Here is a 57,671-nt window from a genome sequence, read left to right as displayed (position 1 = left end):
GCGTAAGCCGCCAGCGGCCGGCCGCGGAACGGGATCAATCCTTTGTCGCGATTGCCCATGCGGCGCGCCTCGCCGCCGGCCAGGACCACGCCGGTCAGTGTTGCGATGGGTTGCGGAATGCTAAGCTGTTCGGCCATATGCCTGATTCGACGGAGGTGGGACGTGATGGCTAAGCGATGGTTGGTTACTCTGGCCGCATTGTGGCTGGTTTGGTGCGTGCCGGCGGCGATGGCCGCCAACAGTGAGGCAACGGCGGGTTATTATCAAGTGGAAAGCGCCAAGCCGTTTCAGGATGTGGTGGACGACTTGAAGCTGATCGTCAGCGAAAAAAATTTCCGTCTGACCGGCCACAACCAATTGGGCAAGGCGCTGCGCGAGCGCGACGGCGAGCCCTTTCCCGACTACGACGTGCTGCAATTCTGCAACCTGGGCTACGCCAAGGAATTGCTGAAAATCGACCCGGACGCCATCCGCTACATGCCTTGCACCGTGGCCGTCTACAGCAGGAACGGCAAAACCGCGGTGGTGGGCCATACCTTGCCGACGGATACCGCCAATCCGCAGCTGAACCAGTTCGGCGTCAAGATGAACGGCATCCTTAAGGAAATTATCGATTACGCGGCGAGGCGCTGAGATAGCAATGACCGACATTCTCATCATAGGCGGCGGCGTCGCCGGGCTTTTGACCGCGCGGGAGCTGTTGCAAGGCGGCTCGCGGGTGACGCTGTTGGAAAAAGGCGTGGTGGGCGGCGAGTCGTCCTGGGCCGGCGGCGGCATCCTGTCGCCGCTGCGGCCTTGGCACGAGGCCGACGCCATCAACCGCCTGTGCCGCTGGAGCCAGGCTTACTACCCGGAGCTGGCCGACTCCCTGTCGCAGGGCAGCGGCACCGACCCGGAATGGTGGCGCTGCGGTGCGCTGTATTTGGACATGGATGCCGCCGAACGCGGTTCGGCACGGGCTTGGTGCGCCTCCTCGGCGGCGGCCTGCGACGAGCTTAACGCCGCCGCCGTGGCCGACATGGAGCCGGCCCTGCGTCTGGCCGCCGGGGACAGCTTGTGGTTGCCGGCCACCGCCCAGGTGCGCAACCCGCGCTTGCTCAAAGCGCTGAAAGCCGACGTGCTGCAACGGGGCTTGCAGTTGCTGGAGGGTGCCGGAGTGGAAGGCCTGCGGCAAGCAGACGGCAAGGTGACGGGCGTGGAAGTCGGCGGCACGCTGTTGACGGCGGATCGCTACGTGGTCACCGCCGGGGCCTGGTCCGAAGGCCTGCTGCGCTTCGTGCAGGTGGAGCCGGTGAAAGGCCAGATCGTGCTGTTCCAAGCGCCTCCCGGCCTGTTGGGCCGCATCGTCCTGTCCGGCAACCGCTACCTCATTCCGCGCCGCGACGGCCACATCCTGGCCGGCAGCACGGTGGAGCGGGCCGGCTTCGACAAAAGCCTCACCGACGCCGCTCTGGCCGAACTGCAAGCCTTCGCCTTGGACATTCTGCCCGCCCTGGCCGACTGCCCCATCGAACGGCAATGGGCCGGATTGCGGCCGGGCACCGCTTCCGGCGTGCCCTACATCGGCGTCCATCCGGAAATTTCCAACCTGTATTTCAACTGCGGCCACTTCCGCAACGGCCTGGTCATGGGCCCGGCCTCGGCGCGGCTGCTGGCCGACCTGTTGCTGGGCCGCGAGCCCATCGTGCCGCCGCAGCCTTACGGTCTGGACGCGGCGCATTGAGGGAGGCCGCTATTAACTGTGATCGTCTCGTTGCCCTGCGCCGCCACTTCCGGTTCCCTCTCCCTCAGGGAGAGGGAGGATTACAGCCCTTCATCGGCAGCGAAGGGGCAATGCCGACCGCTAGCACGCGGAATATCACCAAGCCAGCGGCTTGCCCAGGTAATTGACGAACTCCCCGCTGTGGCGCAAATCGAAGTGCTCCACCTGCTGGCGCATGCCGCGCACGCTTTCCTCCGCCTGCAACGGCGCGTTGGCGCCGCCCATGTCGGTCTGCACCCAACCCGGATGCACCAGCAGGAAACCCACGCCGCGCGGCCGTAAATCCAAGGCCAAGCTGCGCACGGCGGCGTTCAGCGCCGCCTTGCTGCTGCGGTACATCAGCGAATGTCCGCTGGAGTTGTCCGCCATGCTGCCCATCAGGCTAGTCACCGCCACCACCAATTTGCGTTCGCCGCGCAACACGTGGGGCAGGAACGCCTCGGCCATTTTCACCGGCCCCAGGGTGTTGATGCGCAACACCTGTTCCCACAAGCCGTAATCCATGCTGCCGAAATCGTTTTGGTCGTTGTCGCCGTAGACTCCCGCGTTGTTCAACAACACGTCGACGGCGCGGCCGCGCAGCTCCTCCGCCAGGCGGTCGATTGCGGCGTGGTCCGCCACGTCCAGCGCGTGGATTTCCAGGCCCCCGTGGCGCTTGGCCAACCCATGCAAGGCCTTGGAATTGTCGGGGTCGCGGCAGGCGGCCAGCACCCGCCAGCCCGCCTCCGCGTATTGACGGCAAAACTCTAGCCCCAAGCCTCGGTTGGCGCCGGTGACGAGTACGGTGTGCATGGCAAACTCCTGATGGTTGACGTTGGCGGCATGGTGGGAAAAAGCGCCTGCCGCGTCAAGTGCGCCATCGCGCGGCGAAACGTGGAATGCACCGGCTCTATCCGGTTTCGCCGCCGGAGCTAACCAGACTAGGCAGCAGGGATTCCTTTGTTCCTCGGCCCGTTGCTTTCATGGCCTGAAGGCCAACCGCTTCCGCCGGCCGTTGGTTCGCCCCCGGTTTTGGCTGTTGGTTACCGACGCTCGCCGCAACGCCGGATCGAGTAGAGCCCTCGGACGCAGGGATTCGGCTTCGTCTATCGGGCACGGAATTTGACGCCGCTGCGCCCGGCTGGTACTTCTTCTTCCAATGAAGACTTTTTCACGCCTCGAGATTCACGACATCGAACTGCCCGGCCTCACCCTCATCGAGGCCGGCGCCGGCACCGGCAAGACTTGGACCATCACCGGCCTGTACCTCCGCTTGCTGCTGGAGCAGGGCTTGGACGTGGAGCAAATCCTGGTGGTCACCTACACCAAGGCGGCCACCGCCGAGTTGCACGAGCGCATCCGCCGTCGTTTGGCGGACATGCTGGCCGCTTTGCAGGCGGGCGGCAGCGAAGACGCGTTCTGCGCCGCGCTGTTGCTCGCCATGGACGAGGCGCAGCGGGACAGGGCGCGGGCGCGCTTGACCCGCGCCATCAGCGGCTTCGACGAGGCGGCCATTTTCACCATCCACGGCTTTTGCCAGCGGGCGCTCACCGACCACGCTTTCGAGGCCGGCAGCGGCTTCGAGCAGGAGCTGGTGCCCGACGAGCGGGAGTTGCTGCGGGAAGTGGTGGACGATTTTTGGCGGCGCGAGGTGTATCCGGCCGGCGGGTTGTGGGTGGATTTCCTGGCAGAGACCGGCCAAAGCCCGGACGCTTGGCTGGCGGAGATTGCGCCCCACGTGGGCAAGCCTTATCTGCGGGTGGCCGAGGGCGACGCGTGTGCCGCAGCGTTCACAGCTCCCCTGGAGCAGGCGTACGCCGAGGCAAGGGCGCTCTGGCGAGGCGAACGCGAGGCGATCATGGCCCTGCTGCTGGCCGGCGATCTGGACGGCAACAAATACCGCGCCGCGTCGGTGCCCAAATGGTGCGCCGCATTCGACGGCTATTTCGCTTCGGCCCGGCCCGGACTAAGGCTGCCGGACAATGCCGCCAAGCTGACGCCGGAAGCCTTGGCCGGCGCGGCGAAAAAAGGCCGCACCCCGCCCAGCCACGCTTTTTTCGACGCCTGCCAAGGCTTGATCGAGGCGGCGGAGGAAACCGCCGCCCGGCTCGAGGCCAAGCTGGCCGCCGGCAAAGCGCGGCTGCTGGCCTGGTGCAACGCGGAGCTGCCCAAGCGCAAGGCGGCGCTGCAAGTGCTTTCCTACAACGATTTGCTCAACTGCCTGGCCGAGGCGCTGGATGCGGAGCACGGCGCCCATCTGGCCCAGGGCCTGCGCGAGCGCTACCGGGCCGCCCTGATCGACGAGTTCCAGGACACCGATCCGGTGCAGTACCGCATTTTCGAGGCGATTTACGGCGGTTCCGGCCAGCCGGTGTTCTTTGTCGGCGACCCCAAACAGGCCATCTACAGCTTCCGCGGCGCCGACGTGTACAGCTATCTGCAAGCGCGCCATCAGGCGGAACGGCTGCATACGCTGGACACCAACCAGCGCTCCACGGCGGAGCTGATCGCCGCGGTGAACGCCTTGTTCAGCGGCCACGGTGCGCCGTTCCTGGTGGAGGACATCGATTTCCGCCCGGCGCAGGCCTCCACGCGGCCCAAGCCTTGGCTGGCGGTGGAAGGCGACGGCGGCGCGCCGTTCCGCTTCGACGTGCTGCCGCAGCCGCCTGCCGGTTCCAAGGGGGCCAAGCCCTGGAGCAAGGAGCGGGCGGCGGAGATGGCGGCGGAGTCCACGGCGGCGGATATCGCGCGGTTGCTGGGCTTGGCGCGGCAGGGGAGGGCGAGATTGGTATCCGACTCCGCTATTGCCCAGGAGCCAGCGAGGCTTGATCCCCTTTCCCTTAGGGGGACGGGTGGAGAAGGCCGTGGCTATTTAACTCCCCCTCACCCCGACCCTCTCCCGGAAGGAGAGGGAACTCGAAAACTCAACGGCGGCGACATCGCCGTGCTGGTGTCCACCCATCACCAGGGACGGCGCATGGAGTTGGCGTTGCGCGCTTTGGGAATACCCAGCGTGCGCCAGGGCCAGGACAACGTTTACGCCGGCAGCGAGGCCATGGAGCTGGAGCGGGTGCTGCTGGCCGCCGCCGAGCCGGGGCGGGAGCCGTTGGTGAAAGGGGCCTTGGCGACCGAATTGATGGGCTGGCGGGCCGGCGAGCTGTTCGCCCTGCAGCAGGACGAGGCCGCCTGGGAGGAGCAGCTGGACCGCTTCCACCGCTACCATGCCCTATGGCGCGACCACGGCTTCATGCCCATGCTGCGCGCCTGGTTCGACGAGGCCGGCGTGGCGGAGCGTCTGCTGGCCCATGGCGACGGCGAGCGGCGCTTGACCAACCTGCTGCACCTGGCCGAACTGCTGCAAGTGGAAAGCCACGAGCGGCCCGGGCTGGACGCGCTGCTGGGCTGGTTCGGCCGCAAGCTGCACCAGCCCGAGCGGGGCGAGGAGGCGGCATTGCTGCGGCTGGAAAGCGACGCGGAGCGGGTCAAGATCGTCACCGTGCACACCAGCAAGGGCTTGGAGTATCCCGTGGTGTATTGCCCTTTCCTGTGGGACGGCGGCCTGTTGCGCAAGGACGAAAGCAGCTTCGCTTACCACGACGAGCGGCAGCAGCCTTGGCTGACCTTCCAGCCCGACGATTCCACGCTGGGCACCGTCGCTCGCGAGCGCCTGGCGGAAAAGCTGCGCCTGCTCTACGTGGCCCTGACCCGCGCCAAGCACCGCTGCCAGGTGGTGTGGGGCCACGTTTCCGGTATGGAGCTGTCGGCGCTGTTCTGGCTGCTGCACGGCGGCGATTGCGTCGGCGCGGAGGATTCCCTGGCGGCGCTGGAGCGGCGGGCCAAGGCCTTGGATCACGGAGCCATCGTCGAGGCGCTGGAGCGGCTGGCGGCAGGCGCGCCCGACGCCATCGGCCTGGCGCAGGCCTCCGCCGCTGGCGAGGGTGGTCGTCCCGCCGCCGAGCCGCGCGACGGCCTGGCGGCGCAGGCTTTCACCCGCGGCGTTTTGCAGCCGGCTTGGCGCATGACCAGTTTTTCGGCGCTGTCCGCCGGCCGCCACAGCGAAGCGCCGGACCACGACGCGGCGAGCGCCGCCGCGCCGCCGCCGCCCGCCGGCGACAACATCTTCACTTTTCCGCGCGGCGCCAACGCTGGCACCTGCTTGCACGCCGTTTTCGAAAACTGGGAGTTCACTTGTCGCGAGCGTGAGCCGTTGGAGCGGTTGGCGGCCCGCAAGCTCAAGGCCTATGCCATCGACGAGAAATGGAACGCCGTGGTGGCGGCCATGGTGGATGCCGTGCTGGACGCGCCCCTGGACGGCGCGGCGCTGCGGTTGAACCGCGTGCCGGCCGGGCAGCGGCTGGTGGAGCTGGAATTCACCTTCGCCCTGCAGGGCCTGCAAGCGCGGCGGCTGCAAGCGTTGCTGGCCGACCCGGCCTACGGTTTGGCGCCGGCCTTCGTGCAGGCCGCCGGGCAGCTGGCCTTCGACGCCGCCCACGGCTACATGAAAGGCTATATCGATCTGGTATTCGCGCACGAGGGGCGTTACTACGTGGTGGACTGGAAGTCCAATTGGCTCGGCGCCAGCCCGGCCGATTATATTTCGCCGCGCCTGGAGCAGGCCGTGGCGCGCGAGCACTACTACCTGCAATACCTTATCTACTGCCTGGCCTTGCACCGTTACTTGCGGCTGCGCCAGCCGGACTACGACTATGGGCATCACTTCGGCGGCGTTTATTACCTGTTCCTGCGCGGCATCCATCCCGCTTTCCCCGGCGCCGGCATCCACGCCGACCGGCCGTCGCCGGCGCTGATCGACGCCTTGGATCGCTTGTTCGAAGGGGAGGAGGCGGCATGACGGAAACTTATTCGCCCCTGGCCGAACAGTTCGCCGCCTGCTTGGGACGGTTGCATCCGCAGGCGCCGGAATCGGTGCTGGACCTGGCCAGGCGCGTTTGCCTGGCGGTGGAAGAGGGGCATGTGTGCTTGGACTTGGCGGGTGGTTTTGGCGCTACCGATGAGCCCACAACTTCCGGTCCCCTCTCCCTCAGGGAGAGGGATAGGGTGAGGGGATTAAATGACCATGGCTTTTTAACTTCCCCTCACCCCAACCCTCTCCCTGAGGGAGAGGGAGCCGGAGGAATCATCGGCGCGCCGGGCGAGCACACCCCCTTGGTCCTGGACGGCGCGCGCCTTTACCTGGCCCGCTACTGGCATTACGAAACGCGCTTGGCGCAACAGCTGCTGCAGCGCGCGGCGTTTTGCGACGACGTGGACTTGCCCAAGCTGCGCCGGGATCTGGACCGTTTGTTCACCCACAACACCCAGCAGCCGGACTGGCAGCGGGCGGCGGCGGCCGCCGCCGTGCTGCGGCGTTTCTGCGTTATTTCCGGCGGCCCCGGCACCGGCAAAACCACCACCGTCATCCGCATCCTCGCCGCCTTGCAGTCCCAGGCCGGCGGCGGTTTGCGCATCGGCCTGGCGGCGCCCACCGGCAAGGCCGCCGCCCGCATGCAGGACGCCATCCGCGGCGCCAAGCTGAGCCTCGGCTTCGATGCCGACACCGTGGCGGCCATCCCGGAAAACGCCCTGACCCTGCACCGCCTGCTGGGCAGCCGGCCCGATTCGGTCTATTTCCGCCACAACGCCGAGCGCCCCTTGCCTTTGGACGTGCTGGTGGTGGACGAGGCTTCCATGATCGACTTGGCGCTGATGGCCAAGCTGCTGGACGCCCTGCCGCCCGGCTGCCGCTTGATCCTGCTGGGCGACAAGGACCAGCTGGCCTCGGTGGAGGCGGGATCGGTGTTCGGCGACATTTGCGCCGGCGGGCGATACAGCGACGGGTTTTTGGCTTTGCTGCGGGAGGCGGGAGCGCCTGTCGCCGCCGCCGGCGAGGGGCCAGCGTCCTCCCCTTTGTCCGACTCCATCCTGCTGCTGCGCCACTCCCACCGCTTCGCCGCCGACAGCGGCATCGGCGCCTTGGCGCGGCTGTTCAACGACGGCCAGGCCGAGCCGGCTTTGGCGCTGTTGGCGCGGGGGGAAAACGGCATCGCCTGGCAGCAGGGGCGTTTCGCCCAGTTGAAGGACGACCTGCTGCGGCGCATGGAGGAGGGATACGCCGGCTATTTCGATGCGGTGCGCCAGGGCGACGCGGCGGCGGCCCTGGCGGCCTTCAACCGCTTCCGCGCGCTCACCGCCCATCGGGAAGGGGACGGCGGCGCGGAAAACCTCAACCGGCTGCTGGAGGAGCGCCTCAAGCAGCGGCGCAATCTTAACTACCGCACGGTTTGGTATCCGGGCCGGGCGGTGATGATATCCCGCAACGATTACAACCTGCGGCTGTTCAACGGCGACATCGGCATCGCCCTGGAGGATGGCGGCCAGTTGCGGGTGTTTTTCGAGGACGGCGAGGGCCGCGTGCGCGGCTTGGCCCCCGGCCGGCTGCCGGAGCATCAGCCGGTGTACGCCATGACCGTGCATAAAAGCCAGGGCTCGGAGTTCGACGAGGTGCTGCTGGCGCTGCCCGATCAGGCCAGTCCGGTGCTCAACCGGCCGCTGGCCTACACGGCGGTGACCCGCGCCAAACAGCGGGCGGAGATCTGGGGAACGGCGGAGGCGTTGACGCGGGCCCTGGCCGCTTTGCCGGCCAGGGCTTCCGGCTTGCGCGAGCGACTGTGGGGCGGTTAGCCCTTTTTGCGTTCGCGGATGAAGGTTTCGATGTCTTCCTGCTGCTGCGGGCTGAGCTGCTTGAAGCGCAGGTCGATATGGAACATGTTGTCGCTGCCGGACAAATAGCTAAGGCTGACCGTGGCGACGGCGGAGATGGCTTGGGGTTTGCCGCCCACCAGGATTTTGAAGCCCAGCCTGATTTGGCTGCCCGCCTTGGCGGTATAGGGCACCCTGATGGTCATGCCGTGCTGGTCTATGCGATGGGCGCGGCATTGCAATATCCGGCCGTCCGGCCATTGGGTCACTACGGGCAAATCGTAAGAGAGCTGTGTAGAACTCATCGCGGGTCTTTCGGCTGAAGCGGGCGTTTGGCAACGATGACGGACTTCGCCATGGGTTGTGGCGTCTCCGCCTCAACTTTTCAAGCCCACGCCTTTGTTTAATAGGTAAAGGGCGAACACGGCCTGCGCCGCGATAAAGCCCAGGCCGATGGAAAAGGCGTGCAGCAGCGGGATGTCGCTGATCCCCAAAAAACCGTAGCGGAACGCGTTGACCATGTAGAGGATGGGATTGCCCAGGGACAGGTTGCGCCAGAATTCCGGCAGCAGGTCCACCGTGTAGAACACCCCGCCCAGGTAGACCAGGGGCGTCAGCACGAAATTGGGGATGATGGAAATGTCGTCGAAGCTGTTGGCGTAGACGGCGTTGATGAAGCCGGCCAGGGCGAACAAGGCCGAGGTCACCAGGAACACTGCCAGGGTGATGCCGTAATCGTGGATGCGCACTTCGGTGAAGCACAGGGAGATGGCCGTCACCACGCCGCCCACCGCCAGCCCGCGCGCCACGCCGCCGGTGACGTAACCGGCCAGGATCACCCAGTTGGGCACCGGCGCCACCAGCAGCTCCTCGATGTGGCGCTGGAACTTGGTGGAGTAGAACGAGGACACCACGTTGGAATAGGCGTTGTTGATCACCGTCATGAGGATCACGCCGGGCACGATGAAATCGATATAGCGGTAGCCGCCCATGTCGCCGATGCGCTCGCCCATGAGGCGGCCGAAAATCAAAAAGTACAGGGAGGTGGTCACCGCCGCCGGCAGGATGGTTTGCGGCCATATGCGGGTGAAGCGGGCGACTTCCTTGTAGACGATGGTTTGGAAGGCGATGAGGGTATTCATGGGTGAGCTATTGTAATGCCCTTTGCGCCGGCTGGGCAGCGCTCAAAACGCCATGACGACTTCCAGTGGCGCCCCGGCGCAAGCCAGCGCGACGCTGTCGCGGCCGAAATGCTCCGCCGCTTCGCCGTTCACCGTCACGCCGGACAGGGGGCGCGGCAGCGGCGGCCTTAGCGCCATCCTGACGTGCGGCGCGGCAAAATCGCCGGACAGCCGCAAGCGCAGGCGGTTTTCCCCTTCCCGGCGCAGGGTGTAGCTGAGCTTGCCGTAGCCGGTGGGCATGCCGCTCACGGCGATTTCGAAGCCGCCGTCCAGCCATCGGGCGGGAACGCCCGCCGCGATCACCAGGGTTTGCTCGGTTTCCCGCTCGTAGACGAACAGGTTGCGGAAGGCCAGCACGTACTCGGCGCCGATCCAGCTGTGGGGCACGTCGCCCAGATGGGCCGGGGTGCGGGCGTCGCGCCAGGCGATTTCCGGCCATTGGTTCCAGGCCCGGGGGCGGCGGTCGGCCAGGAAGAAGTCGAGCAGCTCGTGGGCGTCGTCGCGCCGGCCCAGGCGCACCAGGGCGTCGACGACGCGGATTTCGTAGGGGGTGTAATTGGTCCATTCCATGCCGCCGTCGCGGCGCCGGCGGAAGTGCTCCAGGTAGCGGTCGAAAGTGCGGGCGACGGCGTCGGCCGGCAAGGGGGGGCGGTCCAGGAGGCTGATGGCGTTGGCGCTGGCGGCGGGGTCGAAGTCGGCCCACTCTACCGAGCCGGGCAGGAAGTCGATGCCGCGTTGGGCCATGGTGGTTCGGATGGACTCCGCCAGGGCTTGGCGGAAGTCGGCCGCCAGCCCGGCCAGGCGCGCCGCCTCGGTGATTTGGTCCAGCGCTTGCGCCATGGCGGCGGCGTCCTCCAGGCCGCGCAAGGCCCAGAAATCGTCCCAATAGGCGTGCACCGGCTGGGCCAGGTAGCCTTCGTGGCTGACCGATTCCGGCAGCAGGCCGTAGCAGGCGCGCTTGCCTTCCGTGCGGAAGTCCTCTGTCAGGCGGCGGGCGCGCAGCGCTTCCAGATAGGCCAGCGCCCGTTGTGCCGCGGGCCACAGTTCCCGCAAAAACGCCCGGTCGCCGCTGAAGCGGTAATAGTCCCACACGGCGTGGACGAACTGGCCTTGGCTGTCGAACTCGGCCAGCCAGTCGGGGCCGTTGCGGTCCACGCAGCAGGGCACGTTGCCGTCGGCGGCGATGAAGGGCGCGTACCAGCGGGCGTAGTCCGCCGCCTCGGCGGCGCAACCCATGCGCACCAAGGCCGCCGCCATGGAGGCGCCGTCGCGGATCCAGGAGCGGATGTAGCGGCGCGGCCCCGGCTGGATGGCCGGGCCGCTGCGATTGACGAGGATGTGGGCGGCGGCGGTTTTGCAAGCCAGGTGGGCGGCTTGCGCCGCCTCGGGCAGGCGCAGCTCGATTTTATCCAGCCGGCTTTCCCAATGCCGCAGGTGGGCGGCGAGCAGCTGTTCGCCGTCGGCGTTTCCGCATCGCTCCGCCTTGGCGGCGTCCGCTGCGCCGAAAGGGATGGCCAGGTAAACATCGCGTCGCTGGCCGGGCGCCAGCTCCAGGTCGTAACGCAAGGCGCCGGAGGCGTAGCCGAATCCGTCCTCGACCAGGCCGGACGCCGGCGTTTCGCCGGCCAGCAAGGCCGCCGTCACCTGGCCCTGGTCGAAGGCGGCGGCGCCGAAGGCGGTGGGGACGGCCAGCGGGACGACGGTTTTGCCGTCGTCCACCCGTATCGTTCGGCCGTCGTAAGCCAGCCGGCGGATCGGGCTGGTGCCGCCGATTTTGCCGAAGGACTGCCAGGGCGGCGTCACCTGGAACGGCCGGATGGCGGCGAAGAAGCGCACCGGGCGGGACTCGCCGCCGACGTTCTCCAGCCGGTAGCGCACGTACAGCACCGCCTCGTCCAGCTCGCCGCCGGCGAAGGCTGTGGTGGTCAGCGTCAGGCCGTGCAGCCGCCAGACCGACGAGGGGACGGGCAGGTAGTCCCGTTCCAGCCGTTGTTCGACGGCGGCATCGGCCCAGGTCAGGAGTTTTTCGTCCAGGTACAGGAACGGTTCCAGGGAAAAGCCGCCTTCGTCCACTTCCAGCAGGCCTTCTTCGTTGAGCACGGCGCGGGTCAGCCCATGGGGCACGCCCGCCGGCGTCCAGTAGCTTTGCTCGCCGTACAGGTAGCGGGGATAGAGGCCGCGCCGGCTTTCCTGGGCCAGGTGGCGGAAAAAAGCGTCGATGGAGCGGGAATAGTCGTAAGGCTGCACCTCGATTTCGGCGATGCCGTCGCTGGCGGACCGCAGGGCCAGGCGGACGAAGCGCGCCGTGCATTGGGGCAGGTAGACGGGGCTGCGCCGGCCTTGGGCCTGCGGCGCTTGGTAAGCGCTGCGCCAATGGTTGCCGTCGGCGGAAATCTGCACTTCGAACGGGGCGGCCCGGGACGCCCAATCGACGGCCAGGCCGCCGAATTCCCGCTCCTCGCGGAAGTCCACCAGCAGCCAGGGGGCGGCGTCGGCGGGATCCGGCCGCCAGTGGCTGTCCTTGCGGCCGTCCATGGCGCAGCCGGCGTCGTGTCCGGGCAGGGCGCTGGAGGCTTGCAGCAAGGGTGTTTCGCGGATGCTGTGGTCCTCCAGCCGCAAGTCCGCCAGCCAGACGCTGCCCTTGCCGCCGGGGGGCGCGGCGATGACGATTTCGATGGCGCCGATTCGTTGCGCCGGGCCGCTGCCGGCCGGTCCCCAAGCGAAGTCGATCTGGCTGCTGCGGATTTTCAGCGCGCGCCAGTCGCAGGCGAAATCGAAGCCTTCCTGTTGGTAGCGCCAAACGTTGTGGCCGCCGGGGTCCACCAGCTTGAATTCGAACTTGTTGGGCGGGGCGGCGCCGCGCAGGCGGAACGTGAAGGCGTAGGCTTCCGGCAAGGATAGGTCGATCGGCTTGCGCGCCACCACGAAGCCGCCGCCGTCGCCGAAGTCGAAGTCCAGCCGCAGGGCGTGGCCGTCCGCTTCCGTTGCTCGGGAGATGTCCAGCCGCGCCTGGCCCGAGGTGACCGCGGTCCAATCGGCGACGGATGCGAAGTCGTCCAAAACCTGGCTTTTCATGGCGTCGGCCCCTGTTGCGCGGTATGGTGTCACGACACGGTACCGGCGATTGGGTAGCCGTTCAAGCGTCAGGCGTCGAAATGGCCGGGCGATTAGCGGGATTTCGGCAATAATTAGCCGCGGCGGCGTGTATCGGCGCATCGCCCGACGATAACGAAAATGGTGTACACATGGATCCGCAACAAATTCCCTATCTGCATATCGATCAAACGACCTGGCGACGCCTGGCCGGAGAAGTAAAAGCTTTCGCCGCCTCGGAAGTGGGCGGCCGGGCGAAAGGGTTTTTCATGCTGCTGTTGGCGTTGCTATTGGCGATCAGCGGGTTGAACGTGTTCGGCAGTTATGTGGGCCGCGATTTCATGACCGCCATCGAGCATCGCGACAAAAGCGGCTTCATCGGACAGGCGCTGATTTATGTGGGCGTGTTCGCCGCTTCCACGGCGGTGGGCGCCTATTTGCGTTTCTACGAGGAGCGCTTGGGGCTGACCTGGCGGGAATGGCTGACCAAGCGCTTGGTCGATCAATACCTCAGCCACGGCATCTATTACCGCTTGGAATCGGAAGGCGAGCTGGAGAATCCCGACCAGCGCATCGCCGAAGACGTGCGCGTGTTTACCGCCACCACGCTGTCGTTCGTGCTGATGATCTTCAACAGCAGCATCACGGTGCTGGCTTTCTCCGGGGTGCTGTGGAGCATCAGCCCGACCTTGTTCGTCGTGGCGGTGCTGTACGCGGTGGGCGGCTCCTACGGCATGTTCGTGCTGGGACGCTCCCTGGCCGGCTTGAATTACCGCCAGCTGGACAAAGAGGCCAACTTCCGCGCCGAATTGATCCATGTGCGGGAAAATGCCGATTCGGTGGCCCTGTTGCACCGGGAGGAGCGGCTGAAGGCCCGCTTGCGGCGGCGCATCGACGATTTGGTCGGCAATTTCACCAACATCATTTTCGTCAACCGTAAGTTGGGCTTCTACAGCATCGGCTACAACTACCTGGTGCAGATCATCCCGGCCCTGGTGGTGGCGCCGCTGTTCATCGGCGGCGCAGCGCCCTTCGGCGTCATCGCCCAATCGGCCATCGCCTTCGTCCACCTGGTCGGGGCGTTTTCCCTCATCGTGACCAACTTCCCGTCCCTGTCTTCCTACACCGCCGTGGTGGCCCGGTTGGGTTCGCTGCGCGAGGCGGTCGAGGGCGGCGCCGGCATCGCCGCTTGCGGCGCCGGGGAGCCGGAGGCCATCGAGGTCTGCGAATGCGGCGAGGGCGACCGCTTGGAATACGAGGGCTTGACCCTGCTGTCGTCCCAGGACGGCCGCTGCCTGGTGAAGGATCTGACGGTCGTCATCCCCTACGGCACTCGCCTGTTGGTGGTGGGGCCCAACGAAGAAGCCAAGCAAGCGCTGTTCCGGGCGACGGCGTCCATGTGGGCCGACGGCTCGGGCAAGATCGTCCGCCCCGAGCCGACGCAGCTCTATTTCTTGCCGGAGCGGCCTTATATGCCGCCGGGCACCCTGCGGGACCTGCTGATTCGCACCGGCACCGAAGCGAGCGTGACGGAAGAGCGCATCGTGGACACGCTGCGCAGCCTCAAGCTGGAGCCGGTGCTGAAGCGGGTGGGTGGTTTCGACACGCAGCAGGACTGGGACGACGTGTTGTCCCTCAGCGAGCAACAGCTCATGGCGTTCGCCCGCCTGTTCCTGGCCGCGCCGCGCTTTGTGTTTTTGGACCGCATCAGGACCACCCTGGACTTGGACGGCGAAGCCATGGTGTTGAAGCTGCTCAAGGAAAGCGCCATCACTTACCTGTCCCTGGGTCGCAGCCGCCACGGCAAGCGCGACAGCGACGACAAGCTGAAGAACTACGATGCCGTGCTGGAGCTGGCCGAGGACGGTTCCTGGGCGTTGCGGCGGGTCAAGGGCGGCGAGATCGTCGCCTAAGCGCTGTCCCCCCAGGGCGGGGCGGCGTCGCGGCTGCGGGCCCGGCGGCGCTGCTCGGCCTTGCGCAGGATGTCCCGGCGGACATCGTCGTCGGCCTCCTGCCAGCCGGTGATTTCCGCCAGCGCGCGAAAGCAGCCCAGGCAGATGTCCGTGCTGTCTAGGCAGCAGTTGCGGACGCAGGGGGAGGGGACGCGCTGGGTCGGGGTATGCATGGCTGGCCTGCGGAGGTTCTTAAGGGGGATCAGGGGCGCGGGATCGGGCTCGAATCTTCCATCTACGCGGCCTTCTGCCGCCGCCACAAAGGCCTGATGTCCGCCAGTCCTGCCACCAGCAGATAAACTCCCAGTCCCAGTGTGCCGCTCAGCCAGGGCGTCCAGCCCTGCCGTTCCACCGCGTAGGCGTTTGCGCCGTACAACGCCAGTCCCAGGGCCAGATAGCCCAGCACCTTGCCCAGGTCGTAACGCACCGGGTAGTAGCGTTGGCCCAGGCCGTAAGAAACCAGCGCCATGGAGGCGTAGCAGGCCAGGGTGGCCCAGGCCGAGCCCAGGTAGCCGTAGAGCGGTATCCACCAGACGTTGAGCGCGGCGGTCAGGGCCGCGCCCCCCAAGGACACCCAGGCGCCCAGGCCGGTGCGGTCGCTGAGTTTGTACCAGATGGACAGGTTGACGTAGACGCCGAGGAACAAATTGGCCAGCAGCAGGATGGGCACCACGGCCAGGCCCTCGCGGTATTCCGCGCCGATGAAGTATTTGAAGAAATCCAGGTACAGCGTCACCAGCAGGAAGATGAACACGCAGAACATGACGAAGTAATTCATCACCACGGCATAGGCTCGCTTGGCGTCGGCGCGGCCGGCGTAGGAGAAGAAGAACGGTTCGCCGGCGTAGCGGAAGGCCTGCACGAACAGGGACATGAGGATGGACAGCTTGTAGCAGGCGCCGTAGATGCCGAGCATCTTCAGGTTGGTGGCGAGGTCGTAGGGCAGCAGGAACTTGAGGATGGCACGGTCCAGCATTTCGTTGACCATGCCGGCGAAACCGATCACCACCATGGGCAGGGAATAGGCCAGCATGGGCTTCAAAACGGCGGGACTCAGGCACAGCGGCACGCCGCGGAATTGCGGCAGCAGCAGCAGCAGCTTGCAGCCGCTGGCGGCCAGGTTGGCAAGGAAGATGTAGCCCACGCCGATGGCCGGGTCATATAGGCTGGCGGCCCAGGAGCCGGCTTCCGCCCGGCGGCAGTAGAGCAGGAAGAACAGGTTGAGGGCGATGGTCAGGCCGATTTCCGTCAGCTTGATGCCGGCGAAGCGCCAGGCGCGGTTTTCGCTGCGCAGCCGGGCGAAGGGCAGGGCGGTGACGGCGTCCAGGGCCAGGATCGCGGCGAACCACAGCAGGTATTCGGGATGGTCCGGATAGCGCAGCCAGTCCGCCAGCGGTGCGTGGAACACGGCGACGGCGCCGACGAACGCCAGGCTGGTGAGCGTCAAAAAGCCCAGGGCGCCGGCGTAGACCCGGGCCGGGTCCATGTCGTCGCGCTGGCGGAAGCGGAAATAGCCCGTCTCCAGGCCGAAGGCCAGCAGCACGGCGAAAAAGCCGGCGTAGGCGTAAAACTCCGACACCACGCCGTATTCGCCGGCGGTGTAGGTATAGGTGTAGAGCGGCACCAGCAGGTAGTTGAGGAAGCGGCCGACGATGCTGCTGAGGCCGTAGATGGCGGTTTGGGAGACGAGTTGGCGCAGGGGGCTCAAGGTGCAGGGGTTCCGCAGGGTCAGAGGCCCACATTGTATTCGCAGCGGAGGGGGAAGGCGAAAAGGCTTGGCGCGGCGCGCTCAACCTGAATGCGCCAGGGATTGCACCGCGCCGAAAACCACGTAACAACCCAATCCCAGCAGGAACAGGCCGAACCCCAGCCGCAAATGGGGGCCGCTGAGCTGGTTGGCCAGCAGCGCGCCGATCCAGCCGCCCAGCAACAGCGCCACGGCCATGATGAGGGCGGCCGGCAAATCCACTTGGCCTTGGCGGTAGTATTCGATAACCGCGCCCAGTCCCACCGGCGGCAGCAATACGGCCAAGCTGGTGCCGATGGCGGAATGCTCGGAGAAGCCGGCCAGGTAAATCAACGCGGGCACGATCAACACGCCGCCGCCGATGCCGAACAAGCCGGAAGCCACGCCGGCCGCCAGGCCGATGCAGACGAATAGGATGAAGGGGGCTGGCGTCGTCACGGTTGGGCCTTTTCCGTCAGGTTCGGGTAAGCAGTTCCAGCAGGTGGCCGTTGGGATCGCGGAAGTATACGCCCCGGCCGCTTTTCCAATCGTTGAGCAGGCCGTTTTCCGTATGCCAAGGGTCGCTGCCGTAGGGGATGCCGGCGGCCTTCACCCGCTCCAGGATGGCGTCGAATTCGTCGTCGCCGACGTGGAAGGCGTAGTGGTGGCGCTCGAAAGCGGCGGCGATGTCGAAATCGAAGGTCAACGTGTCGTTGATGCGTACCGGCGCGAAATGCCCTTGCGGGCCTTGGTACGGCAAGCCGAAGAGGCCGGCGAACCAGCGCGCCGAGGCGTCGTTGTCGTGGGCGGGGACGATGGTGTGATTCAGTACGATGGCCATGGGCGCCTCCAGTGGCCCATTAGACAACGGGGCGGGCCATAGGTTGCCGTCGTTCAAGCCGGCCGGGCGTCAGCGGAAATCCCGCGAAGTCGTTTGCAGTCGTCCCAGCTGGCCGCTGTAGTCGTAGAGCTTTTCCGCCACCAGGTGCGCCACGGGGCCTTGCCGTTCCAGCGTTCCCGCCACGCCCAACAGGCTGGCGCCCAGCAGCTCGCGCCGCTGGCGCTCGGCCAGGTCCGGCCGGACGATGACGTTGATGTAGCCGGTTTCGTCCTCCAGGGTGACGAAAATGACGCCGGCGGCGGAGCCGGGGCGTTGGCGGTGGGTGACGAGGCCGGCTGTTGCCGTGCGGCTGCCGTCGGGCAGGCTGCGCAGCTTGGCGGCGGTTTGGACGCCGCGCCGGTAAAAGCGCGGGCGCAGCAGGGCGAGGGGATGGGCGCCCAGGGTAAACCCCAGGCTGGCGTAGTCGGCGACGATGTCCTGGCCTTCCGTGGGCGCTTCGAAGCCGGGCAGGGTTTCCTGGATGGGCGCGTGCTCCAGCAAGCCAACCCGTTGTTCCACGCCGGCCGCCAGCCAATAGGCGTTGCGGCGGTGGCCGGCGAGGGATTGCACGGCGCCGGCGGCGGCCAGGGCTTGCAGCTCGCGCCGGTCCAGGGCGGCGGCTTGGGCGAGGTGGGCCAGGCTGGTGAAGATTACGCCGCCTTCACCCCCGCCGGCCCCGCTTGCCGAGAGGGCATTGCGGGCGGCGGCGATGCGGCGGCCGGCTTCCGGCGACAAGCCTTTGACCAGGCACAGGCCTAGCCGCACCGCCGGCAGGAGCGGGCCCTGCCCGCGACCGTCGCGGCCGGGCGCCGCTGCTACGGGCTCCAACGAACACTTCCAGCCGCTCGCCGACACATCCGCCGGCAACACGGTCACGCCGTGGCGCTTGGCGTCCTGGATCAACTGCGCCGGGGCGTAGAAGCCCATGGGCTGGCTGTCGAGCAGGGCGGCGAGGAAGGCGGCCGGCTCGTGGCATTTGAGCCAAGCGGAGACATAGACCAACAGCGCGAAGCTGGCGGCGTGGGATTCGGGGAAGCCGTATTCGCCGAAGCCCTGGATTTGCCGATAGAGCTGCTGGGCGAAGCGGTCCGAATAGCCGCGCTCCTTCATGCCGTCGATGAGCTTTTGGCGGAATTTTTCCAGCTCGCCGTGGCGGCGCCAGGCGCCCATGGCGCGGCGCAGCTGGTCCGCCTCCCCCGGCGTGAAGCCGCCGGCCACCACCGCCAGTTGCATCACCTGCTCCTGGAAAATCGGCACGCCCAGGGTGCGCTCCAGCACGGTTTTCACCGCCTCGCTGGGATAAGCGATTCGTTCCAGGCCTTGGCGGCGTTTCAGGTAGGGATGCACCATGCCGCCCTGGATCGGGCCGGGGCGGACGATGGAGACTTCGATCACCAGGTCGTAGAAGTTGCGCGGCCTCAAGCGCGGCAGCATGGCCATCTGGGCGCGGGACTCCACCTGGAACACGCCGAGGGTGTCGGCGGCGGAGATCATGCGGTAGACGGCCGGGTCTTCCGGCGGGATATCGGCCAGGGTAAAGGGCTGGCCGCGGCGGGCGCTCACCAGCTCCAGGGCGCGGCGGATGGCGGACAGCATCCCTAGGGCCAGCACGTCCACTTTCAGCAAACCCAGGGCGTCCAGGTCGTCCTTGTCCCACTGGATGACGGTGCGGGCCGCCATGGCGGCGTTTTCCACCGGCACCAGCCGCGACAAGGGGCCGCGCGAGATGACGAAGCCGCCCACGTGCTGGGACAGGTGGCGCGGGAAGCCGCGCAGCTCGTCGGCGATGCTGGCCCAGCGCCGGACTACGGGGCTTTGCGGGTCCAGTCCGGCTTCGACGAAGCGTTGCCGGAGGTCGTCCGGACCGTCCCACCAGGCGATGGATTTGGCGACGCGGTCCACTTGGGTCAGTTCCAGTCCCAGCGCCTTGCCCACGTCGCGCAGGGCGCTGCGCGGCCGGTAGCTGATGACGCAGGCGGCCAAGGCGGCGCGGTCGCGGCCGTATTTGCCGTACAGGTATTGGATGACCTCCTCGCGCCGCTCGTGCTCGAAATCCACGTCGATGTCCGGCGGCTCGCCCCGCTCGCGGGAAATGAAGCGCTCGAACAGCAGGTTGCCGCGCGCCGGGTCCACTTCGGTTATGCCTAAGCAATAACACACCGCCGAATTGGCGGCGGAGCCGCGCCCCTGGCAGAGGATGCCGCGGGAGCGGGCGTAGCGGACGATGTCGTAGACGGTGAGGAAAAACGGCTCGTATTGCAGTTCGGCGATCAGGGCCAGTTCGTGCTCGATCTGTGCCCGCACCTTGCCGGGTTCGCCGTGGGGAAAGCGCTGTCGCAAACCTTCCTCGGTGATGCGGCACAAATAGCCGCTGGCCGTCTCGCCTTGCGGCACCAGCTCTTCCGGGTATTCGTAGCGCAGTTCGTCCAGGGAAAAGGCACAGCGTTCGGCGACTCTCAGGGTTTCCGCCAGCAGTTCCGGCGGATAGAGCCGCGCCAGTTTGCCGCGGCTGCGTAGGTGGCGTTCGGCGTTGCGCTGCAGGGCGTAGCCGGCTTGCGCCAGGGTGGTTTTGTGGCGGACGGCGCTGAGGGTGTCTTGCAGGATCTTGCGGCGGCGGACGTGCATATGCACATCGCCCGCCGCCGCCAGGGGCAGGCCGCTGGCCTGGGACAACCGCCGCAGCTGATCCAGTTGGACGGCCGGGTCTTGTTCCAGCAGCAACTCGGCGGCGATCCAGGCGCGGCCGGGGAAGCGTTCGGCCAGCCAGCGGGCGTCATCGTAGGGTGCGCATTGCGCACCATCGAGCGCCGTTAAGGTGCGCAATGCGCACCCTACGGAATCGGCGGCGGGGATCAGCAGCGCCAGGCAATCGGCCAAGCCCGGTTCCAAATCCGCCATTTCCAGCCGGTAGCCGCCTTTGTTTGCGCGGCGCCGGCCCAGGCTGACGAGTTGGGACAGGTTGCCGTAGCCCTCGCGGTTTTGCGCCAGCAGTACCAGCTTGGGGCCGTCCGCCAGTTGGATTTCGCTGCCGACAATGAGTTTGATCCCCAGAGGTTTGGCGGCGGCGTGGGCGCGCACCACGCCGGCCAGGGAGCATTCGTCGGTGATGGCCAGCGCGCTGTAACCCAGTTTGTCGGCCCGCTCCGTCAACTCCTCCGGGTGCGAGGCGCCGCGCAGGAAGGTGAAGTTGGACAGGCAGTGCAGTTCGGCGTAGGCGGCCATGCTCAGGCGAACAGGCCGTGGAGAAACCAGTCGTCGCCTTCCCGGTATACCCATACCCGGCTGCCGGCCGGCGTTTGCGCCAGGTAGTAGTCGCGCGCCGCGGGCGCTTCGTCCCACCAGCCCGCTTCGATGCGCTCCGGGCCGGCCAGCAGGGCGAGGGGGCCTTGCCAGTGCGGCCGGCCCGCGGTTTGCGTTAAGGCTTGCGGTGCGGGCAGCAGCCAAGCGGGGCGCGGCGTCGCCCCGGTAGGAGCCGCTCCGGCGACAAGGAGTGGATTTCGAGTGCTTAGGCCGGGGCCTGAATCTTTAATTTCCCCGGCACCCTTTGTCGGGGAAGGAATGGACGGTTCTTTTGTGCGCCACGCCCGTTCCGGCCGATGGTCGGCGTGCGGGGCCAGGCCGGCGACGGCGTGGCGCCCCAGCCTTTCCCGTAGGCGTTCGATAAGTTGCCAGCGGCCTTCCTCGGTCGGGCCGCCGTCGAACAGCGGACGATTGGCGCTGGCCATGGTCTGCAACTCCAGCGTTTCCAGGGCGATGGCCTGCACCGGTGCGGCCAGTTCCAGTTGTCCCAGGCGTTCTTGCAGCAAGCCGGTGAGATGGTTCAGGTCGCGGCTGGGAGCGATGAGTCCCCAAACCAATTCCGTGGGATCGCCATCGCGATGGCTTAGTCCGAGGCGCAAGCGCCGTACCCCGGCGCAGCGGCTTTCCAGGAAACCGGCCAGTTCCGTCAGCAGGCGGCGGGCGGCGAACAGCAGGGCTTCGGCGTATTCCGCCTCGAACGGCAGCTCCAACCGGGCGGCGTAGCGGGAAGGCGGTGCGTAATAGGGGCGAGGATCGGCTTTGTCGCCGAACGCCCGATCCAACTCGTCCAGAAGGCCGGGGCCGGCGCGGCGGGCCAGGCCGTCGCGCGGCAGGGCGCGGCAATCGCCCAGCGTGGTCGCGCCGATTTTCTCCAGCAGATTCAAGACGGCGGCGGGTTGTTCCAATAGGGCCGCCGGCAGGGTCCGCAAGCTGGCGGCCAGTTCGGCGGCGGTGGTCGGCGTCGACTCCTGGCCGGCGCGGGCCAGCAGCCAGGCGCCGTGGGGCGTGGGAGCCGTCGCGGCCACGGCGAAGTAGCCCAGTGCGGCCAAATCGTTCCGCACTTCCCGCAGCAAGGCGTCCAGGCCGCCGAACAGGTTGAGACTCTGGGCGAGTTGCAGCAGCAGGCCGTCGGGCGTTTGCAGGCTGACTTCCGGCGTGTAGCGGCCGGCCCAGCCGGCCAGCTGCTCCAGCGCCCGGGTTTCGGCGGCGGCGTCGCGGGGGCGGACGACGAGGCCGGGCAGCACCGCCCAGGCGGCGGCCAGGGCCATGCCGGGCCGTATCCCGGCCAAGCTGGCGTCCAGGTTGCAGGCGGCGATGCGTGGACGTGCCGTGCCTTCGCTGACGGCCAGGGGCGTTGGCGTGGCGGCGCTGCGGGACCACAGGTCCAGGGGCAGGGTGGGAAAGCGTAGGGCTAGCCACAGCATGGCTGGCCTTTAATGGTGCGGAACGAGGCGGAGCTTTCCGGCCCTGGCGGCTCGCATGCCGCCGCCCGCCGGCGAGGCTTGGGCTGTGCCGATGGATTCGCCGTTTTTTCCCCGCGTGCGGGCGGGCAGGTCCAGCAGCAAAGGCGCCGACACGTTGCCGCCGCGCCGCTTGAGGATGCGGATTTTCAGGCGGCCATCGGCCGGCTCCAGGGCCAATCGCAGGGCGGCGGTGGAGGCATTGGCGGCGGTCCGCAGGGGGCGGAACAGCAGGCTGACGGCCCGGCCTTCCTCGGCGGCCAGTTGCAAGCGGCGTAAAGCCTTGCCGTCCAGGGTCGCCGGCCAGCCCAGCACGGCGGAGCAGGCGCCGGAACGCAGCGCCTGTTCCAACGCCCATAGGGCGTCGGTGTGGTTGTCTGGCCGCAGCCATAGCAGGCGTTCCATTTTCAGGCCGGCGGCGGCCAGGGCTGGGGGGTAGGGGATGTAGGGCGGCGCCACCCAGGCCAACCAGCGGTCTTCCGAGCTCAGGCGCGCCAGGGCCGGCAGCAGCAGGCGCAGTTCGCCCACGCCGGGGTGCTCCAGGAGGATTTCCGTCAAGGCGCCGGTGGGCCAGCCGCCGCCGGGCAGCTGTTCGTCCAGCACGGCATAGCCGCTGGGCACGCTGGGCTGCGCCGTTTCCGCGCAGGCGTTGCCGCGCCAGAGACCGGGCGTTTGCAGCAGGGCGTCCAGGGCTTTCATAAAGGGTCGCCGTTGCGCAGCAGGCCCACCGCCAGTCCCTCGATTTCCAATGCCTCCCGCTCCAGGTCGATGACGATGGGGGCGAAGTCGGGGTTTTCCGGCAAAAGCTCCACCCGGCTGCCTTGCCGGCGGAAGCGTTTCACCGTGACTTCGTCGCCCATGCGCGCCACCACGATCTGGCCGTCGCGGGCTTCCGCCGTGCGGTGCACGGCCAGCAGGTCGCCGTCCAGGATGCCGGCGTCGCGCATGCTCAGGCCGCGCACCCGCAGCAGGTAGTCGGCGCGGGGCTTGAACAGGCCGGGATCGAGCCGGTAATGGGTTTCGATATGCTGCTCCGCCAGGATGGGGCTGCCCGCCGCTACCCGGCCCACCACCGGGATGCCGGCCGGCTGTTTGAGCTGGATGCCGCGCGAGGCGCCGGGCAAGAGTTCCACATACCCCTTGCGCGCCAGCGCACGCAAATGGTCTTCGGCGGCGTTGGCGGAGCGGAAGCCCAGGATCTTGGCGATTTCCGCCCGTGTGGGTGGCAGGCCGGTGTCGGCGACGGCGTCGCGGATCAGCCGCAGGATTTGCGCTTGGCGTTCGGTGAGGTCCTTCATGGCTGTCTGCGATACTGTTTTTATATACAGTACATGACGGCGGCGAACTTGTGAAGGATCGATCGCTTTCGGGAAATTTTCCCAACTTTATGGGAGGTTACATTTTTGCGTGTTTTATCCCGTATTTTTGCGGCCGGAGCTTGTTAGCATTAGTAGAACTAATGAGAGAATGTGCCGGTAAGCGCGGGCTGCCGGCCGTTTTAGCGAAGAAGCCCCCTGCGCGGTGATTCATGGTATGCCGTTTTAGTAGTATTCTCACCGCGTTCGTGTGATGGTGCCGGTGTTGCGATCAGTGGGGACGGCTTGTCGATCGCGGTGCTAACGATAAGATTTTATTGATGTGTTGGCGAAGGCTTTGCTGGTCGGAGGTGGGCGATGCGGAATGAAACACGGAGCGCGCCGGTTTGGTTCGCCAGCAAAGGGGTCAGCTTGATCGAACTCATGGTTGCGCTGGCGATTTTGGCCATCCTGGTATCGCTCGCCATGCCGAGTTTTCGCGACACCAGCAATGCCAGCCGGGCGGTCGCCATGGCCAACGAGCTGGTGGCTGCACTTAATCTCGCCCGTTCCGAGGCGGTCAAACGCGGCGTGCCGGTGACGGTTTGCAAAACCGCCGATCCGGATGCTAGCGCTCCCAGTTGCGCCTCCGGGGGGGATTGGACCAGCGGATTGCTGGTTTTCACCGATGGCGGCGTGCAGGGCAGCGTCGACGGCACCGATACCCGCTTGCGCGTCAAACAGCCGTCCGGCCGCGTCGGCAGCGTCGTCGGCGACGCCAATTTCTCCGATTTCGTGACGTATTTGCCCAGCGGCGCCAGCCAAGGCAGCGGCGGGTCGGCCAGCGGCACTTTGACCATTTGCGTGGGGAATAGCCAGCGTAGCGTGGCGGTCAGCGGCACTGGAAGAGTCCGTGTCGACAAGGGGGCATGCTGATGGCGCGCCGATTCGGTCCAGAGGGGCAGCTTGGGTCTATGGCCCGCGAGCGCGGATTCACCATGATCGAAGTGCTGGTGAGCATGCTGGTGCTCGCCCTCGGGCTGTTGGGAAATGCCGGGATGATCACCAACTCCCTGCGCCAGAACAACTCGGCCTATATGCGCAGCGAGGCCACTTTCTTGGCCTACGAGATCATCGAGTGCATGCGCGCCAATCGCGCCGCCGCCATGCTGGGCAGTTACAACACCGGGCTGGGCGGCGTCGCCGCCAGTTCGTCCGTGGCGGGCACGGATTTGGCTTATTGGAAAGCCACGCTGTCCAGTTCGCTACCGGCAGGCGATGGCGCGGTGGCCGTCGATATGGCGGGCAATGTCACCGTCACCGTGCAGTGGGACGACAACCGCGACGGCGTGCCCGTCGTATTTAGCACGCAGAGCTTGATTTAACATGCGCCCCTCATTCGCCAAGGCTTGTCGCGGGGTGTCTTTAGTCGAGCTCATGATAGCCATGACCTTGGGCATGATGCTCGTGGCGGTTATCGGTTACGCGTTTATGGGCGCGCGGCAAACTTTCCGTACCATGGATACGCTTTCCCGCATGCAGGAAAATGCGCGTTTCGTATTCGAGGGGATCGCCTACGACTTGCGCATGGCCGGATCGACCGGCTGCTCCAGCGCCACCCAGGCGAACGTCCTCAATAATCCCGGCGATTGGGACAAGAACCTGTTCGGCCAGCCGCTGATCGGCTACGAGGAAAGCGGCGGCGCCTACCCCACCGGGGTGTCCGGCAGCGTGCTGCGTGGCGATGCCCTCACCGTGCTGCGCGCCGCCAGTCCGGAATATATCGTCGCCAGTCACAATCCCAACGCCGCGCAACTGCAGCTGACGGCCAACCACGATATTCAGCAAGGCGAAATCCTGGTCATCACCGACTGCTCCCACGCGGCGGTGTTTCAGATGACCAATGTGAATAACAACGGCACTATCAGCACCGTCGTCCACAACACGGGCGCCGCCACCTCTCCCGGCAATTGCACCAAAGGTTTGGGCAGCCCGGTTCCCGCCCCCTGTACCGCCAACGGCACCGCATACACTTTTCCCCCGGGGTCGCGGATTTTGCGCTTGAGCGCGGTGACTTACTACGTCCGCAACAACGACTTCAACGAGCCGTCGTTATACCGGGAAAAACTCGCGGCAGCCGGCGGCAACGCTTCCGACGCGCCGGAGGAAATGGTGGAGGGCGTGGAGGATATGCAAATCACCTATGGCGAAGACACCACCGCCGACCATTCCGTGGACGACTACGTGACGGCCGATGCCGTGGGTAACTGGGCCAACGTGCTGAGCGTGCGGATCAGCCTGCTTATGGTGAGCCGCCAGGGAGAGAACATCACCAGCGCGCCGCAGACCTATACCTATAACGGCGCTACGGTGACTCCCGCCGATCGATTGATGCGCAAGGTGTTTACTTCCACCATCACTTTGAGGAATCGGCTATGAAACGTCGCTTCGCAATCAAAGGGGGCTCGCCGCGCGAGCAGCGCGGCGCGACGCTCATGGTCGCCATGGTGTTCATGGGCATCTTGGCCGTGCTCGGCGCCAGCGCCGCCACCAACACCGGTCTGCAAGAGCGTATGGCCGGCAATTCCCGCAACCGGGATTTGGCTTTCCAGGCGGCGGAAGCGGCCCTGCAGGACGCCGAGAATACTTTGACCGCCTGGCGCGTTTCCGCCTTTGACGGCAGCGCGGCCGGGCTGACCGTCTACGACGCAACCCGTGCCAACGACGCGGTTTATTGGGGCGACATGGCTAATTGGGCGAGCTACAAGACCCCCGCCTACAACTTGAATCAAGTGGCGGAGCAGCCCCGCTACGTGGTGGAAAAAATGCCTTGTGTCAGCAATACGGAACACTATCGGGTGACCGCCCGCGGCGTCGGCGGCGACAGCAACGCGGTCGTGGTGTTGCAAGCCGTTTACTCCTACACCCCGAACCCCGGCCCTTGTCTGCCTTAACTTGGAGGAAGCGCGATGACTGACCGCCACGCCCGCATGGACCTGCGCCGGCTATTGATCGGCCTGGGTGCCGGTTGTTTCAGCGCAGTCATTGTCGCCGCGCCCATCACTTTGTCCGACGCGCCGCTATTCCTGAGCATGCCGGTGTCTCCCAACCTGGTGCTGACCCTGGACGACTCACTCAGCATGCCGGCCGCTTCCGTGCCGGATGGCATCGACACCAACCACAACACCAACCGTTTCAAATCCGCTTATTTCAATGGGCTTTATTACGATCCCTCCATCGTTTACACGCCGCCACCAAAATACGACGGCACCGTGTGCACGCTGGATTCCAGCAACCCTTCCAGCTGCTACGCCAATGCGTCGTTTACCGCGGCCCCCATCAACGGTTTCGATACGTCCCGCGGCACCAAAAATTTGAGCACCGACTATCAGGCGACGAGAACCTATTCTCCCCAGAACACGACGCAGACCTTTGCCGGCTCTCCCAGCGGCGCGACCGATCGCAGCTATTACGCATCGACCGGTACGCCGACGCCTACCCACTACCAATACACTTGCAGTGTGTTTTTCGACGACCGCTCCGGTGGCGATCGGCTCGATCTTTCCGGTTGCAGCCGCAATTTGCCCAGCGCCGCCGGCGTTTCTCCGCCGACTTCCGGCACCGGCTCTCCGGCCAACGCCGATGGCGGCACGATCAGCGTGACGAACGCTGGAGCGGCCTATAGTAAGAACTACTCGGTCTCGGGCGTTTCGTCGCTCGCCGGCGGTATAAGAATCTCGGTTCCTGGCAGCCTTTCCGCTGATTCGGTTGTGGCGAATGTCGTCCTGAGCTGGGTGGAAACGTCAAGTGCGGCGACTTATCCGGCTTATTATTACGTTTTCTATACGCAAATCGGGGCTTCCAAGCCCGCCGCTTGTACCGGGGCGACCGCCAACCAGAAAACCGACGACAATTGCTATATCAAGGTGGAGGTCGGTTCCGCTTCCGATATTGCGCCTGGTACGACGGCGCAGAAACAACAGAATTTCGCCAACTGGTATTCCTATTTCCGAACCCGCAATTTGGCAACGGCCGCCGGGGCCATGCAGGCGTTCGCGGGAGCGGACGGCAATATCCGCGTTGCGTGGCAGGGACTGTCCAGTTGCACCAGTTTTGGAACCGCCTGTGCCGGGTGGGACGGCGCCGCCAAGGACAACCGCATTCGCCGGTTGAATGCCACATTGAGCAATGGCAAAACCCACAAGCAAGAGCTCTACGAATGGCTGTCCCGGTTTCCCGTTTCCGGCAGCACTTATTTGCGCAGCGCGGCGGTACGGGCGGGGGGGTATTTTCAAGGGGCGATTACCATTAGCCATCCCTATGCGGATGATCCGCAAATCAGAGACAAGCCGCTCAACCTGGATGGGACGGAAAGGGCTTACGACGCCTGCCGCCGTAATGTCCATCTGATTATGACCGACGGTGGCTGGTGCGGCGAGACGGTGTCGGTTGGCGACACCAACAGCTCGGCGGTCACGCTGCCCGAGGCAAAGCCCATTAACAGCGAGGGAACCGTCAGCAGCACCAGTTGGACGCCAGGCCATCCTTACAGCGACGGCCAAGCGGACAATCTTGCCGACATCGCTTTCAAGTATTGGGTCACCGACCTGCAAAGCTCGCTGACCGACAATGTGTCCGCGGTGGTGAAACAGGCCTTCAGCGACAAGGTGGCGCAATGGGAAAATCCCAGGAACGATCCCGCCACCTGGCAGCATTTGAATACCTACGCCGTGGGATTGGGGTTAGGGGACACTTTGGTGGCGCCCTACGCCGCCTGGGGCGGCAGCACTTTCGCGGGGGATTATTCCAAGCTGGCGTTGGGCACCGACTGCCCATCCTCGACCACCAGCTCGAGTCCCGCGTCGGACTCTTGTTGGCCTTATACCACGACCACGGAAAGTTGCCCGCCGTCGAGCGCATCCCAGCAACGCAAGGTTTACGATTTGTGGCACGCCGCTATCTCCGGCCGGGGGGATTTTTTCAGCGCCGAAAGCGCCGCGGATATCGGTACCGCTTTTCGATCCATCGTCGACCAGGTGTCTTCGGCGACAGCCTCGTCCTCGTCGGTGGCGGCCAACTCCACCAGCATCCAGACCGGCACGCTGTTGTATCAGGCGCGCTTCGATTCCTTGGATTGGCACGGACAGCTATTGGCTTTCACGGTGCAGGGCGACGGCAGCATCGGTCCCCGGCAGTGGGACGCCGCGACGCTGATGCCCGCCCATGCTTCGCGGAGAATCTATACCCACAACGGCAGCGGCGGGCAGGACTTCTCCAGTTGCTCGGTCAATTTGAACGCCAGCCAGAAAACGGCGCTGGATACCGATGCCAACGGCGTTGTCGATAATAAATGCACCGAGCGTCTGCAGTGGCTGCGGGGCGATCACTCGTTGGAAAGCCAGTTTAGCGGCGGTATTTTCCGCACCCGCATCGCGAGCGTGCTGGGCGACATCATCAACTCGGACCCGGCTTTCGTATTGGGCGAGGATTACGGTTATTCCGGTACGAAAGTCACCATGCCGGAAAGGAGCTCCTACGCGACCTTCGTTTCCAGCAAATCGTCCCGCGTGCCGGCGGTGTATGTGGGGGCCAACGACGGCATGCTGCACGCGTTCCGCGCCGATGTGGGCAATGCCAATTCCGGGCGCGAACTGTTCGCCTATGTTCCCGCCGCCGTATACGGCAACCTGAGCAAGCTGACGAATACCGCGTATACGCATAAGTACTATGTGGATGCCCCGCCGCTGGCCGGCGACGCCTACCTGGCGGGCCAATGGAAAACCGTGCTGGTGGGCGGTCTCGGTGCCGGCGGCAAGTCGATTTACGCGCTCGACGTGAGCGCTCCAGACACTTTTAGCGCCGGTAACGTCTTGTGGGAGTACGCGGACGCCGCCGATTTGGGCAACACTTACAGTCAACCGCAAATCGCCCGGTTGCACGACGGGAGTTGGGCGGCCGTTTTCGGCAACGGCTACAACGCCGCTTCGGACAAGGCCTTCCTCTACGTCGTCAGGCTCAGCGACGGCTCGCTCATTGCGAAGATTCCCGCCGGAACCGCCACCAGCAACGGCTTGTCCACGCCGGCGCTGTACGATGCCGATGGCGATAAAGTCACCGATTACGTGTATGTCGGCGACTTGCAGGGCAATCTTTGGAAATTCGATCTTTCTTCGGCCAGCGCCGCCGCCTGGGGGCTCGCCAACGGCGGCAATCCGCTGTTTACGGCAAGAAACTCCAGCGGCCAGGTACAGCCCATTACCGATCAACCCACCCTCGGCGGCCACCCCAGCGGCGGACAGCTCGTTTATTTCGGAACAGGCCGTTACTTAACCAGCAGCGATCCGGCCAATCTCGAGGTGCAGAGCTTTTACGCCATTTGGGACAATGACACGGCTGGAACCGTGGATCGCAGCCAGTTGCAGCAGCAGTCGATCACCGCGGAAACATCGGAGTTCGGTTTCACCCTGCGGGAAGTCAGCAAAAATACCGTGGACTGGAGCGGCGGCAAGCGGGGCTGGTACCTGGATCTGGTGCCGCCGAGCGGCGCGGCCGGCGAGCGAGTGGTTTCCAACGCGCTGCTGAAGCATGACCGCATCATCTTCGTCACGATGATCCCATCTACCGATCCCTGTACGCCGGGAGGCACCAGCTGGCTGATGGAGTTGGACACGCGGACCGGAGGCCAGACAGCGAGCAGCGCTTTCGATTTGAACAACGACAACAAGTACGGCAACTCGGATAAATTGGCCAGCGGCAGCGTAGCCTCCGGCGTAAAATCCACGGTGGGTATTGCGAAGAGCCCCACATGGCTGGGCTCGGGGGCTTCGGGGGCTTCGGGAGCTTCGGGAACGGCGGTGAAAGAGTTGTCCGGAACGACGGGCAACATCATGACCGTCAAAAACGCCGATCCCGCCACCGCCGGTTCGGCTGTGGCGCCCGTGCGGACCTATTGGAAGCAAATCATGTAATTGGAGCGGCGGGACTAGATGAAAGCCGGCAAAAAAGCGCAGGGCGGTTTCACCCTGATCGAATTGATGGTTGTGGTGACCATAATCGTTATTTTGGCGACCATAGCTTTGCCTGGCTATCAGGACTATGTGCGGCGCGCCGCCCGGGCCGAGGCCAAAACGACGCTGTTGGAGGACGCGCAGTTTCTCGAACGCAATTTCACTGAGGCCAATCGCTACGATAAGGACGCCGCGGGAGCGGCCATCGCTTTGCCGATCACCCAGTCGCCTCGTACGGGCACGGCCAAGTACACCATTACCGCCGTGGCAACGGCGACCACGTACGCGCTTACCGCGGCGCCCGTTTCCGGCGGCACCATGGCAGGCGACGCTTGCGGTGCGTTTACGCTCAATCAGCTGGGGCAGAAAGGCCTTTCAGGGGCGTCGCAGAGCATGGACGCCTGCTGGAATAAATAGGCCGAGTTTCTTCGGCCCCCTTGGTTTTATAGCCGCTTGGCGAGTTCTTCCTGGAAGCGGCGAATGCGGCGGGCATTGGTGCCGAAGTCGCCTTTTCCGACTCGCGAGCGGGAGCGCACGTTGACTTCCACGCTTGCGCCATCGCGGCGCAGCGTGATGGTGACATCGTCCCGGAAACGCAGCAGGGCGGTGGTGGCGACCGCACGGATTTCTCCTTGTTCACGATCTTGGGCGGAAATATCCAAGCGCAATGCCCCGGCCGCCGCCAAGGCCGCATTAAAAACCCGATCATAGGGCTGGGCGAAGCGCTGCGGGTGGATGTCGGGGTATTGCGGCGTTTCGCCGGTTTTTACGTCATTGATCATTGGCCATAAGGCGGTAGCCGCCACTCCCAAGACGATGGCGAATGCGGCCAGCAACAGGTTTATGCCGCCCAGGGTATTGAGGCGCATGGTTGTTTTTCCTTGAATCGGCGACAGGGAAGGTCGGTGCAAGTTTAATCCGTCGCACCCGGCGATCCCAATATAACCGAGGATGGTTTTGGTCTGCGGGATGATTGCCGCGCGGACGGCCGGTTCACGGCTATATTTAATAGCCAAGGGATACCCTGGATATTGCGTTCCCTGCCCGTCGGCTCAGGACGGGCTATCAGCCTTTCAATCATCAGTGAGGATGAAGTGTATGGGTGTTACGCGTCGAGAATTGCTGTATCGGATGGCGGCTTTGGCGGCGTGGGGCGCGGCAGCGCCTTTGATGCCGGGACGTGCCGAGGCCGTTGGGCAGGGCGAGGGAGAGCCGTTTAGCAAGGACTGGCTGCTGGATCGGGCGCAAAAGCTGGCGCGGGCGCCCTATGCGCCGCCTAGCGAGCGATTGCCCGCCTGGCTTGAGCATATCGATTGGGATGCGTACCAGTCGATCAAATTCCGAGCCGATCAGGCTTTGTGGCTTGACGAAGACTTGGCGTTCCAGGTCCGTATGTTTCATTTGGGACTGTATTACCGCAAGCCGGTGGTTTTGCACGAGGTGGTGGACGGCCGCTCTTATCCCATCGAATATTCGCGGGACTTGTTCGAGTTCGGCCCGAAAGTGAAGCCTTCCCGCACCCACGATTTGGGTTTTGCCGGATTCCGCGTGGCGGTCAAGGACGATTTCGAAAGGGATATGTTCGCTTTTCTCGGGGCCAGTTATTTTCGCGCCGTAGGCAAGACCATGCAGTACGGTTTGTCGGCCCGGGGGCTGGCGGTAAATGCCGGCAAGGAAACGCCCGAGGAGTTTCCCGATTTTCGCGCGTTTTGGTTGGAACGGCCGGCGGCCGATTCCTATACCATGGTGATTCACGCGCTGTTGGATAGCCCCAGTATCGCCGGAGCCTACAGTTTTGCCGTGACTCCCGGCGAGCCCACCGTGATGCAGGTGGAATCCCATTTATTCCCCCGCATCGCCGTCGAACGACTGGGGATAGCCCCCATGACGTCCATGTTTCTCAATGGCGAAAACGATCGTCGGGTGGCGGACGATTTCCGTCCGGAGATTCACGACTGCGACGGTCTGGCCATGCGCCGCGGCTCAGGCGAATGGATTTGGCGCCCCTTGCGCAATCCGTCCGGCGTGCTTTTCAATGCCTATGCCGATGACAATCCGCGCGGTTTCGGCTTGTTGCAACGGGATCGGGTGTTCGACCATTACCAGGACGACGGCGCTTATTACGATAAACGCCCGTCCCTGTGGATCGAGCCTGTGGGGGATTGGGGTAAAGGCGAGGTGATTTTGGTGGAAATTCCCGCCAAGGATGAGACTTTCGACAACGTCGTGGCTTTTTGGCACCCAGCCGAGCCGGTATTGCCGGGCCAGCATTTGTCTTTTTCCTACCGCATGTATTGGGGCAACGAACCGCCGGCGCATTCCAACAACGGCGAGGTAGTGGCGACCCGTATCGGCTTGGGCGGGGTACCCGGCGACAAGCTGACGGTCGTAAAACGGAAGTTCGTGATTGATTTCCGCGGCGGACGTTTGGCCGAATTGGGTTGGAAGGATAGGGTGGAGCCGGTGATCAGTGCTTCGGAAGGGCGGATAGAAGCGCCGGCGGCGCGGCCGTTCAAGGAAATCGGCGGCTGGCGCTGTAATTTCGACTTGGTTCCCGGGGCGGCCGAGAAGGTGAATTTGCGCGTCTATTTGCGCGACGAGCAAGGGGCGGCGGTCAGCGAGACTTGGCTTTATCAATGGTCTCCGTAAGCCTCGGGCCGTCGATGGGGGTGCTCCGGTTCCGTCAAGTTATCCACTGTCAAGACTTGACATGAAAAAAGCTTGCGACGGATGGCGGGGCCTGGCCGGGCGAGTGTGCGCTCTGGTGCAATATTTGCAAAAGACGCGTAATAACAATGTGTTACGCGTTTTTTATGGCTGAGCGCAATAGATGGAAACTTTTTAGCCAATCCAACGCCAAGTCGCTAATCACCGGTAGCGGCTTGGCGTTTCCACAGAGTTATCCACAGTGTTTTCCACCGAAACTGTGGATTACCCCTGGGCTTGGCTTTTCGACGCCTGATAGCGGGCGACGCTATCGACGATTTCCCGTTTGGCGTCTTCCGGGCCGTGCCAGCCGTCGAGCTTGACCCATTTGTCTTCTTCCAAATCCTTGTAGTGCTCGAAGAAGTGGGCGATTTGCTTGAGTGTCGGCTCGGGCACGTCTTTGTAGGAATTTACCTTCGTATAGAGCGTGGAAAGGCTTTCCACTGGCACGGCCAGTATCTTGGCGTCGCTACCGGATTCGTCGGACATTCTCAGCAGGCCGATGGGGCGGCAGCGCACCACAACGCCGGTAATCAGCCGCGACGGGGCTATCACCAACACGTCCGCCGGGTCGCCGTCCTCGGACAGGGTCTGAGGAATATAGCCGTAGTTGCAGGGGTATTGCATGGCTGTGCCCATGAAGCGGTCCACGAACATGGCGCCGGTGGTCTTGTCCACTTCGTATTTGACCGGATCGCTGTAGGCGGGAATTTCGATGACTACGTGGATGTCGTGCGGAACATCGCGGCCGGTGCTGATTTGCATCAGTGACATGCGGTAAAGCTCTCTCTGGTTGGGGAAACCGAGCGTTATCTTAGCTTGTTCTGGCAGGCGAAGCTTTGCGGTTTTGTGACGCGCATGCTGAAAATCCCTCCAGTCGCGCCGCTTGTGGCCGCTATACTAAATGTAAGTTCCATACGGCGGTAGGAGGATGTCATGAACGTTTCCAGTGTTGGCGGCGCAAGCATGGCTGCCATGTTGAGCAGCGTTAATTTGGATCAGCAACAGGGGTATGCCGTAGCGAACAAGGTGCAGGAACAGATGAAGCTGGAAGGTCAGCAGGTTTTGCAGCTGATCGATTCCGCCAGCCAATCGTCTGCGGCAAGCGGTGGCGGGGTAGGCAAAACAGTGGATGTGATGGCCTGAAACGCCGAAGCAGCCTGGCCGCGGCATATAAAAAAGCCCGCTCGGTGGGAAACCGGGCGGGCTTTTTCTTGCGCGGGGATGCCGCGCCGGGGGCGGGAAGCGCCGGTCTTAGGCGCTTCCCTGTTCCTTAGTGGCTGACAGTTACCTTGCCGCCTTTGGCTTGGCCGATAGCTTTCAGCATGTCGTTGAACCAGGCGCTGTCGATGTCGAACGGCTTGCCGCCCTTGATGCGCGGGAACTCGATGGCGCGCAGCACGTTGTTCTGGTCCTCGTCGTGGCCGATCACGCCGGCCTCGCGGCGCAGGGCGCATTCCACCGCCAAGTCGGCGCAGGACTTGATGAGGCGGATGTCTTCGGCGTTGGCGGCGGAAGCGCGGGCGAAATAGCCGGACTTCTGCACCAGGGTTTTTTCCGCGCCGACCATCTGCGAGAACTGCTCGCCGAACCACTTGCCCGGGTTGACGGCGTCCAGCTTGATGTGGCCGAACGCGTCGCGCGGCACTTCCTGGCCCTTGGCCTGCATTTCCGCCACGATGGCTTCCACGCCGGCGCCTTCGGATACGAAGATGTTGACGCAGTCCACGGTGTCCATCACTGCGCGCAGGCGCTTGGCTTCGGCGGCCAGGTCGATTTCCATTTCCGGCACGAACACGGCGTGCACTTCATAGGATTCGCGCGACAGGCCCAGCTCCGGCAGCCATTCCATGCGGTCCAGCAGTTTGCGGTATTCCTGGGCGGTGGCGGCGGTCAGCCAGCCGCAGTTGCGGCCCATCACTTCGTGCACGATTAGCATGCGCGGGTTGGCGTTGTTTTCCGCCACCACGTTGCGGAAGTAGCGCGCGCCCTGTTCGGCGGCGGTCCAGGCGCCCAGGGACTGCTTGATGGGGAACACGTCGTTGTCGACGGTTTTCGGCAGGCCGATCACGGTCAGGCCGTAGTTGTTCTTCGCCAGGAAGGCGGCCAGATCGGCGGCCGCGGTGTTGGTGTCGTCGCCGCCGACGGTGTGCAGCACGTCCACGCCGTCCTTCACCAGCTGGTCGGCGGCCACTTTCTGCGGATCTTCCCCTTCCTTCACCAGGCCGCGCTTGACGCAATCCTTGACGTTGGTCAGCTTGACGCGGCTGTTGCCGATGACGGAGCCGCCGAACTGTTGCAGCAAACCGGCCTTGGCGCGCACTTCCGGGGTGACCTTGTAGGAGTCGCCCGCGAGCAGGCCTTTGTAACCGCCGCGGTAGCAGATGATTTCGATGCTGGGATCGATTTCCGTATAGCGTTCGATCAGGCTGCCGATGGCGGAGTTGAGGCAGGGGGCCAGGCCACCGGCCGTGAGGATTGCGACTTTCTTGGGCTTGCTCATGGGAGAACCAGAAGTGTTAGGGTTAAACAAAGGGGGCGGCCAACGCCGCGCAACGGGGTGCGCATGTCGCCGCCAGCCTGCGGTCGGCTTTTCGGCGAAACCGCGTTAAGCCCGCTAGATTAACGGAAAACGCCGGCGCTTGCCACGGCCGCCGGAGCGCGCATTTAAACCAGCAAGCCGCCCGCCCAGCCGATTTCGTACATCATCCAGCCGCCCACGCCCATGCTGGTAAGCCCGACCGCCCGCTGCAGGCCCAGGAACGCCCGGTTCCACCGCGCTGAATACTTGATGGGCAGGCTGATGGCGGCGGCCAGTAGCAGCATGCCCAACGTGGAGCCGATGCCGAACAGCACGATGTAGAACAAGCCTTGCAGCGGCGAGCGCACGGTTTCCACGGTGAGCATGACCAGGGCGGCGGAGCCGGCCATGCCGTGCATCATGCCCACCAGCAAGGCGCGCGGCGGCAGCGGACGATGGTGATGATGGTGGTGGTGATGCGGCAGGCTCGGGCCGCGCACCGCATGGATGTGGCTATGGCCGTCGTGGCTGTGCGGCACGATTTTCAATTGAACGCGGCGCGCCCGGCGCAGCACGTCCGCGCCCAGCACCACCTGCAGGATGCCGACGCAGAATTCCAGCCACTGGCTGACTTGATCCGGGATGGTGGCGTCCAGTACCAGGATGGCGCCGCCGAAGGCGAACAGGGTCAGGGTGTGGCCCAGTCCCCACAGTGCGCCGTGCCGGGCCGTTTCGCGGGTGGAGGTCTTATCGGATACCAGGGCCGCCACCGCCGCCACGTGATCCGCTTCCAGGGCGTGGCGCATGCCGATGATGAAACCGAGGAGTAGCAAACTGGTCATTCGTATCGTTCCCGCGTGGTAAATCCCGGCGATGGCCGGCCCGCTCGATAAGGCGGGCCTGGATGAAAGCAGGCCATAGCTTATAGAATAGCCGGGCATTTTCCAGTACTGGCCGCTCGGGCCAGCCTACCGCCGCAAGTTCCAAGGAACCTTCCCCGTGAGCCCAGCCCTCGGCCATCCGCCCGGCATCGCCCTGTTGACCCATGCCGACAGCGATTTGATCGCCTTGCGCCGGGCGGTGGACACCCTGCCGGCGGATTTCCCCCTTGTTTCCGGTCACAGCCTGCAAAGCCTGGCGGCGCAGGGGCAAGTGGCTGATTTGCTGGACGGCGACTTGCGCGATGCCGGCGTCATCGTGCTGCGCCTGCTGGGCAAGCTGGGCGCGGTGCCGGGCCTCACCGAGCTGGTGAAAGCGGCGGTGGGGCAGGGGCGTTCCGTGCTGGCCCTGAGCGGCGCCGGCGACATGAACCCGGAACTGGCCGGCATTTCCAGCGTGCCGGCAGGGCTGTTGCACGAGACGCTGGCCTATTTCCAGCACGGCGGCGTGCCGAACCTGGCCCAGGGCCTGCGCTTTCTGGCCGACCATCTGTTGTTGACCGGCTACGGCTACGAACCGCCCCAGGCCATGCCGGAGCACGGCATCTACCATCCGGAACTGCCCAACGGCGCCGGTTTGCAAGAGTGGCACGACTACTACGGCCAGCGCCCCGCCATCGGCATCCTGTTCTACCGCGCCCACTGGCTGAGCGGCAACACGGCATTCGTCGATGCGCTGGTCGAGGCTCTGGAGGAACAGGGGTACGCCGCCTTGCCGGTATACACCGCTTCCCTGCGCAGCCTGGACGAAAGCGGCCGGCCGCTGGCGTTAGAGTTCTTCAGGGATTTTTCGGGTTCCCTCTCCCTGAGGGAGAGGGCTAGGGTGAGGGGTGAAAATGTCGGCGCAGCCGCTCCTTTTAATCCCCTTAATCCCCCTCACCCCAACCCTCTCCCGCAGGGAGAGGGGGCCGGAAGCGCTGCGCTTGAAGGTCATAGCGTTGCCATCGTTGACGCTTTGATCAACACCACCGCCTTCGCCATGGGCGAAGTCGCCACCGACGGCCCCACGCCCGGCGGCTGGTCGGTGGCGGCCCTCAGCGATCTGGACGTGCCCATGGTGCAAGCTGTGCCCAGCGCCATGACGGAAAGCGAATGGCGCGAGTCCAGCCGCGGTCTCAATCCCCTGGACACCGCCATGAACGTGGTGCTGCCGGAATTCGACGGCCGGGTGATCGGCGTGCCGGTTTCCTTCAAGGCCAAGCGCGAATCCGGCGGCATCGAGCTGGTGGAATACCAGCCCTTGCCGGACCGCGCCCGCCGCGCCGCCGGCATCGCCGTGCGCCTGGCCCGTCTGCGCCAGCTGCCCAACCGCGACAAGCGCATCGCTTTCGTGCTGACCAATTCCGGTGCCAAAGCGGATCAAGTGGGCAATGCCGTCGGCCTGGACGCGCCGGCATCCCTGCTGACCCTGCTGCGAGCTATGCAAGCCGCCGGTTACGGCATGACCGGATTCCCCGACGACAGCGACGCCATCATCCACGCCCTGCTGGACCGCTGCAGCTATGACGAAAGCTATCTGACCCAGGCCCAGTGCGACAACGCCGTGGGTACGGTGAGCCGCGATGACTACGCCCGCTGGTTCGCCGAACTGCCGCCAGCCTTGCAGGACAAAATGGCCGCCCAGTGGGGCGCAGCACCGGGCGAGGCCTATGTGCACAACGGTCAGCTGATTTTCGCCGGCCTGCAATACGGCAACGCCCTGGTGGCCCTGCAACCGCCGCGCGGCTACGGCATGGACCCGGACGCCATCTACCACCAGCCGGATTTGCCGCCCACCCATCACTACCACGCTTTCTACCGCTGGTTGCGCGACGGCTGGCAGGCGGACGCCATCGTCCACGTCGGCAAGCACGGCACCCTGGAATGGCTGCCGGGCAAAGGCGTGGGCCTGTCGGAAGAGTGCTTCCCCGACGCCCTGCTGGGCGATATGCCGCTGTTCTATCCCTTCATCGTCAACGACCCCGGCGAAGGCGCCCAGGCCAAGCGCCGCGCCCACGCCGTGGTGGTGGACCACCTGACGCCGCCCATGACCAGCGCCGACACCTACGGCCCGCTGGCGAAATTAGAGCGCTTGGTGGACGAGTATTACCAGCTGGAACTGCTCGACCCCAGCAAGCTGCCGCTGCTGCGCGAACAAGTGTGGGAACTGGTGCACGACGCCAACCTGGAAACCGATTTGGCGGCTATCCTGGCCCACGAGCACGAGCACGAGCACGAGCACGAGCACGAGCACGAGCACGAGCACGAGCACGAGCACGAGCACGAGCACGAGCACGAGCACGAGCACGACCATGACCATGACCATGACCATGACCATGACCATGACCATGACCATGACCATGACCATGACCATGACCACCACGGCGGCCTGGAGGACATGGACGGCGTGGCCTTCGCCCACCTCATCGAGCACCTGGACGGCTATTTGTGCGAAATCGGCGCTGCGCAGATCCGCGGCGGTTTGCACCGCTACGGCGAGGCTCCCGAGGGCGAGGCCCTGGTGGACATGCTCTGCGCTTTGACGCGCTTGCCCAATCAACACATCCCGGCCTTGCCGGACGCCTTGGCCGAACATTTCGGCCTGGACATGGCGCAGTTGCTGGAAGACAAGGGCAAGCGGCTGGACACGGCCCCCGAAGCCTTACAGGCTCTGGCCGGCCGTCCGCTGGTGACGCGGGCGGATGCACTGGAGGCCTTGGCGGAGGTTGGACGTAGTTTGTTCGCCGAGTTGGCGGAGTGCGGCTTCGATCCCGGCCAAGCCGCTGTTGTTATTGAGCGTGTCGTTGTTATGTCCGCACTTTCCGGCTCCCTCTCCCTTAAGGAGAGGGTTGGGGGGAGGGAGGATGATAGGCCACGGCCATTAATCCCCCTCACCCTGTCCCTCTCCCAGGAGGAGAGGGAACCTAAACCCGCAGTTTCTGGGCAAGATAACCAGGAAGGGGGCGTGACCGACGCCATCGCCCAAGTCCTTACTTTCGCCTGTCGCGAACTGGTGCCCAATCTGGCCCGCACCCAGGAAGAAATCGATAACCTGCTGCACGGCCTAAACGGCGGTTACGTCCCCGCCGGCCCCAGCGGTTCGCCCACCCGCGGCATGGCCCACATCCTGCCCACCGGCCGCAACTTTTATTCCGTGGACCCGCGCGCCCTGCCGTCGCCTTCCGCTTGGCGGGTGGGGCAGCAACTGGCTGATGAAGTGATCCGCCGCCACCAAAAAGAGACCGGCCGCAGCCCGGAAAGCGTGGCGCTGACCGTATGGGGCACCAGCGCTATGCGCACCCACGGCGACGACGTCGCCGAAGTGCTGGCGCTGCTGGGCGTCAAACCCGTATGGCAGCAGGAAAGCGGCCGGCTGAGCGGCGTCGAGGCTATTCCGCTGGAGCAACTGGGCCGGCCGCGCATCGACGTCACCGTGCGCATCAGCGGCTTCTTCCGCGACGCTTTCCCGCAACTGGTCGAGTTGGTCGACAAGGCCGTGGCCCAGGTCATCGCCCTGGACGAGGCGCCGGAACACAACTACCCGCGCAAGCACTACCTGGAAGAACTGGCCGAATCCTTGGCCCAGGGCGAGGTCCCGGAAAGCGCCGAACGCCGCGCCCGCTACCGCGTCTTCGGCGCCAAGCCCGGCAGCTACGGCGCCGGCATCCTGCCGCTGATCCAGGAAAAGAACTGGCAGGACTCCGCCGACTTCGCCGAAGCCTACGTCAACTGGGGCGGCTACGCCTACGGCGAAAACGTTGCCGGTATCGACGCCCGCAGCGACTTCCGCCGCCGCCTGGGCCAAGTGGAAGTGGCCCTGCACAACCAGGACAACCGCGAGCACGACATTTTCGACTCGGATGACTACCTGCAATTCCACGGCGGCATGATCGCCGCCATCCGCGACATCGCCGGCCGCCAGCCGCGCCGCTACTTCGGCGACAGCCACGACCCGCGCCGCGCCGTGGTGCGCGACCTGAAGGAAGAAGCCCTGCGGGTGTTCCGCTCGCGGGTGGTCAACCCCAAATGGCTGGACGGCATCCGCCGCCACGGCTACAAAGGCGGCCTGGAGCTGGCCGCCACCGTGGACTATTTATTCGGCTACGACGCCACCGCCGGTATCATGGAAGACTGGATGTACCAGCAGACCGCCGAGCACTACGTGTTCGATGAAACCACCCGTGCTTTCCTGCAGGAGAGCAACCCCTGGGCGCTGAAAGCCATGGCCGAGCGCCTGCTGGAAGCGGCGGAGCGGGGCATGTGGAAAGAACCATCGGAACAGACGCTGGCCCAGTTGCGGCAGTTGTATTTGCAGGGGGAGGCGGAGTTGGAGAGTAGGGGGGAAGGCAAGCCGTGACAAAGCCCATGCAAAATGCTTTCACTAGGCGATGCATAGGAAGGGGTGTGTGACGATATGAGCCCGACCTACCCCTTCAGCGCCATCGTCGGCCAGGATAGCCTGAAGACCGCTTTGCTGTTGTGCGCGGTGAATCCGGCCATCGGCGGCGTGCTGATTCGCGGCGACAAAGGCGTGGCGAAGAGCACGGCGGCGCGCGGGCTGGTGGAGTTGTTGCCGGCCATCGCCACGGTGCAGGGCTGCCATTTCAACTGCCCGCCGGGGGAGCCGGCGGCGGCTTGCGACCATTGCCGCGACCTCAAGGCCAAGGCGGTGGAAAAACCCGTGCCTTTCGTCAACCTGCCCCTGGGCGCCACCGAGGATCGGGTGCTGGGCAGCCTGGATTTCGAGCGCGCCTTGAAGGAAGGCCGCCGCACCTTCCAGCCGGGATTGCTGGCCGCCGCCCACCGGGGCCTGCTGTACATCGATGAGGTGAACCTGCTGGGCGACCACCTGGTGGACGTGCTGCTGGACGTGGCCGCCATGGGCGTCAACACCGTGCAGCGGGAAGGGCTGGCCATCAGCCATCCGGCACGCATCACCCTGATCGGCACCATGAATCCCGAGGAAGGCGAGCTGCGCCCGCAATTGCTGGACCGCTTCGGCCTGATGGTGGACGTGGCTGCACCCAAGGAGCCGGCGGTGCGAGCCGAGGTGGTGCGGCGGCGCATCGCATTCGAGGGGGACGCGACGGTATTCCGCGACGGCTGGGAGACCGCCCAGGCGGAGTTGCGTCGGCGCTTGATCGCGGCGCAAGCCCTGCTGCCGCATGTGACTTTGTCCAATGAACTGGTGGAACTGATCAGCGCCATTTGCTGCGAATTCGAAGTCGCCAGCCTGCGCGCCGACCTGGTCATGCACCGCACCGCCCGCACCCTGGCGGCGCTGGACGGCCGGGCGGAAACCACGGTGGAAGACGTGCGCCGCGCCGCCGAACTGGCCCTGCCGCACCGCCGCCGCCGCACGCCCTTCGACGAGCCCAGCCTGGACACCCAGCGTCTGGACCAGATGCTGGAGGATCGTCAGCAGGAAGCGTCGACGTCCGAATCCGACAGCGACACCGCGCCGCCCCAGGACAGCGAAGGGGAAGAGGGTGACACCGGCGGCAGTCAGGTGTTCGGCATCGCCCAGCAGGAAGCGCCCAGCCTGCGAATGAAACAAGCCCAGTCGAACGCTCTGGAAGGCCGCCGAAGCTCGGCGGCCCACACCCTGCGCGGCGGCCAGGTGCGCAGCGTGCCCAGCGAGAATCCCAAGAGCCTGGCGGTGGCCGCCACTTTGCAGCACAGCGTCATCCGCACCGGCGGCAAGCTGGAGGTGACCCGCGCCGACCTGCACGAGAAAGTCGTCGCCGGCCGGGTCGGCAACTTCATTTTGTTCGTGGTGGACGCTTCCGGCTCCATGGCTGCGCGGCGGCGCATGGAGCTGGTGAAGGGCGCGGTGATGGCCTTGCTGGGCGACGCCTACGTGCAGCGCGACACGGTGGGCGTCATCGCTTTCCGCGGCGCCCTGGCGGAACTGCTGCTGCCCCCCACCCGCAGCGTGGAACAGGCCGAGCGCTGCCTGCGGGAACTGCCCAGCGGCGGCCGCACGCCCTTGCCCCACGCCCTGGCCCTGGCCGAGCGCACCTTGGTGCAAAACAAGGACGAGCGCACGCCGCTGCTGGTGCTGTTGAGTGACGGCCGCGCCAACGTCGCCATGGGGCATGGCGATGCCTGGGACGAGTCCCTGGCGGCGGCCAAGAAACTGGCCCAGCGCGGCGTGCCCGCCCTGGTGGTGGACACAGAAACCGGGCTGCCGCGGCTGGGTCGGGCGCGGGTCTTGGCGGAAGCCCTGGGTGCGCCGTGGCTGGGCTTGGATGGCCTGTCCACCCAGAGCTTGTTGTTGGCCATTCGTAATGCGGGTAAACCGGCATGAAGCCCATCGTCATCTCCATCGCCCTGCTGCTATGCAGCAACGTGTTCATGACCTTCGCCTGGTACGCCCACCTCAAGGAGCTCAACGGCAAGCCCTGGATCGTCGCCGCCTTCGTCAGCTGGGGCATCGCCCTGTTCGAATACCTGCTGCAGGTGCCGGCCAACCGCATCGGCTACACGGCGCTGAGCGTCGGCCAGCTGAAGATCGTGCAGGAAGTGATCACCCTCAGCGTGTTCGTGCCGTTTTCCGTGATGTACCTAAAAGAGCCGTTGAAGCTCGATTATCTCTGGGCGGGGCTGTGTCTGGTCGGCGCCGTGTTTTTCATGTTCCGCAGCAAATTCGTGTAAAGCAATGATCGTATGCATAGGCGCCGGTCCCGGCGATTTGGGCTATCTCACCCGCCGCGGCGGGGAACTGGTGCAGCAGGCCGACGTGGTGGCCGGTTTCGACGCGGTGGTGGATTTGGTGCGGCCGCTGATCCGCGCCGATGCCGAAGTCATCACCATGGGCTACAAGGACCAGACCGCCAAGCTGGCGGACGTGGCGGTCCATCATCACGCCGGCAAGCGCTGCGTGGTGGTGTTCATGGGCGACATCCATTTCAGCGGCTTTCAATATTTGGAGCGGGTGGAAGCGGCCTGCGGTCACCCGGTGGAAACCCTGCCGGGCATCTCCTCGGCCCAGGTGCTGGCTTCGCGCGGCAAGGTCTGTTTCGACGAAACCACTTTCGTTACTTTCCACCGGCGCGGCGATCTGGCGCCGTTCCAGCGCCATTTGGTGCACGTGCTGCAGGACGGCCGCAACGCCATCGTCATTCCCCGTCCCTGGGACTTCATGCCCAAGGACGTGGCCGCCTATTTGCTGGCCCAGGGCGTGAATCCTGCCCACGAGGTGGAAGTGTGGGAACGGCTGACCACCGCCGAGGCCACTTGGCGCGGCACGCTGGCGGAATGCACGGCGGAGTTCAGCGATATGAGCATCCTGCTGATCCGTAGCCTAGTCCCCATGCCCAGCCAGTTGGACGATTTGCCGCGATGAAGCAGGCCCATATGCCGTGTACCCCTGGGAGCGCGGGCATCCTGCCCGCCCGTCTCCCGGCGTCAAACCAAGCGGGCAGGATGCCCGCGCTCCCAGGGTGAGCCGGATGACTGAAGGTTACAGTATCGTAGTGGCCGGCCACGGCAGCCGCGATCCGGCGGGGAGGGCGGAGTTCGAGTCTCTCACGGAGATCATGGCCGGCCAGGCCGGCGATTTGCCGGTCAGCCACGCCTACCTGGAATTCGCCACCCCGACGGTAGACGTAGCCCTGCGTTCTGCCGTTGCTGCCGGCGCGCGCAAAGTCGTGCTGCTGCCCTCCCTGCTGCTGGCCGCCGGCCATGCCAAGAACGACATGCCCAGCGAGTTGGCGGTGCTGAAGCAGGAGCACCCGGAAGTGGAATTCCACTACGCCGGCGTGGCGGAACTGCATCCCTTGCTGCTGCGCGTCTGCCAGCGCCGTTTGGTGGAGGCGGAGGCTGCTGCCGGCGAGACTTTTCCTCGCGCCGATACCTTGCTGGTGGTGGTGGGGCGCGGCACGTCCGATCCGGACGCCAATTCCGAGGTCTACAAGCTGGCGCGCATGCTGGAAGAAGGCATGAGCTACGGCGGCGCCTACGTGTGTTATTCCGGTACCGCCAAACCGCTGGTGATGGACGGCCTGCTGGCCGCCGCCAAGCTGGGTTTCAACCGTATTGTGGTCTTCCCGCTGTTCCTGTTCGACGGCGTGCTGGTAAAGCGCATTTATGAAGCGGCAGACGCCTTGGCGGCGCGTTATCCGGCACTGGAAGTGTTGAAAGCCGGCTACCTGGGGCCGACGGAGGAGCTGGCCGAGTTGTTCCTGGAACGGGCGCGGGAGGCGGTGGAAGGCCGCGCCGCCATGAACTGCGGGCTGTGCCAATACCGGGTGCAGATCGTCGGTTTCGAGGGCAAGGTCGGCCAGCCGCAGATGGCCCACCACGGCCACGTCAAAGGCGCGTTGGATAAACCATCGCAGCCGGAAGCCGCGCCGGTGTTCGAGCCCTATGCGCCCCATCCCATCGAAGCGGAAAGCTTCCGCATCATCGAAGCGGAGCGCGATTGGTCGGCCTATTCCCTGGGCGAAAAGATCGTCCGCCAGCGCCTGGTGCACACCAGCGGCGATTTGGACTGCGGCGAGGATTTGTTCTTCTCCCCCGGCGCGGTGGAAGCCGGCCTGCGCGCCCTGCTGCGCTGCCGCCGCGTCAGTGCCGATGTGACCATGGTGCAGTCCGGCCTGCGCCGCGACTTGCTCGCGCGGTTAGGCATCGAAACCTGGTGCGGCGTGCACGACCCCGAGTCCTACATGCTGGCCCAGGCGGAAGGCATCACCCGCTCGGCGGCCGGCATCCGGCGCGCCTGGCAGCGTTGGGGCAACGACCAGATCGTCGCCATCGGCGACGCGCCCACCGCCGTGATGGAAGCGGTGCGGCTGATCCGCGAGCACGGCTGGCGCCCGCAATTGGTCATCGGCCTGCCGGTGGGTTTCGTCGGCACCCGCGAATGCAAGGAGGCCCTGCGCCGCTGCATGCAGGTGCCGCGCATCACCAACGCCGGCACTCGTGGCGGCTCGCCCTGGGCCGCTTCGGCGGTGAACGCCATCATGATCTGCGCCATCAACCAGCTGGCCGGGGCGTGGGAGCTGTGAACCGCCAGGTTTTCGATCTCAGCGTTCCAGCCCCCAACGGCCTGCGCCGCGGCCGAACCACCGGCGCTTGCGCCACGGCGGCGGTGAAGGCGGCGCTGCTGCTGCTGCTGCGCGGCGAGCGGGTGACTCAAGTGAGCGTCCGCCTGCCGGATCCGGCCTGGTGCCTGCTGGTGCCGGTGCGCAGCGTCGATCAAGTAGGCGATGCGGCCCGCGCCGAGGTGGTGAAGGATGCCGGCGACGATCCCGATTGCACCCACGGCGCCGTCATATCCGCGCTGGTTAAGCGCAACGACGCCGGCCAAATCCGATTCCTCGCCGGCCCCGGCGTCGGCACCGCCACGGCGCCCGGCTTGCGCGTGGCGCTGGGCGAGCCGGCCATCAACCCGGTGCCAAGGCAAATGATGGGCTGGGCGGTGGAGGACGTGGCGGGGGAGGAGGCCGGCTTCGACTTGGAAATCGGCTGCGAGGGCGGCGAGGCGCTGGCGCGCAAGACTTACAATCCGCGCCTAGGCATCGTCGGCGGCATTTCCATCCTCGGCACCAGCGGTATCGTCGAGCCCATGTCCTTGTCCGCCTACCAGGCGTCCATCGAGGTGTATATCCGGGTAGCGCTGGGTGCTGCTGCCGAAAACGCCTCTGAGCAGGAACCCGCAGCTTCCGGTTCCCTCCCCCTCAGGGGGAGGGTTAGGGTGAGGGAGTTAAATAGCCATGGCCTTTTCCAGTTCCCGAACAAGGGAGGCGCTATTGCTTTATTGCCGGGTAAGATCGGCGCCGCTTTCGGCAGCAAGCGACTGAAGCTGCCTACCCGCGCCCTGGTGCAAATCTCCAACTTCCTCGGCTTCGCCGTGGATCAGGTGCAAGCTCTGATCGAGCAAGGCGAAGCCGGCTTGGACACCCTCTGGCTGCTGGGCCATCCCGGCAAGCTGGCCAAAGTGCTGGACGGCCATTGGGACACCCATTCCAGCCGCAGCGCCATGGCCATGCCGGCCATTGCTCGCGAGGCGGAGGCCTTCGGCTTCGATGCCGAAACCGTCGCGGCGCTGGCGCAGGCCAATACGGTGGAAGCCGCTGCCATATTGTTGAACGGCGAGCGCCGAGGGCGGGAGTTTTGGATTTATTTGGAAAACCGTATCGCGGCTACCGTCGCGCGTCGGGTTCCGGCTGTGCCTAAGGTGGAGGCGAGATTGTTTATGTTGGACGGTACGGCTTTGGGGGCGGCGGCATGACGGCACTCGGCCGCTTCATCGGCGTCGGCGTCGGCCCCGGCAACGGCGGTTACCTGTCTGTCGCCGCTTTGCAGGCCTTGCAAGCTTGCGACCTGATCTACCTGCCCCAAGCGCGCGGCGCAGAAGCCTCCGTGGCCGAGCAGTGCATGGCCGGCTTGGGGCTGGACGAGGGCAAGTTCCGCAAGGTGGAGTTCCTCATGGTCAGCGACCGCGGCCGTCTGAAAGACCACTACGCCGAACTGGCCGCCGCCATCGCCGCAGACCTCCAGCAAGGCATCAACGTCGGCTACGTCACTCTGGGCGACGCCATGACCTATTCCACCTATGGCTACACCCTGGCGGCCCTGGTCGAGTTGCTGCCGGGGCTGGAGTACCGCACCTATCCCGGCATCACCAGCTACGCCGCCGCCGCCGCCGCCCTGGACTGGCCGCTGGGCGAAGGCCGCGAGCGGGTGCTGATCCTGCCCTGTCCCGACGACATGGATGCCCTGCGCCGCGACATCGACAGCCACGACATCGTCGTCTTGATGAAAGTCGCCCAGCGCCTGCCGGCCGTGCTGGGATTGCTGAACAACCTGGGCATCGCCGGAAACTGCGCCCTCGCCAGCCGCATCGGCTTGCCCGGCGAAATCCTCTGCGCCGATCTGGCCGGGGCCGATATCGACCCCGCCGCCGGCTATCTCACCACCTTGCTCATCCGCAAGAACCCCCGCGAGCCTCGCCACCGATGACCGTTTATTTCATAGGCGCCGGCCCCGGCGCCGCCGATTTGATTACCGTGCGCGGCATGAAGCTGCTGCAAACCGTGCCGCTGGTGCTGTACGCCGGTTCCCTGGTGCCGCAGGAAATGCTGGGCTGGTGCCGGCCCGACGCGGAAATCGTCGACACCGCCGGCCTGGACCTGGACCAGCAGATGGAACACTATCGCCGCGCCAAGGCCAACGGCTGGGACGTGGCCCGGCTGCACTCGGGCGACCCCGCCCTCTACGGCGCCACCGCCGAGCAGATGCGCCGGCTGAAAGCGCTGGACATGGACTACCAAATCGTCCCCGGCGTGTCGTCCTACAGCGCCGCCGCCGCCGCCCTGGGCAGCGAGCTGACCAAGCCGGGCGTGGCGCAGACGGTGATCCTCACCCGCAGCGAGGGCCGCGCCTCGCCCATGCCGGCGGGAGAAGACCTGGACAGCCTGGCGGCCCATGGAACTACGCTCTGTCTGTTCCTGTCCGGCGCCAAGCTCAAGCAGACGGTGGACACCTTGCTGCGCCATTACGGGCCGGATGCGCCGGTGGCCCTGGTGCGCCGCGCCACCTGGCCGGACCAGACCATTCATCGCGGCACTTTGGGGCGTCTGTTGGACGAGGTCGACGGCAAAGACTGGCGCCTGACTACGCTGCTGCTGGTCGGCCCGGTGTTGGCGGAGGACAGCGGCGGCGATTCGCGGTTGTATGCCGCCGATTACGTCCACGCCTTCCGGGGCAAGGGGGATGACGATGGAGCATGAACTGGGCATCTGGCTGGTGCGCGCCGAGGCGGAAGCCCTGGGCGAGCGCCTGCAGCAACAACTGGGCGGCGACTTGCTGCGGCCCTGGCTGGTGACGGAAATCGCGCCCCTGGAGCAGTTCCGCCGGGTGTTCGGCTGTTACCGCCAATGGCTGCTGATCATGGCCACCGGCATCGCCGTGCGCTATGTGGACGGCCTGCTGCAGGACAAGCGTTCCGATCCCTGCGTGGTGACGGTGGACGAGGCGGCCCGCTACGCCATCGCCTTGCTGGGCGGCCACGAGGGCGGCGCCAACCGATTGGCGCAGCGGGTCGCCAACACCGTGGGCGCCATCCCCGTCGTCACCACCGCCACCGAAGCGCGCAAGCCCCTGGTGCTGGGCATCGGCTGCCGCCGCGACGTGTCGGAGGAAGCCATCGAGGCGGCGGTGCGGCAGGCCCTGGGCGATGCGTCGCTGGACCTGGTGCGGGAAGTGGCGACGGTGTCGGTGAAAGCCAACGAACCGGGCCTGCTGGCCTTTTGCGAACGGTACCAACTGCCCCTGCGCGTCATCGCCCTGCAGCAGATTTCCGATCGGCCCTGGGTGAGCGAGCCGTCGGAATGGGTGCGGGAAAACCTGGGGGTGGACGGCGTGTGCGAGCCGGCGGCGCTGATCGCCTGCCCGCGCGGGCGGCTGGCGGTGCCGAAAACGACTTTGAACGGCGTGGCCGTGGCGGTGGTATTGGATTCGTGGACTCCTTGGGTATGAACGGTATATTGCATTTGGTGTCGGTAGGGCCGGGCTATGCGGAATTGGTGACGCCGCAGGCGAAGCAGGCCATTTTGGATAGCGACGTGGTGGTGGGCTACGGCCTGTATTTCCGCTGGATCGCGCCTTGGCTGGAAGGCAAGGAAGTGATCGACTTGCCCTTGACCCAGGAGCGCGAGCGGGCCGCCGCCGCCATCGCCCATGCCCGCCAGGGCAAGCAGGCGGCGCTGGTTTCCAGCGGCGACATCGGCGTCTACGCCCTGGCCACCCTGGCTTTCGACGAGATGGCCGAGGACGACACCTTCGAGGTCAAAGTCTACCCCGGCGTCACCGCCGCCACAGCTTGCGCCTCGCTGCTGGGCGCGCCGTTGTCCCACGATTTCGCCACCCTGAGCCTGTCGGATCTGCTCTGTCCCTGGGAGTGGATCGAACAGCGCGCCCGCGCCATCGCCCAGGCGGACCTTGCCTGCGTGCTGTACAACGTGCAGAGCCAGGCGCGCCAGGAAGGGGTCTATCGCATCCTCGATATCCTGTTGGAAGGCAAAGGGCCGGACACCCTCTGCGGCGTGGTGCGCAACGCCTACCGGCCGGAACAGTCGGCCCGTATTTGCACTCTGGAGGAATTGCGCCAGCAGCGTTTCGACATGCTCACCAGCCTGGTCATCGGCAACCGCCATACGCGCCGCAAGCGGCAGTGGATTTATACGCCGCGGGGGTATCATGGGTGGGAGCAGGGCGTCGCATCGAGCGCCATTTCAGAACCCTCTCAAGAAGCCTTACCTTTTCCGCTGCGCGGCGGCTTTCCCCCAGGGATAGGGCAGGGTGAGGGGGGGGAAGGTCGCGGCCTTTTATCCACCCCTCACCCCAACCCTCTCCCTGGGGGAGAGGGGGCCGGAATCGCGCCCGTAACAAGTTCCGGGGAACAGGTTAGCCAGCCCCCCCACAACGCCATCTGGGTCTACTCCGGCACCAGCGACGGCAACGCCCTGGCGCGCCGCCTGGCCGAAGCCGGCTGGCCGGTGGCGCTGTCCGCCGCCACCGTCTACGGCGCCGAAGTGGCCCGCCGCGCCTGCCCCGGCCTGCATGTCGAGCAAGGTTTAGGCGACGTGGACGCCCGCGCCCGCTGGCTGGCCGAGCGGGGCGCCCGCGCCATCGTCGACGCCACCCATCCCCATGCGGCGATCATCAAGCCCAAGCTCATGGCCCTGGCGGAAAAGCTGGGCGTGCCCTATCTGCGTTACGAGCGCGACCCCGGCGAAGACCCGCCCGGCACCGTGCCCTGCGCTGACATGGCGGAAGCGGCCGCCAAGGCGGTGCAACTGGGTCGGCGCATCTTCCTCTCCACCGGCTCCAAGGATGTGTCCCAGTTCGTCCAGGCCCCCGGCGCCGAGCAGTGCCAATGGTTCGTCCGCCTGACGCCCGACCCCGACTTGTTCCGCCGCGCCGAGGAGCAAGGCATTCCCCGCAAAAACATCTGCGCCATGCAGGGGCCGATTTCCCGAGGCTTGAACGAAGCCCTGTGGCGCGATTGGGGCATCGACTGCGTCATCACCAAGGATTCGGGAGACGTGGGCGGTTTCGCCGACAAGGCGGCGGCGGCCCAGGCCCTGGGGATACCGTTGCTGGTGGTGAAGCGGCCGCATTTCGATTATCCCTATGCGACGGGGGATGTGGAGGAGCTGTTGCGGGAGCTGGTGGCTCGGTTGCCGCCGAGGTAGGGTGGGTTAGACGCGCACAAAATCCGCCTTCGAATCTTGATATGGTATGGCCGCGCGTCGTAACCCACCGGACGGGTGTCGACGTCGACTTATGCTGCAGCGCTATGCTTCAAGTCCCCTCTCCCTCTGGGAGAGGGCAGGGTGAGGGAGATTGAAATGGTTGCCGCTGCGCGGCGGGCTTATTTGAATGTGGGTTATCCGCACCCACGGGCGGGTTACTTTCTTTTGTGCGGCCAAAAGAAAGTAACCAAAGAAAAGGCCGCCCGATTGCCACGCCCCTTCGGGGTGCCCTGCGCTCCTCGCTTGGACCGGGAGTTGGCCGACAGGCCATCCCTGGCCTGACGCCCAACCCGCCGCATCCATGCGGCGGCCCTGCGGGTTATCCCGGCCCAAGCTGCGGTGCTCGGCGCGGCAAACGGGGTTTTGCGCCTACTTAGCATGGCTGATGGCCTTCGGAGTGGGCAGGTGTATGCTGCAGCGGAAGGCTACCGCCGCGTCGCGTGGACGGCGTGCTATACGGATTCCGTTTAGCACAGTTATACAAGATTCTGTTCGATCAACAGTTGGGGGGGGCTCCATGAACGAAAAGCCGCGCTATCCGAAGGATGATGAAGTTAAGGTCGAGTGGAAACCATTACATATCGCCATCATCGTTCTGTCTGTGGTGGTGATTTGGCCTCTTTTCTATTGCGTTACCGACCTGGCTAAGACCCTCCCTAACAAGTTGTTCTCCGTCGCGGGGTTGAATATCGACATCATCGGTGTCGTCGTTGCGTCCCTGAAAACACCGTATTACGGATCTTTCTCTGATGGAGGAAAAATCGAGGTTACCCGCGCCAATGTGGAGAAGAAGTATTTTCAGTACGGCATGTGGTTGATCGCGATGGGATTCTTCTTGCAAGCATTAGGTACGCTACTTTGAACGTTTCGCCCCCCAACGCTACGCTCAAGTTCGCTCCCTCCGGTCGCTGGGACGCGCCTGAGGCGCGCGCCTTAGTTTCACGTTAGTCGCACGATGCCGATCCCAACCTTCACGCAACGCGCTCCTAATGAAATTGTCACCGAGACAAATTTCTTCGAGTCGTCTGGTCGTGCGTACAAGGCTCTTTCATGGCTCGATTTAAAAATATCAGCGCTCTCGAATACGCCGCACTTGAGACGCGGCTCGCCATTGAGCAACTGTTGTTTGAGCAATTGATTGTTGGCGTTGGCACGAAATTGGAAGCTCGCGAGTACAAGAGGTGCAGTGGCAATGCCAATAAGCTCAACGAAATTATTGGAAAACTCATCCCAAGATACGAGCGGCTTGTGGCGTTTACAAAGGCAATGGCTCCCGCTGGGGTGCCAATAACGGCATGGGACAACCGAGCGCTTATTCAACACAGTGGGAAGGTCTCTGCCTACTTGCACTGGTCTGGTGGTCTAGACGTCACGGTTCAATCCGAGCAGTGGTATAAGAAAGGTATCGACACCGTCGAAGCTGCTGCAAGCTATATATGGGTTGGGTTAACGACAGGAAATACCGGGGTAATGGCCATCGAGAAGCTAGAGCCAGAAATGCGCGAGCTATGGGAGCTTTATGCGAACGACGAAATCACTATTGAAAGCGCAGTGAAGAGAGCCGATATCCTTGAGCCTGTATTGAAGGCGCGGCTAACCCTGCTCTCAACCGGCCCTGCGCCAAAAGCCGCGCAGGCCGGTTAGCTCCACGTTAGGCAACAAGGCATCCGCTTCATAGGTAAATATGTACCGAGAAGATATTTATAGCCTTCACCTAGCCCGTAGGGTGCGGTGAGTCGGCGAACCGCACCGTTCGCGATTGAAGCCCCCATTCATTGCTTTCTATACAGGCGGTGTGTAGACCGCTTGGCGGGTTACGGTGAGCGGCAAGCATCGTGGCGACTCCACGGTTTGTGTCGTGCGCGCCTTGCCCACGGCCAACCACCGCGCACCTTCCGGTTGCCATCCGTCGCCGGATCGGGCATAATTCCTCTCGTCCTGATGCAGGACTAACGCTATACTGGTGGGCCTGTCGGTCCCCCCGCAACGATACATTGTGAACCCCGTCAGGCCCGGAAGGGAGCAGCGGCAGCAGTGGATTCGGGTGCCGGGGTGCGGCTGGCAGGACCGCCGCCACGTTTCTCCCACACGCCTCCCCCTTCGGCTCAGACCATGGCCTACCAGGTTCTTGCACGCAAGTGGCGTCCGCGCACATTCAGCCAGGTGGTTGGGCAAGAGCACGTGGTCAAAGCGCTCACCCACGCCCTCGAGCGCGACCGTACCCATCACGCTTATTTGTTCACCGGCACCCGCGGCGTCGGCAAGACCTCTTTGGCCCGCATTCTGGCCAAGGCGCTCAATTGCGAAAACCGCCAGGCGTTCGATCCCTGCGGCGCTTGCCCGTCCTGCAAGGAAATCGACGAAGGCCGTTTCGTCGACCTGATCGAGGTGGACGCGGCTTCCCGCACCAAGGTGGAAGACACCCGCGACCTGCTGGAAAACGCCCAGTACGCGCCCACCAAGGGCCGCTACAAGATTTACCTCATCGACGAAGTGCACATGCTTTCCGGCCACAGCTTCAACGCGCTGTTGAAGACGCTGGAAGAGCCGCCGCTGCACGTCAAGTTCCTGCTGGCCACCACCGATCCGCAGAAGATTCCGGTGACGGTGCTGTCGCGCTGCTTGCAGTTCAACCTGAAGCGCATGTCGCCGGAGCAGATTTCCGGGCAGATGGCCCACGTGCTCGACCAGGAAGGCATCGTCTACGAAGCCGAAGCCCTGCGTGCCCTGGCCTGGGCGGCCGACGGCAGCATGCGCGACGGCCTCAGCTTGCTCGATCAGGCCATCGTCCACGGCATGGGCGACGTGAAAAGCGAGGCGGTGCACGCCATGCTCGGTTCGGTGCCGCGCGAGCCGATTTTCGGCCTGCTGCGCGCCCTGGCCGAGGGCAACGGCCCGGCGGTGCTGGAAAAAGTGGCGGCCTTGGACGAACACGCGGTGGACTTCTCCGACGTGTTGCAGCAGCTGTTGGTGCTGTTGCACCATATCGCCCTGGCCCAGCATTGGCCGGACACGGCGCGCGGCGACGAGCACGCCGAGGCCTTGCTGGAGCTGGCCGGCAAGCTGGCGCCGGAAGACGTGCAGCTGTATTACCAGATCGGCCTGCTGTGCCGGCGCGATCTGCCCTATGCGCCGGACCCGCGCAGCGGCTTCGAAATGGCGGTGCTGCGCATGTTGGCGTTCCGTCCCGACGAGGCCGGCGCGACGCCGGCGCGGACGACGGCCCAACCCAGCGCGCCGGCGCGTCCCGCCCCGCCGCCCTTGCCCCGGCCGGCTATCGCCGAGCCGCGTCCGGTTGCGGCCCCGCCGCAGGCGCCGGCCCCCGTCGCAGCGCCGGTTGCGGACGCGGGTTCGATTCCCGCCGCCCCCATGGCGGCCGGGGCGGGGCAGGACTGGCTGCAAATGATCCAGGCCATGGGCATCGTCGGCATGACCCAGCAGCTGGCGGCCAACTGTGTGCTGCAAGGGGTGGACGACGGCGTTTGCACGCTGGTTTTGGACCCTAAGCACCAGCATTTGCGCACCAAGCAGGTGGAAGGCAATCTGCACAAGGCGCTGCAGAATTACTTCGGCACTCCCGTGAAGCTGGTCATCCGGGAAAGCGCCGAGGTCAAGCAGGAAACCCCCGCCGAGCACCTGGCCCGCGCCAAGGCCGAGCGCCAGCAGGCGGCGGAACGGGAAATCGAAGGGGACGCCACGGTGGCGGCGTTCCAGGAAGTATTCGACGCCCAGGTGGTGCCGGGATCCATTCAGCCGTTGGACTAAATCGTCGAGTCCAGCCGACACCGGCCTCGATTCTTGTGGTCCACGCAAACGCAAATTACAACGCCATGCCGGCAGTCCCCGCCGGAAAGACGGGCTTGAGTCGATTGATGTATAAAGGCGAAAGCTCAAGCTTAATAAACGCCAGTAAAGCTTAAAACCTCCGGATTCGTGAGAGATGACATGATGAAAAACGCAATCGGCCAACTGATGCAGCAAGCGCAGCGCATGCAGGAAAACGCGCAGAAGGCCCAGGAAGAACTGGCCGCCTTGGAAGTGAACGGCGAAGCCGGCGGCGGCATGGTGAAAGTGGTCATGAACGGCCGCAAGGAAATGCTGAAAATCGCCATCGATCCCAGCTTGCTGGGCGATGACCGCGACATGCTGGAGGACTTGGTGGTGGCGGCGGTGAACGACGCGGTGCGCCGCGCCGACAAGCTCAAGGACGAAAAAATGGCCGGCCTCACGTCCGGCATCCCGCTGCCGCCGGGCTTCAAGCTGCCGTTCTAAGCCATGCAGGCCAAGGGGCATTTGGGGCAGCTCATCCACGCGTTGCGCTGCCTGCCGGGCGTGGGGCCGAAATCGGCCCAGCGCATGGCGTTCCATTTGCTGCTGCGCAACCGCGAGGGCGCGAAAGCCTTGGCGCAAAGCCTGTTGGCGGCGGTGGAGCATATCGGCTACTGCGAGCAATGCCGCGGCTTAAGCGAAGAGCCGCTATGTTCCCTGTGCGCCAGCGCCAACCGCGACCACGGCCAGTTGTGCGTGGTGGAAATGCCCACGGACGTTTACGCCATCGACCAGGCCGGCTGCTTTCGCGGCGTGTTTTTCGTGCTCAACGGCCGTCTCTCGCCCCTGGACGGCATCGGTCCCGCCGAATTGGGCATGGATCTTTTGGAGCAGCGCCTGGCGGCCGGCGAGGTGAAAGAGGTGGTGCTGGCCACCAACACCACCGTGGAAGGGGAGGCCACCGCCCACTACATCGGCGAAATGGCCCAACGTTACGGCGTGCGCACCACCCGCATCGCCTACGGCGTCCCGCTGGGCGGCGAGTTGGAATACATCGACGGCGCCACCCTATCCCTGGCCTTCAACGGCCGGCGGGACTTCTAGGTTTCCCATGGCCGTCGCGGAGTTGCCCGTAACCTCCCGCCCGGCCATTCCGCCTTTTCTGTTGCAGCGCCGTTACTGGTGGGGCTTATTGGCGCTGTGGGCGGCCATCGTTGCCGTTTCGCTGCATTTCAGCCTGCAGGACATCCATCGCCACAATCTTCAAGTAGCGCTGGCCGGCGCGCGCAATATGTTCGAAATGGTGTGGCTCACCCGCCAGTGGAACGCCAGCCACGAGGCGGTATACGTGCCGGTGGACGCCGCCACCGAACCCAACCCCTATTTGCGGCATCCGCGCCGGGACGTAACCACCACCGACGGCCAGCGGCTAACCATGATCAATCCCGCCTACATGACGCGGCTGATCGCGGAAATCGCGCAGAAAGAAAGCCAGGTGGTGTTCCACATCACCAGCTTGGATCCGATCCGCCCCGGCAACGCGGCGGATGCCTGGGAGCGGGCCATCTTGCAGGATTTCGTCGACGGCAAGGGGCACGAGGCCAGCAGCCTGGAAGCAGGGTCGGGCGGCGCGCAGTTCCGTTACATGGCGCCTTTGTACGTCAACGAGACCTGCCTCAAGTGCCACGGCCAGCACGGCTACAAGCTGGGCGACGTGCGCGGCGGCATCAGCGTCAGCCAATCGTTCGCGCCTTTCGAGGCGGCGGCGGCGCCTAGCGTGCGCAAAACCGTCGCCCAGCACGTGGCGGTTTTCCTGCTGGTGGCGGGCCTGAGCGGTTGGGCGCTGGCGCAGCTGCGCCGCCGTTGGCTGGATTTGGAAGGCAGCATCGCGGCATTGGACCAGGCCAGGAACGAACTGGTGCAAAGCGAAACCCTGGCCGGCTTGGGGCGCATGGTGGCGGGCTTCGCCCACGAGATCAACACGCCGGTGGGCGTGGCGGTGGGCGCGGTGTCCCAAGGCGAGGAGGCCCTGCGCGACATCGAGGCGCTGCTGGCGGAAGACGAGGTGCGCGAGGATGAACTGCGCGCCCAGTTGGATATTCTCGGCGAATCGTCGACCTTGGCTCTGGCCAACTTGCGCCGCGCCGCCGGCCTGGTGCGCAGCTTCAAGCGCACCGCCGTGGACCAGGTGTCGGAGCAGTCGCGCGAATTCGACCTGGGCGAGCTGATCCAGGACGTGCTGTTGGCCCTGCACAACCTGCTCAAGCGCGCGCCCATCGATGTGCGATTGGACTGTCCGGAAGGCTTGCGGGTGCGGGGCGTTCCCGGCCTGTACGACCAAGTGCTGACCAATCTGGTGCTCAATAGCGTGCAACACGCTTTTGCCGAAGGCACCCGCGCCGGGCGGTTGGACCTCGTCGTCCGTCCGGACTCGACCGGCCGGTTGTGTCTGGACGTGGCGGACGACGGCGCCGGCATGGACGAGGAGACGGCCGCCCATTTGTTCGAGCCCTTTTACACCACGCGCCGCTCCCACGGCGGGACCGGGCTGGGGCTGTATTTGTGCTATACGATAGTCACCGGCAAGCTGGGTGGTACTATTCATTGCGCCAGCGCGGCCGGGCGCGGCAGCCGTTTCCATATCGTCGTGCCGGCCGACTATAGTTGTTCCACGTTCCCGGAAAAATCGCCGCAAACCCATTTATGAAGCTTGTACGCCGCACCGCACCGTCGAGTCAGGACGTCGTCGATTTCGAGCCGCACTACGTTTGGAAAGTGCTGGTGGTGGACGACGAGCCGGACGTGCGCAGCCTGACGCGGCTCAACCTGAAGAACTTCCGCTTCGCCAACCGCGAACTGGAAATCCTGGAGGCCTCCTCGGCCGAGGCGGCCAAGGCGTTGTTGGCACGGCACGGCGACATCGCGGTGGCGCTGATCGACGTGGTGATGGAAACCGACAACGCCGGCCTCCAACTGGTGGAGTACATCCGCAACGAACTGGGCAACGCCATGGTGCGCATCGTCATACGCACCGGCCAGCCCGGCGTCGCGCCGGAGCGCTACGTCATCGACCATTACGACATCGACGACTACAAGGACAAAACCGAGCTCACCGCCCAGCGGCTCTACACCACGGTGCGCACGGCCATCAAAGCCTACCG

At 65.2% G+C, this 57,671-nt stretch carries 47 protein-coding genes and 1 other RNA gene (2 of these 48 running past the window's edge); 31 read left to right on the top strand and 17 right to left on the bottom strand.

Annotation, left to right across the window (positions count from 1 at the left end):
- On the bottom strand, positions 1-137 hold the beginning of the coding sequence (gene mobA / locus K5607_RS12290; RefSeq protein WP_054774074.1) for a molybdenum cofactor guanylyltransferase MobA. 478 nt of this gene lie to the left of the window's left edge; 137 of the gene's 615 nt are visible here — the first part of the coding sequence; it begins with the start codon at positions 135-137; its stop codon lies beyond the left edge, outside the window.
- 28 nt (positions 138-165) lie between these two features.
- On the opposite strand from mobA, the gene K5607_RS12285 reads away from it, so the two are divergent.
- Together K5607_RS12285 and thiO are read left to right on the top strand one after the other, a co-directional pair.
- Positions 166-633 (top strand): DUF302 domain-containing protein, encoded by a 468-nt coding sequence (locus K5607_RS12285; protein ID WP_217995027.1) that lies wholly within the window; start codon positions 166-168, stop codon positions 631-633.
- A gap of 7 nt (positions 634-640) precedes the next feature.
- Complete coding sequence (gene thiO / locus K5607_RS12280; protein ID WP_221047178.1) at positions 641-1,723, top strand: glycine oxidase ThiO; 1,083 nt, start codon at positions 641-643, stop codon at positions 1,721-1,723.
- Between the two features lie 135 nt (positions 1,724-1,858).
- On the opposite strand, the gene K5607_RS12275 is transcribed toward thiO, so the two are convergent.
- Positions 1,859-2,554 carry an SDR family oxidoreductase gene (locus K5607_RS12275; RefSeq protein ID WP_221047176.1) on the bottom strand — a complete coding sequence of 232 codons (696 nt, stop codon included), beginning with the start codon at positions 2,552-2,554 and terminating at the stop codon, positions 1,859-1,861.
- Positions 2,555-2,900: 346 nt separating this feature from the next.
- Between K5607_RS12275 and K5607_RS12270 the strand changes: the two genes are divergently transcribed.
- Both K5607_RS12270 and recD read left to right on the top strand, forming a co-directional pair.
- The gene (locus K5607_RS12270; protein ID WP_221047174.1) at positions 2,901-6,593 is read left to right on the top strand and encodes a UvrD-helicase domain-containing protein; all 3,693 of its coding nucleotides are present in this window, start codon (positions 2,901-2,903) and stop codon (positions 6,591-6,593) included.
- Positions 6,590-8,422, top strand: coding sequence for an exodeoxyribonuclease V subunit alpha (gene recD / locus K5607_RS12265; protein WP_221047173.1), 1,833 nt, complete (start codon positions 6,590-6,592; stop codon positions 8,420-8,422). The genes K5607_RS12270 and recD overlap by 4 nt, the downstream gene beginning before the upstream one ends.
- Here the strand turns inward: recD and K5607_RS12260 are convergent.
- The 3 genes from K5607_RS12260 to K5607_RS12250 all read right to left on the bottom strand — a co-directional run bounded on the left by K5607_RS12260 (position 8,419) and on the right by K5607_RS12250 (position 12,696).
- Positions 8,419-8,745 (bottom strand): hypothetical protein, encoded by a 327-nt coding sequence (locus tag K5607_RS12260; protein ID WP_156302900.1) that lies wholly within the window; start codon positions 8,743-8,745, stop codon positions 8,419-8,421. The two genes, recD and K5607_RS12260, sit on opposite strands and share 4 nt — an antisense overlap.
- Positions 8,746-8,817: 72 nt before the next feature.
- Positions 8,818-9,582, bottom strand: a complete 765-nt coding sequence (locus K5607_RS12255; RefSeq protein ID WP_054774688.1) for an ABC transporter permease — start codon at positions 9,580-9,582, stop codon at positions 8,818-8,820.
- Between the two features lie 42 nt (positions 9,583-9,624).
- A complete protein-coding gene (locus K5607_RS12250) occupies positions 9,625-12,696 on the bottom strand; it encodes a discoidin domain-containing protein (protein WP_221047171.1) in 3,072 nt (1,023 codons plus the stop codon).
- Between the two features lie 170 nt (positions 12,697-12,866).
- Here K5607_RS12250 and K5607_RS12245 point away from each other — a divergent pair, with 170 nt between their 5' ends.
- On the top strand, positions 12,867-14,627 hold the full coding sequence (locus tag K5607_RS12245) for an ABC transporter ATP-binding protein/permease (RefSeq protein ID WP_221047169.1): 1,761 nt from the start codon (positions 12,867-12,869) through the stop codon (positions 14,625-14,627).
- Here the strand turns inward: K5607_RS12245 and K5607_RS12240 are convergent.
- From K5607_RS12240 to lexA, 8 genes are all read right to left on the bottom strand, one after another.
- Positions 14,624-14,839, bottom strand: a complete 216-nt coding sequence (locus K5607_RS12240; RefSeq protein ID WP_221047168.1) for a DUF1289 domain-containing protein — start codon at positions 14,837-14,839, stop codon at positions 14,624-14,626. The two genes, K5607_RS12245 and K5607_RS12240, sit on opposite strands and share 4 nt — an antisense overlap.
- Positions 14,840-14,901: 62 nt before the next feature.
- The gene (locus K5607_RS12235) at positions 14,902-16,374 is read right to left on the bottom strand and encodes a lipopolysaccharide biosynthesis protein (protein WP_221047167.1); all 1,473 of its coding nucleotides are present in this window, start codon (positions 16,372-16,374) and stop codon (positions 14,902-14,904) included.
- Positions 16,375-16,455: 81 nt separating this feature from the next.
- Positions 16,456-16,851, bottom strand: coding sequence for a sulfite exporter TauE/SafE family protein (locus K5607_RS12230; protein WP_054774605.1), 396 nt, complete (start codon positions 16,849-16,851; stop codon positions 16,456-16,458).
- 16 nt (positions 16,852-16,867) lie between these two features.
- Complete coding sequence (locus K5607_RS12225; RefSeq protein WP_054774606.1) at positions 16,868-17,233, bottom strand: VOC family protein; 366 nt, start codon at positions 17,231-17,233, stop codon at positions 16,868-16,870.
- A gap of 69 nt (positions 17,234-17,302) precedes the next feature.
- Complete coding sequence (locus tag K5607_RS12220) at positions 17,303-20,494, bottom strand: error-prone DNA polymerase (protein ID WP_246598853.1); 3,192 nt, start codon at positions 20,492-20,494, stop codon at positions 17,303-17,305.
- A 2-nt stretch (positions 20,495-20,496) separates the two neighbouring features.
- The gene (locus K5607_RS12215) at positions 20,497-21,996 is read right to left on the bottom strand and encodes a Y-family DNA polymerase (RefSeq protein ID WP_221047165.1); all 1,500 of its coding nucleotides are present in this window, start codon (positions 21,994-21,996) and stop codon (positions 20,497-20,499) included.
- A gap of 9 nt (positions 21,997-22,005) precedes the next feature.
- Entirely contained in the window at positions 22,006-22,731 is a 726-nt protein-coding gene (gene imuA / locus K5607_RS12210; protein ID WP_221047164.1) for a translesion DNA synthesis-associated protein ImuA, read from the bottom strand.
- Complete coding sequence (gene lexA, locus K5607_RS12205) at positions 22,728-23,330, bottom strand: transcriptional repressor LexA (protein ID WP_221047163.1); 603 nt, start codon at positions 23,328-23,330, stop codon at positions 22,728-22,730. The genes imuA and lexA overlap by 4 nt, the downstream gene beginning before the upstream one ends.
- 375 nt (positions 23,331-23,705) lie before the next feature.
- Here lexA and K5607_RS12200 point away from each other — a divergent pair, with 375 nt between their 5' ends.
- Genes K5607_RS12200 through K5607_RS12175 form a run of 6 tightly spaced genes read left to right on the top strand, consistent with a single transcriptional unit; the run spans position 23,706 to position 30,751 of the window.
- Positions 23,706-24,263 (top strand): GspH/FimT family pseudopilin, encoded by a 558-nt coding sequence (locus K5607_RS12200; protein WP_054773039.1) that lies wholly within the window; start codon positions 23,706-23,708, stop codon positions 24,261-24,263.
- A 38-nt stretch (positions 24,264-24,301) separates the two neighbouring features.
- The gene (gene pilV / locus K5607_RS12195) at positions 24,302-24,712 is read left to right on the top strand and encodes a type IV pilus modification protein PilV (RefSeq protein WP_054773040.1); all 411 of its coding nucleotides are present in this window, start codon (positions 24,302-24,304) and stop codon (positions 24,710-24,712) included.
- 1 nt (position 24,713) lies between these two features.
- The gene (locus K5607_RS12190; RefSeq protein ID WP_425515775.1) at positions 24,714-25,766 is read left to right on the top strand and encodes a PilW family protein; all 1,053 of its coding nucleotides are present in this window, start codon (positions 24,714-24,716) and stop codon (positions 25,764-25,766) included.
- Entirely contained in the window at positions 25,763-26,281 is a 519-nt protein-coding gene (locus K5607_RS12185) for a pilus assembly PilX family protein (protein ID WP_054773042.1), read from the top strand. The genes K5607_RS12190 and K5607_RS12185 overlap by 4 nt, the downstream gene beginning before the upstream one ends.
- A 15-nt stretch (positions 26,282-26,296) precedes the next feature.
- Entirely contained in the window at positions 26,297-30,295 is a 3,999-nt protein-coding gene (locus K5607_RS12180) for a pilus assembly protein (RefSeq protein WP_221047161.1), read from the top strand.
- 18 nt (positions 30,296-30,313) lie between these two features.
- Positions 30,314-30,751, top strand: a complete 438-nt coding sequence (locus tag K5607_RS12175) for a type IV pilin protein (RefSeq protein ID WP_221047160.1) — start codon at positions 30,314-30,316, stop codon at positions 30,749-30,751.
- Positions 30,752-30,777: 26 nt separating this feature from the next.
- Here the strand turns inward: K5607_RS12175 and K5607_RS12170 are convergent, their stop codons facing one another.
- Positions 30,778-31,350: a DUF1499 domain-containing protein gene (locus K5607_RS12170; protein WP_221047159.1), complete on the bottom strand. Its 573-nt coding sequence runs from the start codon at positions 31,348-31,350 to the stop codon at positions 30,778-30,780.
- 82 nt (positions 31,351-31,432) lie between these two features.
- Between K5607_RS12170 and K5607_RS12165 the strand changes: the two genes are divergently transcribed.
- The gene (locus K5607_RS12165; RefSeq protein WP_221047158.1) at positions 31,433-32,983 is read left to right on the top strand and encodes an OpgD/OpgG family glucan biosynthesis protein; all 1,551 of its coding nucleotides are present in this window, start codon (positions 31,433-31,435) and stop codon (positions 32,981-32,983) included.
- A gap of 282 nt (positions 32,984-33,265) precedes the next feature.
- On the opposite strand, the gene ppa is transcribed toward K5607_RS12165, so the two are convergent.
- Positions 33,266-33,814 carry an inorganic diphosphatase gene (gene ppa / locus K5607_RS12160; RefSeq protein ID WP_054773050.1) on the bottom strand — a complete coding sequence of 183 codons (549 nt, stop codon included), beginning with the start codon at positions 33,812-33,814 and terminating at the stop codon, positions 33,266-33,268.
- 162 nt (positions 33,815-33,976) lie between these two features.
- Here ppa and K5607_RS12155 point away from each other — a divergent pair, with 162 nt between their 5' ends.
- On the top strand, positions 33,977-34,186 hold the full coding sequence (locus K5607_RS12155) for a hypothetical protein (RefSeq protein ID WP_054773051.1): 210 nt from the start codon (positions 33,977-33,979) through the stop codon (positions 34,184-34,186).
- A gap of 127 nt (positions 34,187-34,313) precedes the next feature.
- On the opposite strand, the gene K5607_RS12150 is transcribed toward K5607_RS12155, so the two are convergent.
- Positions 34,314-35,543 carry a pyrophosphate--fructose-6-phosphate 1-phosphotransferase gene (locus K5607_RS12150; protein WP_054773052.1) on the bottom strand — a complete coding sequence of 410 codons (1,230 nt, stop codon included), beginning with the start codon at positions 35,541-35,543 and terminating at the stop codon, positions 34,314-34,316.
- Between the two features lie 164 nt (positions 35,544-35,707).
- Positions 35,708-36,403 (bottom strand): urease accessory protein UreH domain-containing protein, encoded by a 696-nt coding sequence (locus K5607_RS12145; protein WP_054773053.1) that lies wholly within the window; start codon positions 36,401-36,403, stop codon positions 35,708-35,710.
- Positions 36,404-36,560: 157 nt separating this feature from the next.
- On the opposite strand from K5607_RS12145, the gene K5607_RS12140 reads away from it, so the two are divergent.
- The 18 genes from K5607_RS12140 to K5607_RS12055 form a co-directional block, all read left to right on the top strand.
- Entirely contained in the window at positions 36,561-40,835 is a 4,275-nt protein-coding gene (locus K5607_RS12140; RefSeq protein ID WP_246598852.1) for a cobaltochelatase subunit CobN, read from the top strand.
- Between the two features lie 57 nt (positions 40,836-40,892).
- Positions 40,893-42,788 carry a magnesium chelatase subunit D family protein gene (locus tag K5607_RS12135; RefSeq protein WP_221047157.1) on the top strand — a complete coding sequence of 632 codons (1,896 nt, stop codon included), beginning with the start codon at positions 40,893-40,895 and terminating at the stop codon, positions 42,786-42,788.
- A complete protein-coding gene (locus tag K5607_RS12130) occupies positions 42,785-43,135 on the top strand; it encodes a DMT family protein (RefSeq protein ID WP_054774985.1) in 351 nt (116 codons plus the stop codon). The genes K5607_RS12135 and K5607_RS12130 overlap by 4 nt, the downstream gene beginning before the upstream one ends.
- Before the next feature lie 4 nt (positions 43,136-43,139).
- The gene (locus tag K5607_RS12125) at positions 43,140-43,826 is read left to right on the top strand and encodes a cobalt-precorrin-7 (C(5))-methyltransferase (protein ID WP_054774984.1); all 687 of its coding nucleotides are present in this window, start codon (positions 43,140-43,142) and stop codon (positions 43,824-43,826) included.
- Positions 43,827-43,932: 106 nt separating this feature from the next.
- On the top strand, positions 43,933-45,489 hold the full coding sequence (locus K5607_RS12120) for a precorrin-8X methylmutase (RefSeq protein ID WP_221047156.1): 1,557 nt from the start codon (positions 43,933-43,935) through the stop codon (positions 45,487-45,489).
- A complete protein-coding gene (gene cbiD, locus K5607_RS12115; protein WP_246598851.1) occupies positions 45,486-46,715 on the top strand; it encodes a cobalt-precorrin-5B (C(1))-methyltransferase CbiD in 1,230 nt (409 codons plus the stop codon). Before K5607_RS12120 ends, cbiD begins: the two co-directional genes overlap by 4 nt.
- Positions 46,712-47,446, top strand: a complete 735-nt coding sequence (gene cobI, locus K5607_RS12110) for a precorrin-2 C(20)-methyltransferase (RefSeq protein WP_221047154.1) — start codon at positions 46,712-46,714, stop codon at positions 47,444-47,446. The genes cbiD and cobI overlap by 4 nt, the downstream gene beginning before the upstream one ends.
- Entirely contained in the window at positions 47,443-48,216 is a 774-nt protein-coding gene (cobM, locus tag K5607_RS12105) for a precorrin-4 C(11)-methyltransferase (protein ID WP_221047153.1), read from the top strand. The genes cobI and cobM overlap by 4 nt, the downstream gene beginning before the upstream one ends.
- Positions 48,206-48,964 carry a cobalamin biosynthesis protein gene (locus K5607_RS12100; protein ID WP_246598850.1) on the top strand — a complete coding sequence of 253 codons (759 nt, stop codon included), beginning with the start codon at positions 48,206-48,208 and terminating at the stop codon, positions 48,962-48,964. The genes cobM and K5607_RS12100 overlap by 11 nt, the downstream gene beginning before the upstream one ends.
- Positions 48,961-50,682 (top strand): precorrin-3B C(17)-methyltransferase, encoded by a 1,722-nt coding sequence (gene cobJ / locus K5607_RS12095; protein ID WP_221047150.1) that lies wholly within the window; start codon positions 48,961-48,963, stop codon positions 50,680-50,682. Before K5607_RS12100 ends, cobJ begins: the two co-directional genes overlap by 4 nt.
- Positions 50,683-51,259: 577 nt before the next feature.
- Positions 51,260-51,604 carry a hypothetical protein gene (locus K5607_RS12090; RefSeq protein WP_054774361.1) on the top strand — a complete coding sequence of 115 codons (345 nt, stop codon included), beginning with the start codon at positions 51,260-51,262 and terminating at the stop codon, positions 51,602-51,604.
- 188 nt (positions 51,605-51,792) lie between these two features.
- Positions 51,793-52,386 carry a hypothetical protein gene (locus tag K5607_RS12085; RefSeq protein WP_054774362.1) on the top strand — a complete coding sequence of 198 codons (594 nt, stop codon included), beginning with the start codon at positions 51,793-51,795 and terminating at the stop codon, positions 52,384-52,386.
- A 326-nt stretch (positions 52,387-52,712) separates the two neighbouring features.
- Positions 52,713-52,809: signal recognition particle sRNA small type (gene ffs, locus K5607_RS12080), an RNA gene on the top strand.
- A 45-nt stretch (positions 52,810-52,854) separates the two neighbouring features.
- Positions 52,855-54,507, top strand: coding sequence for a DNA polymerase III subunit gamma/tau (dnaX, locus tag K5607_RS12075; RefSeq protein ID WP_221047149.1), 1,653 nt, complete (start codon positions 52,855-52,857; stop codon positions 54,505-54,507).
- A 183-nt stretch (positions 54,508-54,690) separates the two neighbouring features.
- On the top strand, positions 54,691-55,014 hold the full coding sequence (locus K5607_RS12070) for a YbaB/EbfC family nucleoid-associated protein (RefSeq protein ID WP_246598849.1): 324 nt from the start codon (positions 54,691-54,693) through the stop codon (positions 55,012-55,014).
- A 3-nt stretch (positions 55,015-55,017) separates the two neighbouring features.
- The gene (recR, locus tag K5607_RS12065) at positions 55,018-55,614 is read left to right on the top strand and encodes a recombination mediator RecR (protein ID WP_221047147.1); all 597 of its coding nucleotides are present in this window, start codon (positions 55,018-55,020) and stop codon (positions 55,612-55,614) included.
- A 7-nt stretch (positions 55,615-55,621) separates the two neighbouring features.
- Positions 55,622-57,217: an ATP-binding protein gene (locus K5607_RS12060; RefSeq protein WP_221047146.1), complete on the top strand. Its 1,596-nt coding sequence runs from the start codon at positions 55,622-55,624 to the stop codon at positions 57,215-57,217.
- Positions 57,214-57,671, top strand: the 5' portion of a protein-coding gene (locus K5607_RS12055; RefSeq protein ID WP_221047145.1) for a response regulator. Its footprint extends 1,087 nt past the window's final position; 458 of the gene's 1,545 nt are visible here — the first part of the coding sequence; its start codon is at positions 57,214-57,216; its stop codon lies off the right edge, out of view. The genes K5607_RS12060 and K5607_RS12055 overlap by 4 nt, the downstream gene beginning before the upstream one ends.

Origin of the sequence: Methylogaea oryzae (assembly GCF_019669985.1) — a bacterium.
GTDB classification, from domain to species: Bacteria; Pseudomonadota; Gammaproteobacteria; order Methylococcales; family Methylococcaceae; genus Methylogaea; species Methylogaea oryzae.
This window is presented reverse-complemented; position numbering and strand designations above follow the sequence as displayed.

Bases quoted from the DNA above. Each gene is read 5' to 3' on its own strand.
- K5607_RS12270 (WP_221047174.1), top strand. From the start codon at position 2,901: ATGAAGACTTTTTCACGCCTCGAGATTCACGACATCGAACTGCCCGGC.
- K5607_RS12155 (WP_054773051.1), top strand. From the start codon at position 33,977: ATGAACGTTTCCAGTGTTGGCGGCGCAAGCATGGCTGCCATGTTGAGC.
- K5607_RS12250 (WP_221047171.1), bottom strand. From the start codon at position 12,696: ATGAAAAGCCAGGTTTTGGACGACTTCGCATCCGTCGCCGATTGGACC.
- K5607_RS12165 (WP_221047158.1), top strand. From the start codon at position 31,433: ATGGGTGTTACGCGTCGAGAATTGCTGTATCGGATGGCGGCTTTGGCG.
- K5607_RS12150 (WP_054773052.1), bottom strand. From the start codon at position 35,543: ATGAGCAAGCCCAAGAAAGTCGCAATCCTCACGGCCGGTGGCCTGGCC.
- K5607_RS12135 (WP_221047157.1), top strand. From the start codon at position 40,893: ATGAGCCCGACCTACCCCTTCAGCGCCATCGTCGGCCAGGATAGCCTG.
- K5607_RS12215 (WP_221047165.1), bottom strand. From the start codon at position 21,996: ATGCTGTGGCTAGCCCTACGCTTTCCCACCCTGCCCCTGGACCTGTGG.
- K5607_RS12070 (WP_246598849.1), top strand. From the start codon at position 54,691: ATGAAAAACGCAATCGGCCAACTGATGCAGCAAGCGCAGCGCATGCAG.
- lexA (WP_221047163.1), bottom strand. From the start codon at position 23,330: ATGAAGGACCTCACCGAACGCCAAGCGCAAATCCTGCGGCTGATCCGC.
- ppa (WP_054773050.1), bottom strand. From the start codon at position 33,814: ATGTCACTGATGCAAATCAGCACCGGCCGCGATGTTCCGCACGACATC.
- K5607_RS12130 (WP_054774985.1), top strand. From the start codon at position 42,785: ATGAAGCCCATCGTCATCTCCATCGCCCTGCTGCTATGCAGCAACGTG.
- K5607_RS12100 (WP_246598850.1), top strand. From the start codon at position 48,206: ATGGAGCATGAACTGGGCATCTGGCTGGTGCGCGCCGAGGCGGAAGCC.
- recD (WP_221047173.1), top strand. From the start codon at position 6,590: ATGACGGAAACTTATTCGCCCCTGGCCGAACAGTTCGCCGCCTGCTTG.
- recR (WP_221047147.1), top strand. From the start codon at position 55,018: ATGCAGGCCAAGGGGCATTTGGGGCAGCTCATCCACGCGTTGCGCTGC.
- K5607_RS12185 (WP_054773042.1), top strand. From the start codon at position 25,763: ATGAAACGTCGCTTCGCAATCAAAGGGGGCTCGCCGCGCGAGCAGCGC.
- K5607_RS12180 (WP_221047161.1), top strand. From the start codon at position 26,297: ATGACTGACCGCCACGCCCGCATGGACCTGCGCCGGCTATTGATCGGC.
- K5607_RS12060 (WP_221047146.1), top strand. From the start codon at position 55,622: ATGGCCGTCGCGGAGTTGCCCGTAACCTCCCGCCCGGCCATTCCGCCT.
- K5607_RS12255 (WP_054774688.1), bottom strand. From the start codon at position 9,582: ATGAATACCCTCATCGCCTTCCAAACCATCGTCTACAAGGAAGTCGCC.
- K5607_RS12245 (WP_221047169.1), top strand. From the start codon at position 12,867: ATGGATCCGCAACAAATTCCCTATCTGCATATCGATCAAACGACCTGG.
- thiO (WP_221047178.1), top strand. From the start codon at position 641: ATGACCGACATTCTCATCATAGGCGGCGGCGTCGCCGGGCTTTTGACC.
- K5607_RS12240 (WP_221047168.1), bottom strand. From the start codon at position 14,839: ATGCATACCCCGACCCAGCGCGTCCCCTCCCCCTGCGTCCGCAACTGC.
- K5607_RS12200 (WP_054773039.1), top strand. From the start codon at position 23,706: ATGCGGAATGAAACACGGAGCGCGCCGGTTTGGTTCGCCAGCAAAGGG.
- K5607_RS12145 (WP_054773053.1), bottom strand. From the start codon at position 36,403: ATGACCAGTTTGCTACTCCTCGGTTTCATCATCGGCATGCGCCACGCC.
- imuA (WP_221047164.1), bottom strand. From the start codon at position 22,731: ATGAAAGCCCTGGACGCCCTGCTGCAAACGCCCGGTCTCTGGCGCGGC.
- K5607_RS12275 (WP_221047176.1), bottom strand. From the start codon at position 2,554: ATGCACACCGTACTCGTCACCGGCGCCAACCGAGGCTTGGGGCTAGAG.
- K5607_RS12125 (WP_054774984.1), top strand. From the start codon at position 43,140: ATGATCGTATGCATAGGCGCCGGTCCCGGCGATTTGGGCTATCTCACC.
- K5607_RS12175 (WP_221047160.1), top strand. From the start codon at position 30,314: ATGAAAGCCGGCAAAAAAGCGCAGGGCGGTTTCACCCTGATCGAATTG.
- cobI (WP_221047154.1), top strand. From the start codon at position 46,712: ATGACGGCACTCGGCCGCTTCATCGGCGTCGGCGTCGGCCCCGGCAAC.
- K5607_RS12225 (WP_054774606.1), bottom strand. From the start codon at position 17,233: ATGGCCATCGTACTGAATCACACCATCGTCCCCGCCCACGACAACGAC.
- K5607_RS12260 (WP_156302900.1), bottom strand. From the start codon at position 8,745: ATGAGTTCTACACAGCTCTCTTACGATTTGCCCGTAGTGACCCAATGG.
- K5607_RS12190 (WP_425515775.1), top strand. From the start codon at position 24,714: ATGCGCCCCTCATTCGCCAAGGCTTGTCGCGGGGTGTCTTTAGTCGAG.
- K5607_RS12120 (WP_221047156.1), top strand. From the start codon at position 43,933: ATGACTGAAGGTTACAGTATCGTAGTGGCCGGCCACGGCAGCCGCGAT.
- K5607_RS12090 (WP_054774361.1), top strand. From the start codon at position 51,260: ATGAACGAAAAGCCGCGCTATCCGAAGGATGATGAAGTTAAGGTCGAG.
- cobJ (WP_221047150.1), top strand. From the start codon at position 48,961: ATGAACGGTATATTGCATTTGGTGTCGGTAGGGCCGGGCTATGCGGAA.
- K5607_RS12220 (WP_246598853.1), bottom strand. From the start codon at position 20,494: ATGGCCGCCTACGCCGAACTGCACTGCCTGTCCAACTTCACCTTCCTG.
- cobM (WP_221047153.1), top strand. From the start codon at position 47,443: ATGACCGTTTATTTCATAGGCGCCGGCCCCGGCGCCGCCGATTTGATT.
- K5607_RS12285 (WP_217995027.1), top strand. From the start codon at position 166: ATGGCTAAGCGATGGTTGGTTACTCTGGCCGCATTGTGGCTGGTTTGG.
- K5607_RS12085 (WP_054774362.1), top strand. From the start codon at position 51,793: ATGGCTCGATTTAAAAATATCAGCGCTCTCGAATACGCCGCACTTGAG.
- pilV (WP_054773040.1), top strand. From the start codon at position 24,302: ATGGCCCGCGAGCGCGGATTCACCATGATCGAAGTGCTGGTGAGCATG.
- dnaX (WP_221047149.1), top strand. From the start codon at position 52,855: ATGGCCTACCAGGTTCTTGCACGCAAGTGGCGTCCGCGCACATTCAGC.